General features: G+C 63.0%; 51 protein-coding genes, 1 tRNA gene and 1 riboswitch (1 of these 53 only partly in view). Of the genes, 30 read left to right on the top strand and 22 right to left on the bottom strand.

Annotated features, from left to right (window positions below; translation table 11 throughout):
• From rhaS to NKI66_RS20415, 6 genes are all read left to right on the top strand, one after another.
• On the top strand, window positions 1-175 hold the 3' end of the coding sequence (gene rhaS / locus NKI66_RS20440) for a rhamnose ABC transporter substrate-binding protein (RefSeq protein ID WP_023813908.1). It extends 821 nt beyond the left edge of the window; only the last 175 of its 996 coding nucleotides appear in the window; the start codon falls outside the window, past its left edge; it ends in the stop codon at window positions 173-175.
• A gap of 84 nt (window positions 176-259) precedes the next feature.
• Window positions 260-1801: a sugar ABC transporter ATP-binding protein gene (locus NKI66_RS20435; RefSeq protein WP_352752757.1), complete on the top strand. Its 1542-nt coding sequence runs from the start codon at window positions 260-262 to the stop codon at window positions 1799-1801.
• Window positions 1798-2778 carry an ABC transporter permease gene (locus NKI66_RS20430; RefSeq protein WP_023813906.1) on the top strand — a complete coding sequence of 327 codons (981 nt, stop codon included), beginning with the start codon at window positions 1798-1800 and terminating at the stop codon, window positions 2776-2778. The genes NKI66_RS20435 and NKI66_RS20430 overlap by 4 nt, the downstream gene beginning before the upstream one ends.
• Window positions 2775-3770 (top strand): ABC transporter permease, encoded by a 996-nt coding sequence (locus tag NKI66_RS20425; protein ID WP_023813905.1) that lies wholly within the window; start codon window positions 2775-2777, stop codon window positions 3768-3770. The genes NKI66_RS20430 and NKI66_RS20425 overlap by 4 nt, the downstream gene beginning before the upstream one ends.
• Entirely contained in the window at window positions 3770-4087 is a 318-nt protein-coding gene (gene rhaM / locus NKI66_RS20420) for an L-rhamnose mutarotase (protein WP_023813904.1), read from the top strand. Before NKI66_RS20425 ends, rhaM begins: the two co-directional genes overlap by 1 nt.
• On the top strand, window positions 4084-5460 hold the full coding sequence (locus NKI66_RS20415; RefSeq protein WP_352752754.1) for an FGGY-family carbohydrate kinase: 1377 nt from the start codon (window positions 4084-4086) through the stop codon (window positions 5458-5460). The genes rhaM and NKI66_RS20415 overlap by 4 nt, the downstream gene beginning before the upstream one ends.
• Here NKI66_RS20415 and NKI66_RS20410 read toward each other — a convergent pair whose 3' ends face one another.
• The 3 genes from NKI66_RS20410 to galE form a co-directional block, all read right to left on the bottom strand.
• Complete coding sequence (locus NKI66_RS20410) at window positions 5461-7287, bottom strand: alanine racemase (RefSeq protein WP_023813902.1); 1827 nt, start codon at window positions 7285-7287, stop codon at window positions 5461-5463. It abuts the gene before it with no gap.
• Between the two features lie 2 nt (window positions 7288-7289).
• Window positions 7290-8540: a D-amino acid dehydrogenase gene (locus NKI66_RS20405; RefSeq protein WP_023813901.1), complete on the bottom strand. Its 1251-nt coding sequence runs from the start codon at window positions 8538-8540 to the stop codon at window positions 7290-7292.
• Window positions 8541-8645: 105 nt separating this feature from the next.
• Window positions 8646-9641: a UDP-glucose 4-epimerase GalE gene (gene galE / locus NKI66_RS20400; protein ID WP_023813900.1), complete on the bottom strand. Its 996-nt coding sequence runs from the start codon at window positions 9639-9641 to the stop codon at window positions 8646-8648.
• Between the two features lie 268 nt (window positions 9642-9909).
• On the opposite strand from galE, the gene hemA reads away from it, so the two are divergent.
• Complete coding sequence (gene hemA, locus NKI66_RS20395) at window positions 9910-11187, top strand: 5-aminolevulinate synthase (protein ID WP_023813899.1); 1278 nt, start codon at window positions 9910-9912, stop codon at window positions 11185-11187.
• Window positions 11188-11260: 73 nt separating this feature from the next.
• Here the strand turns inward: hemA and NKI66_RS20390 are convergent, their stop codons facing one another.
• Together NKI66_RS20390 and mscL are read right to left on the bottom strand one after the other, a co-directional pair.
• Window positions 11261-12427, bottom strand: a complete 1167-nt coding sequence (locus tag NKI66_RS20390) for a pyridoxal phosphate-dependent aminotransferase (protein ID WP_023813898.1) — start codon at window positions 12425-12427, stop codon at window positions 11261-11263.
• A gap of 112 nt (window positions 12428-12539) precedes the next feature.
• Complete coding sequence (gene mscL, locus NKI66_RS20385; protein ID WP_023813897.1) at window positions 12540-12962, bottom strand: large conductance mechanosensitive channel protein MscL; 423 nt, start codon at window positions 12960-12962, stop codon at window positions 12540-12542.
• Between the two features lie 264 nt (window positions 12963-13226).
• Here mscL and NKI66_RS20380 point away from each other — a divergent pair, with 264 nt between their 5' ends.
• Complete coding sequence (locus NKI66_RS20380) at window positions 13227-16715, top strand: PAS domain-containing hybrid sensor histidine kinase/response regulator (RefSeq protein WP_023813896.1); 3489 nt, start codon at window positions 13227-13229, stop codon at window positions 16713-16715.
• A gap of 147 nt (window positions 16716-16862) precedes the next feature.
• On the opposite strand, the gene NKI66_RS20375 is transcribed toward NKI66_RS20380, so the two are convergent.
• On the bottom strand, window positions 16863-17771 hold the full coding sequence (locus NKI66_RS20375) for a LysR family transcriptional regulator (RefSeq protein WP_023813895.1): 909 nt from the start codon (window positions 17769-17771) through the stop codon (window positions 16863-16865).
• Between the two features lie 146 nt (window positions 17772-17917).
• Between NKI66_RS20375 and NKI66_RS20370 the strand changes: the two genes are divergently transcribed.
• Window positions 17918-19429, top strand: coding sequence for an MFS transporter (locus tag NKI66_RS20370; protein WP_023813894.1), 1512 nt, complete (start codon window positions 17918-17920; stop codon window positions 19427-19429).
• Window positions 19430-19461: 32 nt separating this feature from the next.
• On the opposite strand, the gene NKI66_RS20365 is transcribed toward NKI66_RS20370, so the two are convergent.
• Both NKI66_RS20365 and NKI66_RS20360 read right to left on the bottom strand, forming a co-directional pair.
• Window positions 19462-20121 carry a response regulator transcription factor gene (locus NKI66_RS20365; RefSeq protein WP_023813893.1) on the bottom strand — a complete coding sequence of 220 codons (660 nt, stop codon included), beginning with the start codon at window positions 20119-20121 and terminating at the stop codon, window positions 19462-19464.
• Between the two features lie 122 nt (window positions 20122-20243).
• Window positions 20244-20672, bottom strand: coding sequence for a hypothetical protein (locus NKI66_RS20360; protein WP_023813892.1), 429 nt, complete (start codon window positions 20670-20672; stop codon window positions 20244-20246).
• 187 nt (window positions 20673-20859) lie between these two features.
• On the opposite strand from NKI66_RS20360, the gene NKI66_RS20355 reads away from it, so the two are divergent.
• Together NKI66_RS20355 and NKI66_RS20350 are read left to right on the top strand one after the other, a co-directional pair.
• Entirely contained in the window at window positions 20860-21210 is a 351-nt protein-coding gene (locus NKI66_RS20355; protein WP_023813891.1) for a DUF952 domain-containing protein, read from the top strand.
• Entirely contained in the window at window positions 21207-22283 is a 1077-nt protein-coding gene (locus tag NKI66_RS20350; protein WP_023813890.1) for a quinone-dependent dihydroorotate dehydrogenase, read from the top strand. Before NKI66_RS20355 ends, NKI66_RS20350 begins: the two co-directional genes overlap by 4 nt.
• A 7-nt stretch (window positions 22284-22290) precedes the next feature.
• Here NKI66_RS20350 and NKI66_RS20345 read toward each other — a convergent pair whose 3' ends face one another.
• Window positions 22291-22464, bottom strand: a complete 174-nt coding sequence (locus NKI66_RS20345) for a hypothetical protein (RefSeq protein WP_023813889.1) — start codon at window positions 22462-22464, stop codon at window positions 22291-22293.
• Between the two features lie 287 nt (window positions 22465-22751).
• Window positions 22752-24125 (bottom strand): MATE family efflux transporter, encoded by a 1374-nt coding sequence (locus tag NKI66_RS20340; protein ID WP_352720415.1) that lies wholly within the window; start codon window positions 24123-24125, stop codon window positions 22752-22754.
• Window positions 24126-24257: 132 nt separating this feature from the next.
• Here NKI66_RS20340 and NKI66_RS20335 point away from each other — a divergent pair, with 132 nt between their 5' ends.
• Window positions 24258-25160 carry a histone deacetylase family protein gene (locus tag NKI66_RS20335; RefSeq protein WP_352720413.1) on the top strand — a complete coding sequence of 301 codons (903 nt, stop codon included), beginning with the start codon at window positions 24258-24260 and terminating at the stop codon, window positions 25158-25160.
• Between the two features lie 59 nt (window positions 25161-25219).
• Here the strand turns inward: NKI66_RS20335 and NKI66_RS20330 are convergent, their stop codons facing one another.
• On the bottom strand, window positions 25220-25483 hold the full coding sequence (locus tag NKI66_RS20330; RefSeq protein ID WP_352720411.1) for a DUF6460 domain-containing protein: 264 nt from the start codon (window positions 25481-25483) through the stop codon (window positions 25220-25222).
• Window positions 25484-25944: 461 nt separating this feature from the next.
• Between NKI66_RS20330 and NKI66_RS20325 the strand changes: the two genes are divergently transcribed.
• The 10 genes from NKI66_RS20325 (at window position 25945) to NKI66_RS20280 (ending at window position 35370) form a co-directional block, all read left to right on the top strand.
• Window positions 25945-26562, top strand: a complete 618-nt coding sequence (locus NKI66_RS20325; protein WP_128305256.1) for an outer membrane protein — start codon at window positions 25945-25947, stop codon at window positions 26560-26562.
• Between the two features lie 214 nt (window positions 26563-26776).
• A complete protein-coding gene (locus NKI66_RS20320; RefSeq protein WP_352441472.1) occupies window positions 26777-27169 on the top strand; it encodes a hypothetical protein in 393 nt (130 codons plus the stop codon).
• A gap of 40 nt (window positions 27170-27209) precedes the next feature.
• Complete coding sequence (locus tag NKI66_RS20315; protein WP_128305258.1) at window positions 27210-27884, top strand: response regulator transcription factor; 675 nt, start codon at window positions 27210-27212, stop codon at window positions 27882-27884.
• Entirely contained in the window at window positions 27881-29380 is a 1500-nt protein-coding gene (locus NKI66_RS20310) for a sensor histidine kinase (protein ID WP_352720408.1), read from the top strand. The genes NKI66_RS20315 and NKI66_RS20310 overlap by 4 nt, the downstream gene beginning before the upstream one ends.
• An 80-nt stretch (window positions 29381-29460) precedes the next feature.
• Complete coding sequence (locus NKI66_RS20305) at window positions 29461-30450, top strand: glycosyltransferase family 2 protein (protein WP_196815360.1); 990 nt, start codon at window positions 29461-29463, stop codon at window positions 30448-30450.
• Window positions 30443-31144, top strand: a complete 702-nt coding sequence (locus NKI66_RS20300; protein ID WP_023813884.1) for a class I SAM-dependent methyltransferase — start codon at window positions 30443-30445, stop codon at window positions 31142-31144. The genes NKI66_RS20305 and NKI66_RS20300 overlap by 8 nt, the downstream gene beginning before the upstream one ends.
• Window positions 31122-31589, top strand: coding sequence for a GtrA family protein (locus NKI66_RS20295; protein WP_031213781.1), 468 nt, complete (start codon window positions 31122-31124; stop codon window positions 31587-31589). The genes NKI66_RS20300 and NKI66_RS20295 overlap by 23 nt, the downstream gene beginning before the upstream one ends.
• A 38-nt stretch (window positions 31590-31627) precedes the next feature.
• On the top strand, window positions 31628-33109 hold the full coding sequence (locus NKI66_RS20290; protein WP_352752751.1) for a hypothetical protein: 1482 nt from the start codon (window positions 31628-31630) through the stop codon (window positions 33107-33109).
• Between the two features lie 196 nt (window positions 33110-33305).
• Window positions 33306-35219, top strand: coding sequence for an acyltransferase family protein (locus NKI66_RS20285; protein WP_352752749.1), 1914 nt, complete (start codon window positions 33306-33308; stop codon window positions 35217-35219).
• A gap of 77 nt (window positions 35220-35296) precedes the next feature.
• Window positions 35297-35370: transfer RNA gene (locus NKI66_RS20280), tRNA-Gly, on the top strand.
• A 2-nt stretch (window positions 35371-35372) separates the two neighbouring features.
• Here NKI66_RS20280 and NKI66_RS20275 read toward each other — a convergent pair.
• Window positions 35373-35609, bottom strand: coding sequence for a hypothetical protein (locus tag NKI66_RS20275; protein WP_352752747.1), 237 nt, complete (start codon window positions 35607-35609; stop codon window positions 35373-35375).
• A gap of 233 nt (window positions 35610-35842) precedes the next feature.
• Window positions 35843-36832 carry a LysR family transcriptional regulator gene (locus NKI66_RS20270; RefSeq protein WP_128305263.1) on the bottom strand — a complete coding sequence of 330 codons (990 nt, stop codon included), beginning with the start codon at window positions 36830-36832 and terminating at the stop codon, window positions 35843-35845.
• A 312-nt stretch (window positions 36833-37144) separates the two neighbouring features.
• On the opposite strand from NKI66_RS20270, the gene chvE reads away from it, so the two are divergent.
• The 4 genes from chvE (at window position 37145) to araD1 (ending at window position 42456) form a co-directional block, all read left to right on the top strand.
• The gene (gene chvE / locus NKI66_RS20265; protein ID WP_023813878.1) at window positions 37145-38215 is read left to right on the top strand and encodes a multiple monosaccharide ABC transporter substrate-binding protein; all 1071 of its coding nucleotides are present in this window, start codon (window positions 37145-37147) and stop codon (window positions 38213-38215) included.
• A 123-nt stretch (window positions 38216-38338) separates the two neighbouring features.
• The gene (gene mmsA / locus NKI66_RS20260) at window positions 38339-39871 is read left to right on the top strand and encodes a multiple monosaccharide ABC transporter ATP-binding protein (RefSeq protein WP_352752745.1); all 1533 of its coding nucleotides are present in this window, start codon (window positions 38339-38341) and stop codon (window positions 39869-39871) included.
• Entirely contained in the window at window positions 39868-41160 is a 1293-nt protein-coding gene (gene mmsB / locus NKI66_RS20255; RefSeq protein WP_023813876.1) for a multiple monosaccharide ABC transporter permease, read from the top strand. Before mmsA ends, mmsB begins: the two co-directional genes overlap by 4 nt.
• A 303-nt stretch (window positions 41161-41463) precedes the next feature.
• Window positions 41464-42456: an AraD1 family protein gene (gene araD1, locus NKI66_RS20250; RefSeq protein WP_352752743.1), complete on the top strand. Its 993-nt coding sequence runs from the start codon at window positions 41464-41466 to the stop codon at window positions 42454-42456.
• A 204-nt stretch (window positions 42457-42660) separates the two neighbouring features.
• Here the strand turns inward: araD1 and NKI66_RS20245 are convergent, their stop codons facing one another.
• Both NKI66_RS20245 and NKI66_RS20240 read right to left on the bottom strand, forming a co-directional pair.
• Complete coding sequence (locus NKI66_RS20245; RefSeq protein ID WP_352752742.1) at window positions 42661-43431, bottom strand: ABC transporter substrate-binding protein; 771 nt, start codon at window positions 43429-43431, stop codon at window positions 42661-42663.
• Window positions 43432-43528: 97 nt separating this feature from the next.
• Window positions 43529-44623, bottom strand: coding sequence for a 2'-deoxycytidine 5'-triphosphate deaminase (locus NKI66_RS20240; RefSeq protein ID WP_352752740.1), 1095 nt, complete (start codon window positions 44621-44623; stop codon window positions 43529-43531).
• A 138-nt stretch (window positions 44624-44761) separates the two neighbouring features.
• Window positions 44762-44839: riboswitch (SAM riboswitch) on the top strand.
• A 57-nt stretch (window positions 44840-44896) separates the two neighbouring features.
• On the opposite strand from NKI66_RS20240, the gene NKI66_RS20235 reads away from it, so the two are divergent.
• On the top strand, window positions 44897-46084 hold the full coding sequence (locus NKI66_RS20235) for an O-succinylhomoserine sulfhydrylase (RefSeq protein ID WP_352752738.1): 1188 nt from the start codon (window positions 44897-44899) through the stop codon (window positions 46082-46084).
• Window positions 46085-46089: 5 nt separating this feature from the next.
• Here NKI66_RS20235 and NKI66_RS20230 read toward each other — a convergent pair whose 3' ends face one another.
• Complete coding sequence (locus NKI66_RS20230) at window positions 46090-47241, bottom strand: ceramide glucosyltransferase (RefSeq protein WP_352752736.1); 1152 nt, start codon at window positions 47239-47241, stop codon at window positions 46090-46092.
• 350 nt (window positions 47242-47591) lie between these two features.
• On the opposite strand from NKI66_RS20230, the gene apaG reads away from it, so the two are divergent.
• Complete coding sequence (gene apaG / locus NKI66_RS20225; protein ID WP_013533640.1) at window positions 47592-47984, top strand: Co2+/Mg2+ efflux facilitator ApaG/CorD; 393 nt, start codon at window positions 47592-47594, stop codon at window positions 47982-47984.
• Window positions 47985-48032: 48 nt separating this feature from the next.
• On the opposite strand, the gene NKI66_RS20220 is transcribed toward apaG, so the two are convergent.
• From NKI66_RS20220 to NKI66_RS20210, 3 genes are all read right to left on the bottom strand, one after another.
• Window positions 48033-49064: an Hsp33 family molecular chaperone gene (locus tag NKI66_RS20220; RefSeq protein ID WP_031213286.1), complete on the bottom strand. Its 1032-nt coding sequence runs from the start codon at window positions 49062-49064 to the stop codon at window positions 48033-48035.
• A gap of 110 nt (window positions 49065-49174) precedes the next feature.
• Window positions 49175-50086, bottom strand: coding sequence for an ornithine carbamoyltransferase (argF, locus tag NKI66_RS20215; RefSeq protein WP_031213288.1), 912 nt, complete (start codon window positions 50084-50086; stop codon window positions 49175-49177).
• 17 nt (window positions 50087-50103) lie between these two features.
• A complete protein-coding gene (locus tag NKI66_RS20210; protein WP_023811341.1) occupies window positions 50104-51303 on the bottom strand; it encodes an aspartate aminotransferase family protein in 1200 nt (399 codons plus the stop codon).
• Between the two features lie 358 nt (window positions 51304-51661).
• On the opposite strand from NKI66_RS20210, the gene NKI66_RS20205 reads away from it, so the two are divergent.
• Complete coding sequence (locus NKI66_RS20205; protein ID WP_023811342.1) at window positions 51662-52180, top strand: GcrA family cell cycle regulator; 519 nt, start codon at window positions 51662-51664, stop codon at window positions 52178-52180.
• 127 nt (window positions 52181-52307) lie between these two features.
• Here the strand turns inward: NKI66_RS20205 and NKI66_RS20200 are convergent, their stop codons facing one another.
• The 3 genes from NKI66_RS20200 to NKI66_RS20190 form a co-directional block, all read right to left on the bottom strand.
• Complete coding sequence (locus tag NKI66_RS20200) at window positions 52308-53318, bottom strand: magnesium and cobalt transport protein CorA (RefSeq protein ID WP_023811343.1); 1011 nt, start codon at window positions 53316-53318, stop codon at window positions 52308-52310.
• Between the two features lie 89 nt (window positions 53319-53407).
• The gene (phoU, locus tag NKI66_RS20195) at window positions 53408-54133 is read right to left on the bottom strand and encodes a phosphate signaling complex protein PhoU (RefSeq protein ID WP_023811344.1); all 726 of its coding nucleotides are present in this window, start codon (window positions 54131-54133) and stop codon (window positions 53408-53410) included.
• Window positions 54134-54246: 113 nt separating this feature from the next.
• The gene (locus NKI66_RS20190; RefSeq protein WP_023811345.1) at window positions 54247-55512 is read right to left on the bottom strand and encodes an ATP-binding protein; all 1266 of its coding nucleotides are present in this window, start codon (window positions 55510-55512) and stop codon (window positions 54247-54249) included.
• Window positions 55513-55736: 224 nt separating this feature from the next.
• Between NKI66_RS20190 and ppk2 the strand changes: the two genes are divergently transcribed.
• A complete protein-coding gene (gene ppk2 / locus NKI66_RS20185) occupies window positions 55737-56645 on the top strand; it encodes a polyphosphate kinase 2 (protein WP_023811346.1) in 909 nt (302 codons plus the stop codon).
• Window positions 56646-56766 lie beyond the last annotated feature (121 nt).

Below are 56766 nucleotides of genomic sequence, written 5' to 3'. Positions count from 1 at the left end.
GGCCGTCTACCTCGCCCATGATCTGGCGGTGAAGAAGGAAGAGGCGAAGCCCGGCGCCACGCTGTCGATCGGCCGCGTCGGCAAGGTCACGCTCGACGACACCAACTCGGCTGCGATGGCTCCGCCGTTCCAGTTCGACAAGTCGAACATCGAGAAGTTCTCCAAGATTTATTGATCTGGAGCGCTCTCAAGCTGTCGCGGCGGAGCTCACGTCCCGCCGCGACTTTAAACGGACCTTGTTTCAGGGCTTGATACGACTATGGACACGACAGCCCAACCCGGCACGGTGAAGGAGCAGCCTCTAGCCTCGGCTCCACGCCTGACGCTGTCCGGCATCTCCAAGAGCTTTCCCGGCGTGCGCGCGCTGCACAATGTCAGCCTGTCGCTCTACCCCGGCCAGGTGACGGCGCTGATCGGCGAAAACGGCGCCGGCAAGTCGACGCTGGTCAAGATCATGACCGGCATCTACCAGCCCGACGAGGGTACCATCAGCATCGACGGCCAGGCAGTCACCCTGCCCAGCGCGCATGCCGCCGTCGGCTATGGCGTTACTGCCATCCATCAGGAAACCGTGCTGTTCGACGATTTGACGGTCGCCGAAAACATCTTTCTCGGCCACGCGCCGCGCACGCGTTTGCGCACCATCGACTGGCGCACGATGCGCAAAAATGCGCGCGAAGTGCTCGACACCATGCATGCCGGCCATATCGACGCCGATGCGCGCCTGAAGGACCTCGGCATCGCCAACAAGCATCTGGTCGCCGTCGCGCGCGCCATGTCGATCGACGCGCAGATCGTCATCATGGACGAGCCGACCGCCGCGCTTTCGATGAAGGAGATCGAGGAGCTCTTTTTGCTGATCGAGTTCCTCAAGAGCGACGGCAAGGCGATCCTGTTCATCAGCCACAAGTTCGACGAGATCTACCGTATCGCCGACCGCTACACGGTGTTCCGCGATGGCGAGATGGTCGGCGAAGGCCTGATCAAGGATGCCGGCCAGAGCCAGATCGTGCGCCTGATGGTTGGCCGCGCGGTCGATCACATCTTCCCGCAGCGCAAGGCCGAGATCGGCGCGCCGGTGCTCTCCGTTTCCGGCCTGTCGCATCCGACCGAATTCAACGATATCGGCTTCGAATTGCACAAGGGCGAGATCCTCGGCTTCTACGGCCTGGTCGGCGCCGGCCGCAGCGAGGTGATGCAGGCGATATCTGGCATCACCCGCACATCAGCCGGCACGATCACGCTGGAAGGCAAGACGCTCGCGCCGAAATCGGCTGCGGATTCGATCGATGCCGGCATCGTCTACGTGCCGGAGGAACGCGGCAAGCAAGGCGTGGTGATCGGCCTGCCGATCTTCCAGAACGTCTCGCTGCCTTCGCTCAAGCGCACATCCAAGTCAGGCCTGCTGCGGCTGTCGGAGGAGTTTTCGCTCGCCCGCTCCTACACCGAGCGGCTCGACCTCAGGGCCTCCTCGCTCAGCCAGGACGTCGGCACGCTGTCGGGCGGCAACCAGCAGAAGATCGTCATCGCCAAATGGCTGGCGACGTCGCCCAAGGTGATCATCCTCGACGAGCCGACCAAGGGCATCGACATCGGCTCGAAGGCCGCCGTGCACGGCTTCATGGCCGAGTTGGTGGCGCAAGGCCTGTCGGTGATCATGGTGTCATCCGAACTGCCCGAAATCCTCGGCATGTCCGACCGCGTCGTCGTCATGCGTGAAGGCCTTGTCGCGGCGGTCTACGACAACAAGGGGCTGGACGCCGAGACGCTGGTCAGGACGGCAGCGGGGATCGCGGCATGAGAGCTTTCTTGAAATACCGTGAAATCTGGCTGCTCGCGGCCATCGTCGTGCTGATCGGGCTGATCTCGACGCGCTTCCCGGCCTTTGCCGACCCCGGCAATCTGCGCCAGGTGTTCAACGACACCTCGATCCTGATGATCCTAGCGCTGGGCCAGATGGTGGTCATCCTGACCCGGTCGATCGATCTGTCGATGGCGTCCAATCTCTGCTTCACCGGCATGGTGGTGGCGATGCTGAACGCCGCGCATCCGGCAATCCCCATCCCGCTGCTGATCGTCATTGCGCTGGCCGTCGGCCTGGTGCTCGGCGCCATCAACGGCCTTTTGGTCTGGCGGCTGAACATCCCCTCGATCGTGGTGACTTTGGGCACGCTGACCATCTATCGCGGCGCCACCTTCGTGCTGTCCGGCGGTGCCTGGGTCAATGCCGACAAGATGAGCCCGGAATTCATCGGCTTTCAGCGCGCAGCCTTCATCGGCATTCCGGTGCTGTCGTGGATCGCCATCCTGGTCATCGCGCTGTTCTTCGTTTTGATGACGCGCACCGCGCTCGGCCGCTCGATCTACGCCATCGGGGTCAACCCGACGGCTTCCGTCTATGCCGGCATCGATGTCGGCCGCACGAAATTCATCGTCTTCTGCATCTCCGGCATGATCGGCGGCCTGTCAGGCTATCTCTGGATCTCGCGCTATGTGATTGCGTCGGTCGAGGTCGCCAACGGCTATGAGCTCAACATCATCGCCGCCTGCGTCATCGGCGGCATTTCCATCGCCGGCGGCATCGGTTCGGTCGGCGGCGCGGTGCTCGGTGCGCTGTTCCTCGGCATCATCTCCAACGCGCTGCCGGTCATCAACATCTCGCCCTTCTGGCAGATGGCGATTTCGGGCAGCGCCATCATTCTGGCCGTCGTGCTCAACGCGCGCGGCGAACGCCAGCAAGGCCGCATCATCCTGAGAAAGGTGGAGGCGGGGACATGACCGACATCCCTGCCCCGCGCCACATTCCCGACCGGCTCGACAAGCCGCTTCGTTCGGCGATCTTTTCCTGGGAAGCGCTGCTGGTCGTCGTGGCCGTCGCCATCTTCGCCATCAACAGCTTCGCCTCGCCCTATTTCCTCGATCCCTACTCGCTGTCCGATCTGACCTTCAATTTCACCGAGAAGGGCCTGATCGCCTTCGCCATGGCGTTGCTGATCATTTCGGGCGAGATCGACCTGTCGGTGGCCGCCATCATCGCGCTGGCGTCGACCATGATGGGCATGGCGGTGCAGGCCGGCGCCGGCACGCCGGTGCTGGTGGCGATCGGCATCGTCGTCGGGCTCGGCTGCGGCGCCTTCAACGGTCTGCTGGTGACAAGGCTCGGCCTGCCCTCCATCGTCGTCACCATCGGCACGATGAGCCTGTTTCGCGGCATCGCCTTCATCATCCTCGGCGACCAGGCCTACAAGGGCTATCCCTCAAACTTCGCCTTCTTCGGCCAGGGCTATGTCTGGTGGGTGGTGTCGTTCGAACTGGTGCTCTTCCTGATCGCGGCCGTCGTCTACTGGTTCCTTCTGCACCGCACGAGTTTCGGCCGCCGCGTCTTCGCCATCGGCAACAATCCGGTCGCTGCGCAATTTTCCGGCGTGCGCGTCGGCCGCACCAAGTTCATCCTGTTCTGCCTGACCGGGCTGATGTCGGGCATCGCCTCGGTGCTGATCACCTCCCGCCTCGGCTCGACACGGCCGTCGATCGCGCAAGGCTACGAGCTGGAAGTCATCACCATGGTGGTGCTCGGCGGCGTCAGCATCCTCGGTGGCGCCGGCAGCATTCTTGGCGTCGTGCTTGCAGCCTTCATCATGGGACTGGTGACCTTCGGGCTTGGCCTGCTCAACGTGCCCGGCATCGTCATGTCGATCTTCATCGGCCTGCTGCTGATCATCGTCATTGCCTTGCCGATCGTCTGGCGGCGACTCCGCGGAGGGCGTTGATGGCCGAAAAATACGCATTCAAGATGAAGCTCAAGCCCGGCATGAAGGCCGAGTACAAGAAGCGCCATGACGAAATCTGGCCGTCGCTGCTCGCGCTGCTGAAGCAGGCCGGCGTCTCCGACTATTCCATTCATCTCGATGAGGAGACCAATATCCTGTTCGGTGTGCTGTGGCGGCGAGACGACCACGGCATGGACGAATTGCCCAGGCATTCGGTGATGCAGCGCTGGTGGGCTGAAATGGCCGACATCATGGAAACCAGACCGGACAACGAGCCGGTGGCCGTGCCGCTGGAAACAATGTTCCACATGGCATGAGTGCTATGCGCCACATCGCCGTCATCGACATCGGCAAGACCAACGCCAAGGTGGCGCTGGTCGACCTCGCGACGTTGAGCGAGGTGGCGCTGCGCCGAATGGCCAATGTGCCGGTGCGACAGGCGCCCTACCCGCACCACGATGTCGAGGCCTTGTGGGCATTCATCCTCGAAAGCCTTGCCGGCCTCAACCACGAACAGCGCATCGACGCCATTTCGATCACCACCCACGGCGCGACCGGCGTGCTGGTCGACGCGGCGGGTGAACTGGTGCTGCCTGTGCTCGACTATGAGTTCGATGGCCCTGACAGGCTGGCAGCGGATTATGAAGCGATCCGCCCGCTCTTTTCCGAGACCGGCACGCCGCGCCTGCCGCTCGGCCTCAATCTCGGTGCGCAATTCTTCTGGCAGCAGAAAAGCTTCCCGGCCGAATTCGCCAGGGCCGCCGCGATGCTGATGTACCCGCAATACTGGGCGTTGCGCCTGACCGGCATCGCCGCCAACGAAGTTACCTCGCTCGGCTGCCACACCGACCTGTGGAACCCATGGACGGCGGATTTTTCATCGTTGGTCGACAGCCTGGACTGGCGGAGCCTGATGGCGCCGGTGCGGCCGGCCAGGGATCGTCTCGGCCCGATCCTGCCCACTGTTGCGGCGCGAACCGGACTCGATCCGCAAACACCGGTGTTCTGCGGCCTGCATGATTCCAACGCCTCGCTGCTGCCGCATCTGCTGTCCGACAAACCACCTTTCTCCGTCGTCTCGACCGGCACCTGGGTGGTGTCGATGGCGGTCGGCGGCAAACAGATTGCGCTGGATGCCACGCGCGACACGCTGGTCAATGTCAACGCACTCGGCAATCCCGTTCCCTCTGCGCGCTTCATGGGCGGCCGCGAGTTTTCCGTGCTGACCAAGGACCAGCCGGAGCAGTGGACTGAAGATGATGTCGGCGCCGTGTTGGGGCGAAAGATGCTGCTGCTGCCGTCGACCCAGCAAGGCTCGGGCCCATTCCCGCACCATGTCGCAATATGGCTTGATGCCGAGGGCCTGAACAGCGGCCAGCGCTTTGCCGCCATCTCGTTCTATCTGGCGTTGATGACGGCGACCTGCCTCGACTTGATCGGCGCGGACGGTCCGACCACGGTCGAAGGCCCCTTTGCCCGTAACCGGCTCTTTGTCGGCATGCTGGCGGCAGCCACGGCGCGCGCCGTGGTTGCGTCCGAGGCCGCCACCGGCACCAGCATCGGCGCGGCGCTGCTGGCATCCGATCAGCCGGCGACGCACGGCAAGGGCGAAAGAATAGAACCGCCTGTAGACCCGGCCTGGGTTGATTATGCCAGCGCATGGCGCGCGGCAGTGGACGTGCAGGGCTGATCAAAGAATCCGCTTGCCGAAAGCCGACATGACGAAGTTGACCGCGTCGGTGCCGATCCGCGGCTCCAGATCCGCCGTCAGGCCCGACACATCCATCGACAGTAGCCCGCCGGAGAGTGCGATCGCCTCCATCGCCTGATGCGTCTCGCGCACGGTCAGCCCGCCGGAGCCCGCAGCCCAGCCGGCGAATTCGGTCGCGGTCGGCGAATAGCTGACGTGAAAGCCTTGCGTACCAGAGGTGGCGATGCGTATCGCCTCATGCATCAGGTCGCGCATGCCCATGGCGTCAATATCGGTCATGGTGAATGCCGACACGCGCGAATCCTTCAGCACCCGCGCTTCGGCCGGATCGGCGTGACGCAAGCCGACGATGACGACATTTTCCGGCGACAGCTGCGGCTGCAGCGCACCCGCCTTGTGGTCGAGGCCGAGAGTACGCGCCAGCACCGAGCCTTCCGGCAGGTCGATGCCGTCCTCGTCCTCGGGCATCAGGGCGGCGATCGAATCGATCCAGATCAGGCCGAAAGAATGTGTCGCGCGCGCCGTCGCGGTCAGCGCCTTGTGGGCGATGCGCCGGTCTGCGCCTGCGATGAGCCGGACCAGCCCCGATGGCGGCCTCTCGACATCGGCGAGTTCCACGACGTCGAAGTTCATCGCTTCCAGCCGGGCGCCGGTGCCTTCCCGGGCCAGGATGCCGGCAGCTCCCTGCCCGGCCGTGATCTGCACCATCTTGCGACCGGAAAAATCCTCGACGTCGTGCATCGGGGCCTTCTCGACATATTCCGAAGTCATTGCCAAAAGCATGGCGCCATAGCTCATGCGGAAGGCGACGCGGTCGCCGACGGAGGGCCTCGGATCGGCATCGGCGACGTCGAGCAGCAGATGATCGCTGGAGGCGCCCAGCACCCGTATCCCCTTGGCGATCGGCGTCAGCCCCTCGACCAGCACGTCCTCGCGGCCGATATTGGCGATGGCGCGCAGCCTGTCGCCCTCGTCGGGGAAGACCGGCTGGTTGCCGAAGGCGTCATAGCCGGATTGGCCGATCGGCCGTGACGGCTTGAGCTTGACCTCGATGATGTCGCTGGTCAGCCGGCAGGCATCGGGTTCGAGCTCCGCCCACGGCGTGTCGCGGAAGGTCTCGACGCCGCCTTGCAGGATCGCCTCGCCGACCCGCAGATTGTTGATGCCGGCCGGCAGTCTGCCTTCGAGCAGCAGCGGCAGCGACGACGAGGCACCGCCGGAGATCACGTCGAGGCTTCTGCCGGACAGGCGCTCGGTCTTGTAGGCATGGGCGACGAGTTGGCCGAGATTTTCCGGCGTCGGCATGATGGCGCCGAAACAGCCGAGATTGGTGCCGATGCCGGCAATGCGAACGCCCTTGAACTGCAGTATCTGCTCGACCGTCGGAATAAGGTCATTTGGCCAGATGCCTTCGCGCAGATCGCCGAGATCGATCATCAGCATGATGTCGTGGACACGGCCCATGCGCTCGGCGATGCGCGAAATCTCGCGGATGGTGGCGAGTTCCGACTGCAGGCTGATGTCGACGGTGCGTACCACCTCCTCAACCCGCGCCATCGGCGGGCTGCGCAACAGCATGATCGGCGCGTTGATGCCGCTGTCGCGCAGCCGGCGGATGTTCTCGAAGCGCGATTCGGCGATGCCGGCGACACCGCCGCGCAGCATGGCGCGCGCCACTTGCGGCATGCCGCAAGTGCCCTTGGTGACGCCGAATACTTTTATGCCCGACAGCGCGCAACGCTCGACGATCGTGCGCGCATTGCGCTCGATGCGGCCAAGGTCGATGGCGACTTGCGGCCCCGACATTTCTAGCCTCCGTAAACCAGCCCTTGCGGGTCGATCTCCGGCTTGCGGCCGGCAACGAGATCGGCAAGGAATTTGCCGGAGCCGCAGGCCATGGTCCAGCCGACATGGCCGTGGCCGGTGTCGAGATAGAGGTTCTTGTAGCGCGCCTGGCCGATGACCGGCACCGAGTTGGGCATCATCGGCCGCAGGCCCGCCCAGAACACAGCCTTCTTCTCGTCGAAGGCACCCGGGAAAAGATCCTTGCCGGTGCTGATGATCGTCTTGAAATCGGCGGGCTTGAAAGTTCGATCGAAGCCGGTGAATTCAGCCGTCGAGGACATCCGCAAGCGGTTGCCCAGCCGGGAATAGCCGATCAGCCGGTCCTCGTCGGCGCCGCCCATGGTCGGTCCCTTGCTTTCGTCCTCCAAGGGAATCGTCGCGGTATAGCCTTTTACCGGATAGACAGGCAGGTCGATGCCGTAGCGGCGCCCGAGCAGGCCGCTCTCCGGTCCCATCGAGATGACCACGGCATCGCCAGCGACCGGGCCGGCCGACGTCATCACCGCGCGCACATGATCGCCCTCGATGTCGAGGCCTTCGACTGTCGTTGCGAACAGGAATTTGACGCCGAGCTTCTCGGCAGCATAGGCGGCCAGCCTGTCGACAAACTGCTTGGAATCTCCGGTCTGGTCGGTTGGCGAATAGACGCCACCGGCAATCTTGTCCTTGACGCCGGCAAGGCCTGGTTCCAGCTCGACCAGCCGGTCGCGGCCGACGATTTCGATCGGCAGGCCGTGCTTGGCAAGATAACGGTAATTGTCGGTACCGGTGTCGAGGCTCTTTTGCGAGCGGAAGAAATAGAGGATGCCCTTCTTGCGCTCGTCGTAGTGGATGCCGGTGGCTTCCGAAAGCGCATTGATGCAGTCGCGCGAATAGAGCGCGAGCCTGAGCTTGATGTCGGTGTTGGCGCGCAGGCGCGCCACCGTGCACTGGCGCAGGAAACGCAGGCTCCAGGCGAGGAAATAGGGATCGAGGCGCAGCCTGACCTTGATGCCGAGATCATGGTTGTAGAGCCCGCGCAGGAAGGTCTTCAAAGCCGCCGGCGAGGCCCAGGCGGTGGCGTCACCCGGTGACACCAGGCCGGCATTGGACTGGCTGGTGCCTTGTGCCGCCGCCGGATGGCGCTCGATCACTGTCACCTCATGGCCGTCGCTGGCCAGATAATAGGCGGCCGCCGTACCGACGACACCGGCCCCGAGCACCGTTATTTTCATGCCATCCCCCAAGATCTCCTCGCGGCGCGGCGCCTCCGCGCCTTGCCGCGAATGCCTTCAATAGCGCTTCACTGCCCGCCTTGCGAGCCCTTGGGAGAACCCGGCTCAGCCGCGCGCGGAGTTCTTGCCGGTCAGGATGCGCTCCCAGGCGAGCGCGTCGGCGACGATCTGGTCGAGATCGTCGCGTTGCGGGGTCCAGCCGAGCTCGGCGCGGGCGAGATCCGAATTGGCGACCACCGCCGCGGCGTCGCCAGGGCGACGGTCGCCCATCTTCACCTCGAAATCACGGCCAAAGGCGCGGCGCACGCTGTCGATGACCTCTAGCACCGAATAGCCATGGCTGTAGCCGCAATTGGCGACGAGGCTGGTGCCCCCGGCGCGCAGCCGCTGCAGGGCCAGGCGATGCGCCGCCGCCAGGTCGCTGACATGGATGTAGTCGCGCATGCAGGTGCCGTCCGGCGTCGGATAATCGGTGCCGAACACCTGCATGAACGGCCGCTTGCCAAGTGCCGTCTCGCAGGCAACCTTGATCAGATGAGTGGCGCCCGGCGTCGACTGGCCGGTGCGGCCCTTCGGGTCGGCGCCGGCGACGTTGAAGTAGCGCAGCGCGGTATAGCGCAGGCCATGCGCGATCGACGCGTCGCGCAGCATCCACTCACTCATCAGCTTGGACAGGCCATAGGGCGATTCCGGCGACAGGCGGGCGTCCTCGCGCACCGGCTCCAGGCCGGCTCCGCCATAGACGGCGGCGGTCGAGGAAAAGATGAAATTGGGCACGCCTTCGCGCACCGCGGTTTCGATCAGCGTGCGCGTCTTCGAGGTGTTGTTCTCATAGTAGCTGAGCGGGTCGGCAACCGATTCCGGAACCACGATCGAGCCGGCGAAATGAATGATCGCGTCGACCTTGTTCTCCCTGATGACCGAGCCGACCAATTCCCGGTCGGCGACATCGCCGACGACCAGCTTGGCCTCGGGCGCCACCGCCCATTCGAAACCGGTGGAAAGACGGTCGAGAACGACCACGCTTTCGCCGGCATCCAGCAGCTCCCAGACCATATGGCTGCCGATGTAACCGGCGCCGCCTGTAACCAAAACCGTCATCCGCGTCCTCGCTTATCCAAGATTTATCGGAAACTGTCTCAACCCCCGCTCTACTGGAAAGCCCGCCGCATGACCATTGGAACCCGTGGTAACCGGCATTGCCGGCCAGTGGCATCGTCCTGAAACAAAGTTGATCCACATCAAGGGAATAGGCCACGATCCGTGGTCGTTAGGAACAGGTCCGGGGCGTGGCATTTTGACCAAAAAGGCCAGGTGGACGACCAACAGGCCAATGATTATGATCCCGCGCAAAAATTGGGAAGTCGACATGAACTATCAGCGGTTCTTCGAGGAAGCGATCGACCAGCTCCATGCCGAGCGTCGCTACCGCGTTTTCGCCGACCTGGAGCGCATCGCGGGCAAGTTCCCGCGCGCCATCTGGCGTTCCAATGGCCGCGCCGAGGAAATCACCGTCTGGTGCTCCAACGACTATCTCGGCATGGGCCAGCATCCCGACGTCATCGCCGCTTTCCAGAACACGGCAGGCAAGATGGGTTCGGGCGCCGGCGGCACCCGGAACATTTCCGGCACCTCGAACCCGCTGGTCGAGCTCGAGGTGGAGCTTGCCGACCTGCACGACAAGGAAGCGGCACTGGTCTTCACCTCCGGTTTCGTCTCCAACGAAGCCTCGATCTCGACCATCGCGAAGCTTTTGCCCAACTGCCTGATCATCTCGGACGAATTGAACCACGCCTCGATGATCGAAGGCGTGCGGCGTTCCGGCGCCGAGAAGAAGATCTTCCGCCACAACGACGTGGCGCATCTGGAAAGCCTTTTGCAGGCGGCGGGGCGCGAACGCGCCAAGCTGATCGTCTTCGAAAGCGTCTATTCGATGGATGGCGACATCGCGCCGATCAGAGAGATCGTCGAGCTCGCCGAGCGCTACAACGCCATGACCTATATCGACGAGGTCCATGCCGTCGGCATGTACGGGCCGCGCGGCGGCGGCATCACCGAGCGCGAAGGCCTGGCCGACCGCATCGACATCATCGAAGGCACGCTGGCCAAGGCATTCGGCACGCTGGGCGGCTACATCACCGGCACCAGCGCCGTGATCGACGCCGTGCGTTCCTATGCGCCGGGCTTCATCTTCACCACGGCACTGCCGCCGGCGATCGCGGCCGCCGCGACCGCGTCGATCCGCCATCTCAAGCGCTCGCAGGCCGAGCGCGACGCCCAGCAGCAGCAGGCGAGCCGAACCAAGCAGATCCTGTCGGCCGCCGGCCTGCCGGTGATGGACTCGCCGACCCATATCGTGCCGGTCCTGGTCGGCGATCCCGAGGCCTGCAAGATGGCCAGCGACCGCCTGCTCGGCGTGCACGGCATCTACATCCAGCCGATCAACTACCCGACCGTGCCGCGCGGCACCGAGCGGCTGCGCATCACGCCGACGCCGTTCCATTCCGATGCGCTGATTGCCGAATTGCAGGATGCGCTGGTCGAGACCTGGGATGCGCTCGGCATCCCCTATGGCTCCGCCGGGCGGCCTTCGGTGGCCAAGAGCGACCGCATCATTCCCCTGCTGGTGCCCAAGTCGGGCGGCTGAAGCCGTTTGAAACTCGGCTCCGGCGGCTATCTGGCTCGCCGGAGCGATTTTCAATCCGCGCTTCGTCGGCGGCTCAAATAGCCTTCATCCAATTTGCCAGCCGGTGCGCCGCTTCCTCGATCTGGTCGAGGCGGCGGTGGAAACACAACCGCAAAAACGCCTCGCCGCCGGGGCCGAAAGCGGTGCCTGGCGCCAGGCCGACATTGGCCTTGTCGACAATGTCGAAGGCAGCGGTGCGTGAATCGGTGATGCCGTCGACAGTGAAAAACAGATAGAACGCGCCCTGCGGCACGGTGAACCGAGCACGATCCGTGGCACCGAGGATGCCGCAGACAAGGTCACGCGCCTTGCGCGCCCGCTCCACCTGTTCGGCAACGAAGGCATCGCCCCCGTCAAGCGCGGCGGCCGCGCCGCGCTGCATGAACTGGGCGACGCCGGAGTTCGAATACTGGATCAGGTTCTCGAACACCTGCTGCAAGCTCGGATGCGTCTTGATCCAGCCGACGCGCCAGCCGGTCATCGCCCAGTTCTTGGAGAAGGAGTTGACATAGAGGATGCGGTCTTCCGCCGACGCGATGTCGAGGAAGGACGGCGCGCGGCCGTGGCCATAGTGGAAAAGCGAATAGATCTCGTCCGCGATGATCCAGAGGTTTTTCGCGCGCGCCAGATCGAGGATGGCCTGCAAGGTCTCATGATCGGCGGTCCAGCCGGTCGGATTCGACGGCGTGTTGATGAACAGCGCCTTTGTGCGCGGCGTAATCGAAGCCGCGATCTTCTCGACGTCGCAGGACCAGCCATTGCCGGAATTATCGAGCGTGACCGCGACCGGAACGGCTCCCGCTATCGCTGCTGCAGCATCGAAATTCGGCCAGGCCGGCGACAGATAAACCACCTCGTCGCCCGCGCCGGCGAGCGCGTCGAGCGCCAGCTGGATGGCATGCATGCCGGAGCCGGTGACGATGAATTCTTCCTCCGGGAAGGTCTTGCCGAAATGCTTGGCATAGTAGCGGGAGAGCGCCTGCCTGAGATCGGGGATGCCCCTTTGCCAGGTGTAGAATGTCTCCCCGCCGGCCAGCGCCTTCGACGCGGCATCAGTGATGAAGGCCGGCGTCGGCAGGTCGCCCTCGCCGGCCCAGAGCGGAATCATGCCTTCGCGCAGGCGGCCGTAGTTGACGACGGCGACAATGCCGCTTTCGGGTGCCGCACGGGCCTCGGTGCGCAAGCTGTCGATCAGGGTCATGGGCGGGTCCGTTTTGGTCTGCGGTTTTCGTCTGCGGTCCTTACCAGATGCGAAAACAGAAAACCCCGGCCGCGAACGACCGGGGTTTTGGTCCAGCAAATGCTGCCCGTGGTCAGCGCCTGGCGAGCAGATCGCGAATTTCGGTGAGCAGAGCGACATCGGCGGGCGGCGGAGCGGCCGGAGCAGCGGGCTTCTCGCGCTCAAGCCGCCTGCGCATGTTGTTCACCGCCTTGACCATCAGGAAGATGATGAACGCGAGAATGAGGAAGTTCAGCGCCACGGTGATGAAGCTGCCATAGGCAAAGACCGCGCCCTGCTTCTTGGCATCGGCCAGCGAGGTCGCGTTGACGGCTGAGGACAATCCGAAGAAATAGTTGTTGAAGTCCAATCCGCCGAAAATCGCACCGACGATCGGCATGATGATGTCGTTGACAAGGGAATCGACGATCTTGCCGAAGGCCGCGCCGATGATGACGCCGACCGCAAGGTCCATCACATTGCCCTTGGAAATGAATTCCTGGAATTCTTTCAGCATTCGACCCTCCTTGTCGTGACTGGCCAAGCTGCCGTTTCCGTCCTTGCGGCATCGACCTGAGGCAACATAACAAAAACCTCCGGTTGCAACATCGATAAAAGGGAGAAAACAACCGCTTTCTTCTTACCTGACGGCACCTTGCTTGTACTGTCTGAATATCGCGGTCGCGATCATGCTTCCAAAGCCGCAATGGACTCGGACGCCAAGCTGTGATTGCGTCCGGGCAAGCCGGATAGAAAGACGGCAGAGGAGGAAAGTCCAAGCGTGCAGGGCTTGTTCATCGTCATCATCGCGATCGCCTATGTGACGCTGCTGTTTGCCATCGCCAGCATCGGCGACCGCCGCTCGGCCATCTCCGAGCCGAGCCGGGGGCGGCCTTTCATCTACGCGCTTAGCCTCGCGATCTACTGTACGTCCTGGACTTTCTTCGGCTCGGTCGGTCTTTCTTCCGAACGCGGCCTCGAATTCCTCGGCATCTATACGGGCCCGGTGCTCGTCTTCGTGTTCGGCTTCCCGCTGCTCAACCGCATCGTGCGGCTGGCCAAGACCGAGAAGATCACCTCGATCGCGGATTTCCTCGGCGCGCGCTACGGCAAGAGTTTCACCGTCGCGGCGATCGCCACGCTGATCGCCACCATCGGCGCGGTGCCCTATATCGCACTGCAGTTGAAGGCGATCTCCGGTTCGGTCAGCCTGATGGTCGAGCACTATACGGGATCGCCGCCTTCGTTCGATCCCTTCGTCAGCGACATCTCTCTGGTCGTCGCCATGCTCCTGGCGCTGTTCGCGGTGCTGTTTGGAACCCGTCACGCCGACGCCACCGAACACCAGGATGGGCTGGTGCTGGCGGTGGCGGTCGAAACCGTGGTCAAGCTCGCCGCCTTCCTGGCGATCGGCCTGATGGTCACCTTCCTGATCTTCGGCGGCCCGGGCGACATGTTCGACAAGCTCGCTGAGAACGCGCAGGTCCGACAGGCGATGAGCTACAACACCTCGCTCGCCACCTGGCTGGTGCTGACGTGCCTCAGCGGTTTTGCCATCATCATGCTGCCGCGGCAGTTCTACGTCACCATCGTCGAGAACCGCGGCGAGGCCGAACTGCGCACCGCGACATGGGTGTTTCCGCTCTACCTCGTGGCGATCAACCTGTTCGTACTGCCGATCGCCTTCGCCGGCCTTTCGCTGGTCGGCACCGGGACCAGCAGCGATCTCTACGTGCTGTCGCTGCCCCTGTTCAGCGGTCATGATGTGCTGGCGATGGCGGCTTTCATCGGCGGCCTGTCGGCGGCGACGGCGATGGTGATCGTCGAAAGCGTGGCGCTGTCGATCATGATCTCCAACGACCTCGTCATTCCATTGTTCGTGCGCCGTCTGCTCAAGACCTCGACCTCCGAGACCGAGGACTGGTCGACGCTCATCCTCAATGTGCGGCGCGGGGCGATCTTCATCCTCTTGTTCATCGCCTTCCTTTATTATCGCGAGAGCACCGACAGCGCGCGGCTGTCGTCGATCGGCCTGATGTCGTTCGCGGCCATCGCCCAGTTCGCGCCGGCGCTGATCGGCGGGCTGATCTGGCGCGGCGCCAATGGTCGGGGTGCGGCACTTGGCATGGTCGCCGGCATCCTCGTCTGGGGTTACACGCTGCTGTTTCCGTCGCTTGCGGCACCCGATACCGGCATCATCGTGCACGGGCTGTTCGGCTTCGAGGCGCTGCGGCCACAGGCCCTGTTCGGCACCGTCGCCGAACCGCTGAACCACGGCGTGCTGTGGAGCCTGTCGATCAACGCGGTGTTCTTCGTGCTGGGCTCGCTCTCGCGCGCGTCGGTGCCGCTGGAGCGCATCCAGGCGTCGATCTTCGTGCCGCGCGATGCCGGCCCGATGCCCAGCCTGCGCCGCTTCCGCACCGCCATCACCGTCAACGACCTCAAGGATACGATCGGGCGCTATCTCGGCGTCGAGCGCACCGAGCGCTCTTTCCAGTCGTTCGAAAAGACCAACGGAGCCTCGCTGCACGGCAACGAGCAGGCGAGCATGGACGTCATCCGCTTTTCCGAGCAATTGCTGGCCAGCGCCGTCGGCTCCTCCTCGGCACGCCTGATCCTGTCGCTGCTGTTTCGCCGCCACGACCGCGAATCCAGGGATGCTTTCCGCTTGCTCGACGACGCCACCGAGGCGCTGCAGCACAACCGCGACCTGTTGCAGATCGCGCTCGACCAGATGGAACAGGGCATCACCGTCTTCGATCGCGATTTCCGCCTGATCTGCTGGAACCGCCAATATCGGGCGTTGTTCGACCTGCCCGACGAGATGGGCCAGGTCGGCGTCTCGCTCGACCGCATCCTGCGCCATCTCGCCGAACGCGGCGACATCCCCGCCGATCAGCGTGTGGCCATGCTCAACCGGCTGACCAGTTTCGTCAGCCCATGGCAGATGGAGCTGAAAACCTCGGGCCGCATCCTGGAACTGCGCTCCAACCCGATGCCGGACGGCGGCATCGTCGCCACCTATGCCGACATTTCCGGGCGCGTGGAACAGGATCTGGCGCTGAAGCGTGCCAATGAATCGCTGGAACAGCGCGTCAAGACCCGCACCATCGAACTGACCCGGGTCAATGAGGAGCTGGCGCAGGCGCAGATGCTGGCCGAGGAGGCCAATCTCGGCAAGACGCGCTTCCTCGCCGCCGCCGGCCACGACATCCTGCAGCCGCTGAACGCCGCCCGGCTCTATTGCTCCTCGCTGATCGAGAAGGCCGGCAAGGGGCCTGCCGGCAAGGCGGCCGTCAACATCGAATCCTCGCTGGAATCGGTCGAGACGATTCTCGGCGCCGTGCTCGACATCTCCCGCCTCGATGCCGGCGCAATGAAGCCGGACGATACCGCCTTCAACCTCGACGGATTGCTGCGCCAGATCGGCAACGACTTCCGGCCGCTCGCCGCCGAAAAGAAGCTCGCGCTGACCATCATGCCGTCATCGCTGACAGTGACGACGGATCGCAATCTGCTGCGCCGCCTGATCCAGAACCTCGTTTCCAACGCCATCAAATACACGCGCCACGGCCGCGTGCTGGTTGGCGTCAGGCGGCGCGGCGAACTGGCCGAGATCCAAGTGATCGACACCGGCATCGGCATCGCCGGCGACAAGCTGAACACCGTCTTTCGCGAATTCACCCGGCTCGACGAGGGCGCGCGCGAGGCCGAAGGCCTCGGTCTCGGCCTCTCCATCGTCGACCGCATCGCCCGGGTGCTGCGCCTGGAGATCCGGATCTTTTCCACCCCTGGCAAGGGCACGCGCTTCTCCGTCATCCTGCCCGTGGCGGCCGTGCAGGAGCCGCGGCGCGAGATCGAAACCAGGGCTCCTGCCCGCGCGACGGCTTCGCTGGCCGGGCTGCACGTGCTGTGCATCGACAACGACGCCCGCATCCTCGAAGGCATGCGGCTCCTGCTCGAAGGCTGGGGTTGCAACGTCGACACCGTGGCCGGTTCAAAGGATCTGGAGACCGCGAAGATACACCGCCCGGACATCGTTCTTGCCGACTACCATCTCGACGGCGAAACCGGTCTCGAACTCGTCGTCAGGCTGCGCGCGATCCATGGCGACAACCTGCCGGCCGTGCTGGTCACAGCCGACCGCTCCAACGAGGTGCGCACGGCCGCCGGCGGGCTCGAGATTGCGGTGATCAACAAACCGCTCAAACCAGCGGTACTGCGCTCGATGATGGCCAGGGTCAGGCCGCTGGCACCGGCGGCCGAATAGCATCAAAGGCGCCCGGTCTCAGCCCTGGTGTCCGAGGGTGGCGTCCTAGAGCATTTCACCGTTTCACGGAAACGGCGTTCTGCTCTAACTCTTTGTTTTAACGCAATTCTAGACGGAAAACCGCTTCACACTTTTCCTAGAATTGCTCTAGGCCAGGCCGTCGACCATCTGGGAACTGCGGAACCGGGGCCGTCCGGCATTGCCCGCCACAGGCGGACGATGCTCGCGAAAGGCCATTGCAAGCGTCCTCAGCGCCTCGCGGGACTTGGCGTCCGTCAGCGTCGAAAGCAGCACGATCTCGGAAGGCGGCAGCGCCGGAAGCCCGAATTTCCGGCTGACCTCGATGGTGCCGGATGGGGCAAGCCGGCAGGAAAATACCGAGGCTGCGAGGCCGGCCGAGACGGCCTCCGCGACGGCGAAGGAGCCGCAGCCGAGGAACACCTCCGTCCACGGTATTCCGACAGCGTCGAGCGCGCGGGTCGTGATGTTGCGGATACCGCAGGATGGCGAGGATGCCGCCAGGCGCAGCGGCTCGTCGGCCCGGTGGATGAAGTCGGGCGCGGCGTACCAGCCGAAATGTTCGGGCGCCAGCACTTCACCATCGCGCCGGTCGTCCTCCCGGCGGATGATCGCCGCGTCGATCTCACCGCGATCGAAAGCGTCCAGCAGGTCGTGTGAATCATCGAGCCGCACTTCGATGGTGAGCGCCGGGTCATGCGCGTTGAGCCGCGCCAGCAATGTCGGGACTTCCGCGCCTCCGACATGGGTGGCGATGCCCAGTGTGAAGCGGCGGCGCACCGAAGACAGGCTGGCAATGGCGCGATCGTGTGCCGCGAGGAAGTCGCGTGCGGGCTGGAGAAACACCGCGCCCTGCGCCGACAAGCGCACCAGCCGAGGCGTGCGCTCGATCAATTTCTGGCCGACGCGCTCTTCCAGCCGCTTCAGCTTCACGCTGATTGCTCCTTGCGTGCTGCCAAGAGCCTCGGCCGCCCGCGTAAAGCTCTGAAGATCGGCGATGGCGACGAATGTTTTCACAGCGTCTACGTCCAGCGTCATGTCAGCTATCCGCACTTGTTGTCTCTGAAATAGCCAACCATGCAATTCTAAAATGATCAAGCCTCGCCTACCATGGGCCATACGCGCGCCGGGCGAGCTGCAATGGATTCGCCGATTGCCGACAAATACGTTCGAAAGGTTGAACCATGCCCACTGCCCTGACCCGCCGCGGCATCATCGTTCTGTTTGCCGCCTGCCTGGCGTGCCTGATGTTCGGTCTGGAGATTTCAAGCGTTCCCACGATCCTGCCGACACTGGAGCAGGTGCTGCATGCCGACTTCAAGCAACTGCAATGGGTGATGAACGCCTATACGATCGCGGTCACGACGGTGCTGATGGCGGTCGGCACGATCGCCGATCGTTACGGGCGCAAGCGTGTCTTTCTGGTCGCCATCGCCGCCTTCGGCCTGACATCACTGATTTGCGGCGTCGCCGAAAGCGTCTCCACGCTCATTGTCGCCCGGTTTCTGCAGGGCCTGAGCGGCGGTGCGATGCTGATCTGCCAGCTTGCCGTGCTGTCTCATGAATTCCGGGAAGGGCGCGAACGCGCCGTCGCATGGGGCTGGTGGGGCGTCATCTTCGGCATCGGCCTCGGCTTCGGCCCCATCATCGGCGGCGGCATCGTCGCGGTCTCGAGCTGGCAATGGGTATTTCTTGTCCACGTGCCGGTTGCTGCGCTGGCATTCGCCCTCGCTCTGATGGGCGTCCACGAATCGAAGGACCCGCAGGCGGGCAAGCTCGACATAGCGGGCATCCTGACGCTGTCACCGTCGGTCTTCTGTCTCGTCTTCTACATCATCCAGGGGCCGGATCTGGGTTTCTCCAGCCCAACCGCGCTGGCGATCCTCGGCATCTCGATAGTGAGCTTCATCGCCTTCCTCATTGCCGAGAAGGTCAGCCAGCGGCCGATGTTCGACTTCTCGGTCTTCCGGATCCGACCCTTTTCCGGCGCCATCGTCGGCTCGGCGGCGATGAACCTCAGCTATTGGCCTTTCATGATCTACCTGCCGATCTGGTTCCACGCCGGGCTCGGCTATGACACCGTCTCCACCGGCCTTGCCCTGCTTGCCTACACGCTGCCGACGCTTGTGCTGCCGCCCTTGGCAGAGCGCTTTTCGCTGCGTTATCGGCCCGGCATCATCATTCCGGCGGGCCTCGTCATCATCGGCGTCGGGTTCATCCTGATGAAGTTCGGCAGCGCCGCCGCGCAGCCGGATTGGCTGACGATGCTGCCCGGCTGCCTGATCGCGGGGATGGGTCTGGGAATAACCAACACACCTGTCACCAACACGACGACGGGTTCCGTTTCGAGCGACCGCGCCGGCATGGCCTCCGGCATCGACATGAGCGCCCGCATGGTTTCGCTGGCGGTAAACATCGCGGTGATGGGCTTCATCCTGGCCAGCGGTGTGCTGGCGCATCTGAGGCATGCGCTGCCCGACCTCGACGCTGCCCAATTGCGTCTTCTCGCCGAAGCTATCGCTGCTGGAAATCCCATCTCCGGGCTCGCCGGGACCGTCGCCCAGGATGCGCTGCGCAACGGCTTTGGCTGGGTCATGCTCTATGGCGGGATCGGCGTCTGGATCATGGCCGCCATCAGTTTCGCAAGCTTCAACGCCCGGCCGATGCGGCGGACGGAGGTTCAGTGCTCTGATTGAACACTATTCTGATTGAACAGGCGCCCTGGCGATCAACCCGCCGGCTGCAGCGGGTCGCTGCCGATCTTGGACAGAAGGATCACCGCCTGCGTGCGGCTGTCGACGCCGAGCTTCTGCAGGATGGCGGAGACATGCGCCTTGATGGTGGCCTCCGATACGCCGAGTTCATAGGCGATCTGCTTGTTGAGCAGGCCCTCGGCCAGCATGCCCAGCACCCGTGTCTGCTGCGGCGTCAAAGCCTGCAGCCGCTTGATAAGGTCCGATATTTCGGGATCGCGCTCGATGCCGAGATCGACGCCGGCTGGTGCTGCGATGTCGCCGGCAAGCACCGATTGCACGGCGCTGCGGATCTCTTCCATGCTGGCCGATTTGGAGATAAAGCCGGAAGCGCCGAGGTCGAGCGCCCGCCTGATGGTCGCCGGATCGTCGTGGGCCGACACCACGACCAGCGGCACCGCCGGATGGATGCCGCGCAGCGAGACCAGGCCGGAGAGCCCGCTGGCGCCCGGCATCGACAGGTCGAGCAGCACCAGATCGACGTCCTCGTTGGCCACGACCAGCGCCTTGGCGCTCTCGAAATCGCCGGCTTCGTGGATGGCGGCGACGTTGCCGATGCCGGCGAGCGCTTCGCGCAGCGCACCGCGAAACAGCGGGTGATCGTCGGCGATGACGAAAGAATAGCCTGCCGGCAAATGTCCCTCCCCGAATCCCCTATGGGTTTAGCTTTTTCGGGATCAGTGGGCGATTATGCGGGGCGGCGCGCTGTTTTCAAGCGGCAAAGCCAGCGCCCCGCGTTTTCCCTTGGTTGAAGCGCTCAGGTCTTCTGCGAATTGGGCTGGGCGCCGTTGTCCTTGTCCATATCCCTGACGATGCCCATGAAGCCGCGAAGGAAGCGCTCCATGTAGCCCATCGTCTTGTTGAAATCCTCCTCGCTCGGCAGTTTCGATTCGAGGCGGGCGGAGAGCGAATTCTCGAGCTTGGTGACGCGCTCGTCCATCGCCTTCATCGAGGTTTGCAGGCGGTCGACCTCGTCCTGGAAAGCAGCGCGTTCGTCGGCCGCCATCTTGCAGACGAGCTGGCCCGAACGCTCCTCGCAAATCGACATGGCGCCGGTCTGCGTATCGATACGGACAAAGCCGTTATCGGACTTTTCCAGCCGGTAGCGGTCGGTTTCTTCCGAGTAAGCTGAAGCCGCGATCAGCGAAACGAGCGCGGCGGGGATCAAGATGTGCTGCAGACGCATGTTGTCCTCCATGGCCAAGGCCTCAGATATCGCATGTTTGCGCCGGAAATGGGGAAGACCCTTGGCATGGCCTTTCCCGAATGGCTGGTTCGGAATCTTCTTGACGCAATTCCCAAGGGAAAGCGCTATGCGCTTTCCCCGGGAAAACCGTTTCACACTTTTCCTGGAACTGCTCTATAGCGCAACCATGTCTCAGATTATCTACAAGATAACCCCGCAAGCGCCATGGCGCGAGGCCGAAACGCATGGCCGCTTCACCGGCGCGCCGATCGATGTCGCCGACGGCTTCATCCACTTCTCCACGGCAGCACAGGTCAGGGAAACGGCGACAAAGCACTTTGCCGGCCAGACAGACCTTTTGCTGGTCGCCGTCGACGGCGCCGGCCTGGGCACTGCGCTGAGATACGAGGTCTCGCGCGGCGGCGAACTGTTTCCGCATCTCTACGACGTTCTGGACCTGAAAGCAGTGCTGTGGGTCCGACCACTGCCGCTTGGCGCCGATGGTGTGCACCAGTTCCCGGCACTGGAGGGGCAATGAGCGTGCTCGACCGGCTCGGCCAGAAGCTGCTGTTCGCCTTCGATCCGGAAACGGCGCATGGCCTGTCAATCGCCGCCTTGCGATGCGGCGTTCCGGTTGGTGCGCCGGCGGTCCGCGACGACAGGCTGAAGGTCAGCGTCTGCGGCCTCGATTTCCCCAATCCGCTCGGCATGGCGGCCGGCTATGACAAGAACGCCGAGGTGCCCGACGCGCTGCTTGGCCTCGGCTTCGGTTTCGCCGAGGTCGGCACGATCACGCCGCTGCCGCAGGTCGGCAACCCGAAGCCGCGTATCTTCCGGCTGACGGCCGACGATGCGGTGATCAACCGGCTGGGCTTCAACAATGAAGGCCATGCAGCGGCCGAAAAGCGCCTTGCCGCGCGTAAGGGCCGCTCCGGCATCGTCGGCGTCAACATCGGCGCCAACAAGGACAGCAGCGACCGCGTCAGTGACTATGAGCGCGGTGTCGCCCAGTTTGCGCAATACGCCAGCTATCTCACCGTCAACATCTCCTCGCCCAACACGCCGGGCCTGCGCAACATGCAAGCGCGCGAGCAGCTCGGCGAGCTCTTGTCGCGGGTCATGGCCGCGCGCGCCACGGGAACGGCGCAGCCGCCGGTGTTCCTGAAGATCGCGCCGGATCTGGTCGAGGCCGAACTGGAGGACATCGCCGCCGAGGTCACCGAGAAGCGGATCGACGGCGTCATCGTCTCCAACACCACCATCTCCCGACCGCCGCTGCGTAGCGGCGACACCGCGCGCGAGACCGGGGGACTCTCCGGCAAGCCGCTCTTCGAGCGTTCGACCATCGTGCTGGCGAAGATGCGCAAATTACTCGGGCCGGAGCTTGCCATCATCGGCGTCGGCGGCGTCGATTCCGCCGATACGGCGCTGGACAAGATCCGTGCGGGCGCTGATCTGGTGCAGCTCTACACCGGCATGATCTATGCCGGGCCCTCGCTACCAGCCCGCGTTCTTTCCGGAATGATCCGTTTCGTCGAAAAGGAACGGTTGAAGTCGATTTGCGAGTTGCGCGACAGCCGCCTCGACTTGTGGGCGTCCAGGCAACTCTGAACCGCTCTCAGGAGCGTAGATTGCGACTGACGGCCCGCTCGCAGATGGTGCCGCCGATGGCAGGCAACACGCCGAAGAGAAGCAACTGCGCGGTTCCGCCGATGCCAGAAACCGCGGAGAGAATGAACGCAGCGAGCAATCCCAGCGCCGCGCCCAAGACATATGGCAGGTAGCTTCGCATAAGCTCGCCCTGGAACAATTGGTGCATCAAGTCTGTTGGAAATCGACTGGAAGTGCAAGTGCATCCGACCGCACAGCATTGGCACCGGGTTCCTTCGGAGTCTCGCCGGGGCGTTGGCTGACGGAGCATCAAACGAAAAACCCGCCTGTGCGGCGGGTCACTGGCGCAAATCAGCACCATAAACAAATATGTACCATAGCTGAGGTCACCGAGTCAAGAAAAAATTCCTATCGCGAACAGGTGTCGTTCGGTGCCTGGACGGCGCAGGGCCTTCCGGGGGACATCGTCTAAAACGCCGTCCGTACCCTGAGCCGCAGGATCGTCAGCAGGCTGAAGCCTCGCACCAGCAGGAAGACGTGCAGCGCCGCCCACAGTCCATTGTTGCCGAAGGCGGGCGCAAGGGTCAGCAGCGCGGCCGCGAAAACCAGGAACGACAGCAGCATCATGTTGCGCATGTCGCGGGACCAGGTCGCGCCGATGAAGACGCCATCCATCTGGAACGCCAGCACACCGCTCAGCGCCGTGAATGCCGCCCACGGCAGGTAGATGTCGGCCACCGAACGGACGTCCTCCGATGTCGTCACGAGAGCGACCAGATTGGCGCCCCCAGACAGCATTACCAGCGTCGCGGCTCCCGCCAGTCCGAAACCCCAGAACAGCGTCAGCCGCACGGCCTGGCGGAACGGTGCGGCGGCACGTGCGCCGACGGCACGGCCCGCCAGCTGTTCGGCGGCGGTGGCAAAGCCATCGAGGAAATAGCCGGCGACGAGGAAGAAGTTCATCAGCACGGCGTTGGCGGCCAGCGTCACCGTGCCGAACTGCGCGCCCTGGCGGGTGAACAATGCGAAGGCGGCGAGCAGCGAGAACGAGCGGATCATGATGTCGCGGTTGAGCGACATCATGCGCAGGAAGGCGGCCATGTCGAGCAGGCGGTGACGCGGCAAGGATGGGGCGGCCCGGAACCGGCGGATGACGATCGCCAAGCCGAGCAGCATGGCCAGGAACTCACCGGTGACGGTCGCCCAGGCAACGCCGGCGACACCCCAGCCAAGTTCCAACCCAAGCAGGAAGCAGAGCGCGATGTTGATGCCGTTCAGTACCAATTGCAGCATCAGCCCGAGCCCGCCCTCGCCGCGCCCCAGCACATAGCCGAGGATGGCGTAGTTGATCAGCGAGAACGGTGCCGCGAGCAGCCTGATCCTGATGTAGACGCCCATCGCCTCGCTGACGCGCGGTTCGGCGCCCATGAACTTTTGCCCGACGATGGCGACCAGCGGCGCAAGGGCAGCGAGCACTATGCCGGCGATAACCGCGATCAGCACGGCGCGCCAGAACACCGCCTGTTCCTCCAGGGCATCGCCACGCCCAAACGCCTGTGCGACAAGGCCAGTGGTGCCCGAGCGCAGGAAATTGAAAGAGGTGAAGACGACGTCGAAGATCAATGCGCCGGCCGCCAGGCCGCCAAGCAAGGCGGCATCGCCGAACTGGCCGATGACAGCCGTGTCGACCAGGCCGAGCATCGGCGTCGTCAGATAGGCAAGCGTCATCGGCACGGCGATGGCGAGCACGGAGCGGTTGGTGACGACAAATGATCCGGGGTGAATCGGGGATCCCGCGTGGATAGGGGATCCGGCGTCGGCTGGTGTTGCACCTTTGTCCAAGGATTGCTGCCTTGCTGATTGCGGCTTGATAGAACCGTCGATGTGCCCCATTTTCCGGCCACCGCGCAATCACCTATCCCTTGACGGCCAACCGAAATCCCGGTCTGGCGTGAGCCAGCCGGATACGATTTCATGCCTCTGCAGATCGTCCATCATCCCGACTACGACGCCGGCTTCGCCGTCAACCATCGCTTTCCGATGAGCAAATATCCGTTGCTGATGGAGGCGCTGCGTACGCGCGGCCTCGCCGGCTTCGACGCGCTCAGCACCGCCGAACCGGCACCGGCGTCATGGCTGGAGCTTGCCCATGCGGCGGACTATGTCGACCAGGTCGTCAACTGCTGCGTGGCCGAGAAGATCGAGCGCGAGATCGGTTTTCCGATCGGACCCCGCGTCTCGCTGCGCGCGCAGCTTGCCACCGGCGGCACCGTGCTGGCGGCGCGGCTGGCCTTGCGCCACGGTATCGCCTGCAACACCGCAGGCGGCAGCCATCATGCGCGGCGCGCGCAGGGCGCGGGCTTCTGCACCTTCAACGATGTCGCCGTCGCCGCATTGGTCCTGCTCGCCGAAGCCGCGGCACAAAACATCCTGGTCGTCGACCTCGACGTGCACCAGGGCGACGGCACGGCGGATATTCTCGCCGATGATCCGCGCGTGTTCACCTTTTCCATGCATGGCGACCGCAACTATCCCGTGCGCAAGATCGCCTCCGACCTCGATGTCGCGCTGCCCGACGGCACGGGTGACGTCGCTTACATGAAGAGGCTCGCCGCCATCCTGCCGGAGCTCTCCGCCCAAGCCCATTGGGACATCGTGTTCTACAATGCCGGCGTCGACGTCCATGCTGAGGACCGGCTTGGCAGGCTGTCGCTGTCGGATGACGGCCTGCGCGCCCGCGACGACATGGTCATCAGCCATTTTCGCGCGCAGGGCGTTCCGGTGTGCGGCGTCATCGGAGGTGGCTATTCAACGGATGTGCCCGCACTCGCGGCGCGCCACGCCATCCTGTTCGAGGTCGCCGCGGGCTACGCCTGATAGTCCTTTTCAAGCACGGTCTTGTCGGAAAACCGGTTCCCACTTTTCGGGATCATGCTCTACTTCCGGTAGTTGGCGAGCCTTAACAGGATGAACGCCGGCACGACGATAGCCGCGCCCAGCAAGATATAGCCGAGGAAGCGGTCGATGGCGTGGAAGCCGAGATTCCACAGGTCCATGAAGAACTTCCGGATGCAGTAGAGCACATCCATCGGCGACCAGCCGAAGGCATTCATGACCAGGCCGACGAGGAAAGACACCACCAGCAGTTTCAGGATCACCTTGAGCGGCGAGTCGCCAAGGAAGCGCGTCAATGCGGACAAGGCCCGTCTCCAGATTGAGGTACCCAGACTCGAGGGCTTCGGCCCAGACATACGCACTTGGCTTGCCCGCTTCAAGCCGGCAGTGTTGCGGGATGCCAAAGGCCTCCACCGAGCGATTGCATGGCAAGATTGTGCTGCTGAACTGGCCAAACCCGCGCCAGACTGTTAAATTTGCGTAAACAGAACCGCTTTAATATCTTGAAAATAAAGCGAAAAATCGTCATTTTTCGACTTCCCGCAATGTGCGCGCAATTTTCGCCTGCGAGACGGTCGGCGTCTTTCAGGTGATTGGCCGCGCGGGCGCTCTGACCCCCCTACCACAGCTGGCGAAAGCCAGTCCCAGGACCGCGCAACCATCCCTGAAAGACGCCAAATCGGAGCCCGACCGCCCCAACGGTCGAGTTCTTCGGGAATTAACCTGCGCATCGATTGCCGGATGCGCGCGTGTGTGGAGTAATGCAGTGTTCTCTCAAGCAAAGATCATCCTGACGGCAAGTGCCCTTGCCGTATGCCTCCTAGGGCCGGCGATGGCCGCCGACCTTTCGCCCACCTACAATGATCCCCCCGCGTTCCAGTGGAGCGGCGCCTATGTCGGCGTGCATGGCGGCACGGCGTTCACCGGGATGCCGAACCCGTTTGCCGGCAGGAATGGTCTCAGCGGCGGCGTTCAGGCCGGCTACAACCAGCAGATGGGTCCAGCGGTTCTCGGTGCCGAGATCGAGGGCTCCTATCTTGGTGGCGCCGAGCACGACGTCCGGGGCGGCAAGATCAAGGAAAAGTGGCGCGGAGCCGCCAAGGCCAAGGCCGGCTTGAGCTTCGACCAGACGCTGCTGTTTGGAACCGGCGGCGTCGCCATGACCAAATTCGACAAGGGCGACAAGGTAAGCAGCACCGACGGATGGAAACTCGGCTATCTGGTCGGCGGCGGCATCGAGCAGGGTTTTGCCGGGGGCCTCTCGGCCAAGGTCGAGTATGACTATGTGCGCACCCCAGGCGTCGAAACGACGTCCGCCCTGGGCAAATCCAAGGCGACGATCGGCAGCCATGAACTGAAGGCCGGCATCAACTACCGGTTCTAGGGCAGGCCATGGGTTCCGTTGAACCCGTCTGTATATTGCTCGAACGACCTTGCGCGGCGCCCGGATGCAACGGGGCCGCGCAATTGCTTTGCCTCCATCCGCACCGGCGTCGACGCGTGTCGGCAGACCGCATTTGTGTGCCAGGTCCTGCGTAATGTCGATGCAATCTTCACACCCTAGGTGCCGCGGATAACCTTGATGACGGGAATCGGATATGTCCAAACGCAGCGCAAACCATCTGGTGTGGATCTCCAAGGCGTTCTTCGTCGCAATCGTGCTGGTGCTGACGGGATGCGCCTCCGACATCATGAAGAACTACATCGGGCAACCGGTCGAATCCGTCATTCTGGACTACGGGCCGCCGACCGCCGTCGTTGATCTCGGTCGGGGCGAGCGGGCCTATCAGTGGCGGACAATATCCACCAACGCGGTTTCCGGGACCTCCAGCGGCGAGGTTCGCCACACAAAACACGGAACCGTCTACGAAGAAACCGAAACGCCTGGCTATATCGAGCGCCAGGAATGCTTCTATACGTTCTATGCCCGCGCCTCGGGCGGCCGATGGTTCATCACCAATTTTCGTCAACCGAAGCTGGAATGCGAATGAATTGCCACAGCGTGCCGGCTGCCTGCGGCGGAGAGTGCGCATGCGCATCCTGCTGATCGAGGACGAGCCGGAAATGGCCTCGGTGCTGAAGACCGCGCTCGAGCGCCAGGACATCATCGTCGACCATGCCGCGACACTGGCGGATGCCGAAGCCGTGGCGCGGCTCGGCCACCATGACGCGGTGGTGCTGGACCGCCGGCTGCCGGACGGCGATGGCCTCAGCCTGATCCCGCGCCTGCGGGCCTTGCATCTGGACGTGCCGGTGATCGCGTTGACGGCGCTCAGCGGGCTCGACGATCGCGTGGCGGGGCTCGATGCCGGCGCCGACGACTACATGGTCAAGCCGTTCGCCACGGTGGAACTGGTTGCCAGGCTCAATGCCTTGCACCGGCGTTCGTTCACCACGCGCGCCCACCAGACGGTGGTCGGCCGCCTCACCTATGATTTTCGCCATCGCGAGGCGCTTGTCGAGGACCAGACGCTGGAGCTGCCGCGGCGCGAACGGCTGGTGCTCGAAACGCTCATCCGCAGGCCGGGCCGGACGATTATGCGCGGGACGCTGGAAGAAGCCGTCTATGCTCTCGACGACGAGATCGGCTCCAATGCATTGGATGCGCACATTTCGCGGCTGCGTCGCAAGCTTGACGACGTCGCTGCCGGTATCGAGATCAGGGCGATCCGCAACCTCGGTTATCTCTTGCGGGCCGCCTCGTGAAGAAGCCGCGCACGCGATCGCTGCAATGGGTGCTGGTGCGGCGGATGATCCTGCTGCAGGCGGCGACACTCCTTGTCTTCATCGTGCTGTGCGCGGCCGCGCTATGGATCGCCAATCCGCGGCTTCTTGTCGACAACGAAGCTGCCGTCGCCGCCCTCAAGGATGCCGTCGATCGTGACGGCAACGGCATATTGATCGTCCATGAGACCGACGGGCTGCGTTCGTTTCGTGAGGGTTTCCCCAATGTCTGGTACATCATCCGCGACAACAGCGGCCAGAGCATCCGCTTCGGCAGCATACCCGATGTCTACACCAGGAATTTTGGCGATCTGCTGGGCCAGGCCGATCACGCCACCATCGGATTTTCCGAAGATGATTTGAGGCCGGAGGCCTATCTCGAAAGGGTTTCGACCAAGGCCGGCACGGTTCAGATCATCGCCGCGACAAGGTCATCGCGGGAAGAGACCGAGGGCCTCGAGGTCACCATTTCGGCCAGCATCGACGTCGCCAAGAACCCGGACGGCAGCAGGAACTGGGAGAAGGCGCTTCCCGCTCTCGTGGCCATCATCGTCATCCTGCTGTTGCCGATTGTCCTCGTCATGGGAGCCACGACCCTGGTGACGACGCCAGCCGTCGTGCGCCGGTCGTTTGCCGGACTTGTCGACACCGTCCAGCAGGCCGCGCGCATCGACATCGGCACCCGTGCGATGCAACTGCCGGTCAAGAATGTGCCGCAGGAGATCGCGCCGCTCGTGCATGCTTTCAACCAGACGCTGGCGCGCCTCGCCCAGGGCTATGACCGGCACAATCGCTTCCTCACCGACGCCGCGCACGAACTGCGCACGCCGATCGCCATCCTGCGCACGCGCGCCGAATTGCTGAAGCAGGAACCGCAAAGCGCGCGCCTGCTGCATGACATCGAGCGCCTGTCGCATCTTGCGCAACAGCTGCTCGACCACCAGTTGCTCGACCGCCCGGCGGACCAGCGCCAAATCATCGACCTCTGCGATCTTGTCAGCCGGGTCGCGGCCGACTTTGCCCCGCTCGCCATCGAAGCAGGCTACGATCTTGCCTTCGAGCCGACAGCCAACAAGGTCCATGTCGAGATCAACGTGCCGCAGATCGAGCGGGCGCTGGCAAATCTCGTGCGCAATGCCATCGATCATGGCGGCGGTTCCGGCACGATCACCATAGCGATCTATGAAACCGGCGGCGTCGAAATCCGCGACGAAGGCCCAGGCATTCCGGCCGATGAGCACGAGAATGTTTTCGAGCCCTTCTACCGCCTGCAGCCGCAATCGCGCGGCGCCGGTCTGGGATTGAACCTTGCCCGGCAGATCGCACTGCTGCACGACGGCTCCATCCGGATATTGGCGGGCTCCTGGCAAGGCGCCCGCATTCGCATGGAGTTGCCGGTTCGGTCGGTGGCCGCGTGCGGCAGAAATGATGGCCGGCCGCCGGCCACGGCCGATCCCATTGGCTTATCTGTTTTCTAACCAATTGCCGCTATTCCCAATCGAATAGCGGGAGCAAGGCTTTGGTGGAGACGGAGAGAAACACCGCGCGACGCGGCGTCATGCTGTCGGTGGTCATCCCATGCTACAACGAGCTGGATGGCGTGGCCGAACTGCACCGGCGGGTAACGGCCGCATGCCTTGAACAAGGCCCTTCCTACGAGATCGTCCTTGTCATCGATGGCGCGACCGACGGTACGCGCGAGGCCATTCTACAACTGGCCGAAAAGGACGAACATGTCGTCGCCATCGACCTCGCCCGCAATTACGGCCACCAGATCGCGTTGAGCGCCGGGCTCGAATTCTGTCGCGGCCAGCGCATTCTCATTCTCGATGCCGACCTGCAGGATCCACCTGAACTGCTCGGCGCGATGATGACGAAGATGAACGAAGGCTTCGATGTGGTCTACGGCCAGAGGCTGACGCGCGATGGCGAAAGCTGGTTCAAGCTCGCCTCCGCGTCCATGTTCTATCGCTTGCTGCGCCGGATGGTCGACGTCGACATAGCCCCGAATACCGGTGATTTCCGGCTGATGAACCGTCGTGCGCTCGACCATCTGAACGCGATGCCAGAACGTTACAGGTTCATTCGCGGCATGGTTAGCTGGATCGGGCTGAAACAGGTGGCTTTCCCCTATGAGCGGCACCGCCGCTTTGCCGGCACCACCCATTATCCGCTGAAGAAAATGCTTCTTCTGGCGGTCGACGCGATGACCAGCTTCTCCATCGTGCCCTTGCGCTTCGCTTCGCTGCTCGGAATGATGTTCGGGCTTCTGGGGCTGGTCGTGCTCGGCTACACGCTGTTCGAATGGTCGGTCGGAAACGTGTTGCCCGGCTGGACCAGCCTTGCCGCGATCGTGCTGATCCTCGGCAGCGTCCAGCTTATGGTGCTCGGAATCTTCGGCGAGTATCTCGGGCGCATGTACATGGAGACAAAGCGGCGGCCGCTCTACTTCGTCAACGAGATCGTTTCGCGCAGCCAGGCGGTGGAGGACGGCGAATTGCCGGTCCATCGCCTGCAGGAGATGGCAAAGAGGGCCGCACGTGCTTGAGGCGGAGTTCGACCAGTTTGCGCGGGAATATCAGGAGCAGCATGCCGCAAGCATAAGGCTGAGCGGCGAAAACCCGGATTTCTTCGCCAGGTACAAGATCGACGACGTCGCCGCGACGCTGCGGCGGGCCGGTGTCAAACCCCGACGAGTACTGGATTTCGGCGCCGGCGTCGGCAATTCGCTCGGCCATATGCGCAACGCGTTTCCCGACGCGGAGATCACCTTGCTCGATCCTTCGCGGGAATCGCTCGACATCGCCAGCAAGCGCTTTCCCGGCCAGGCCGCCTTCACGCATTTCGACGGCAAGACAATTCCTTTTGCCGACGGCAGCTTCGACCTGGCCTTCGCGGCCTGTGTATTCCACCATATTCCCGAGGACCTGCAGATCGGACTGTTCGCCGAGATCGGCAGGGTGCTGGCCGATGGCGGCAGCTTCTTCGTCTTCGAACACAATCCCTGGAACCCGCTGACCACGCACGCGGTGAGAAACTGTGCCTTCGATGAAAACGCGGTTTTGATAAATTCGCGCGAGATGCGCAGGCGCATGGCCGAGGCGGGCCTTGCCAATACGAGGATCGTCTACCGGATTTTCTTTCCTCGGATGCTTGCGAGACTGAGGCCGTTCGAGCGCTTCCTCACCAAGGTACCTGTCGGAGCCCAATATTTTGCGCATGTGGTCAAGCCTGCCGTTTGACTTCCCGAGGATGCTGCGATTTGGCGCCGTCGGTCTGTTGAACACGGCGCTGGGATACGCTGTCATCCTGGCCGGGCTTGCGCTGGGTCTGGGCGACATCCTTGCCAACGCCACGGGTTATGCCGCCGGCCTTGTCCTCGGCTTCTTCCTCAACCGCCAATGGACCTTCAGCAGAGCCGATGGTTTCCAGCCCGGAACCGCGCTGCGCTACGGGGGTGTCTTTCTGGTCGCCTACAGCGTCAATCTGGCCGTCGTGATCGCCGCCCGTTCAGCAGGCATCGTCGAAAACCCGCTGGTCCACCTCGCGGGAATCTGCGTCTATTCGGTTGTTTTCTATCTTGGCTCGGCTCGCTTCGTGTTTGTGGGGCGCGGGGACGACAGCACCGACCGCACAGTTCGGGTGGCCGACAAGCCTCGGCAGCACCCCGCCAATCCAACACCTTGAACCCAACTGTCACCGGAACCGATTAGAGGCGGCGCACCATGAACGACGCTCAGGCCAGTGCGGCGGCCGCGACGTACAACGAGCGGAACAGGCTGATCTTCTGCCTGCTCGCGGCCTTGGCGATGGCGGGTGCACTGGGTGCCCAGGCAGGCGCCACCCTGCAGGATCCCGACAGCTGGTGGCAAGTGAAGGTCGGTCTGGATTTCCTGACAAACCGGACATTTCCGACCGTCGATCCTTATTCCTACACGTTTGCCGGCCAGCCCTGGATTGCCAAGGAATGGCTGGGGCAGGTTCTGCTGGCTATTGCTTACCGGGCGGGCGGCTGGAACGGGGTCGTCACCGCGATCATCGCCTCGATCTCCCTGACGGTTTTCCTCCTGGGGTGGTTTCTCAGCGCATGGCTGAAACCGATCCTGGCGATTACACTGGCCTTCGCGGCGGTGTTCCTGATCAACCCGATCTTCACGGCGCGCCCGCATGTCTTCACCTTCCCGATCATCATCATCTGGACGGCGGTGCTCTTTGGTGCGGCAAGGGAAGAACGGGCGCCGCCCTGGTGGCTGCTTGTGCTGGTCGTATTATGGGCGAACCTGCACGCCACCTTCACCTTGAGCTTCGTCATCGCGGCTTTCGCCGGTCTCGATCTGCTGGCGCGCACGGGCCTGTCGAAACCGTCCCTGCTGGCGAAGTGGATCGCGTTCGGTCTGCTTTGCCCGCTGGTCAGCCTGATCCACCCCTACGGCGTCCAGGCCATCCTGGCGACGCTCGCCGTGGCCTACGGCAATGAGGCAGTGTCGCTGATCATGGAGTGGAAACCGTTCAATCAGCCGGACAGTCCCGTCCAGGAAGCGGCGATGCTGCTGGCGCTTTTCGGGCTACTGGTGTCCCGATTGCGAATTGGCTGGGCCAAGGCGTTGTTCGTCGTCTTCACCTTGCATGTCTATCTCGCCCATGTGCGTTTCATGTATCTGTTCTTCCTGCTGATTCCGCTGGTGATGGCGGCCGAGGTCGCCCAGCAATATCCCTCGCTTTCGGCCACCGCATGGCTGGCCGAAAAGCGCGACGGACTGGAGAGATTCTTCGCCAGGCGGTTCTACGCCATCTGCGGCACGGCAGCCGTTCTGCTGATTGGCGGGGTCACTGTGCTCGGCAGCGTCTATCAGGTAGCGCCAAGTCCGAAGACATCGGCCAGCGGGGCGCTGGCATTCGCGCAAAGCCATCATCTATCCGGCAACGTGCTGAATTCCTACAATTTCGGCGGCACGCTGATTTTCCACGGGTTCAAGACCTATATCGACGGACGGACGGACCAGCTGTTCCTGGGAGGTTTCACAAAAGCCGATGACGAGACGGGTCACAGCAACGGCAAGCCACTCCTCGAAGCCCGGTTGAAGAAATACGCAATAGGCTGGGCGCTGCTGTCGGCTGACGACGCCCGCATCCCCTTTTTCGACCAGTTGGGCTGGAAGCGGGCCTATGCGGACGACCATGCAGTGATCTATCTGCCTGGCGCCTGATCCTGGTGCGTTGCTGGCGAATTTCGCGACGGCCAATATATGCCTTGACACGTATGTTGCAGCGCAACAAATTACTGCTTGGGGATAAGCCTGTGAGATCGATGAGCCGGGATTTTCAGCACGACCTGAGGCATCGCCGAATGAGCGTGGCGGGTGCGGCCGCACGGATCCTGGTGGCCGTGTGCGAGCCGGCCGGATGAACTACCGGCGCGACATCGACGGCCTGCGGGCCGTTGCGGTGCTGCCCGTCGTGCTCTTCCATTTCGGCGTGTCCGCCATTCCTGGCGGCTTCACCGGTGTCGACATCTTCTTCGTCATATCGGGCTATCTGATCAGCGGCAGCCTGCTCGATGATCTTGAGCGGGGCCAGTTCTCGATCGGCCGCTTCTACTGGCGCCGCGCACGGCGCATCCTGCCGGCGCTGACCTTCGTCATCCTGCTCGCGAGCATTGCCGCCTGGTTCATCCTTCTGCCTTCGGATCTCCACGAATTCAGCCTTAGCGTGATCGCCGCCTCAACCTTCTGGTCGAACATCTATTTCTGGAAAACGACGAACTATTTCTCCATCGACGCCGAACTACGGCCACTCCTGCACACATGGTCGCTTTCGGTGGAAGAGCAGTATTATATCTTCGCGCCGATCCTCCTTTATCTGATCTACCGATACGTCTCGAAGCGCTGGCTGACGGTACTTCTGCCGATGGCCGTCGGCAGCTTTGCCCTGGCAGTCATAGCAACCTCGCTGGCACCGACGGCAGGCTTCTATCTCTTGCCGACGCGCATATGGGAGCTGGCGCTGGGCGCCATGCTGATGTTGCGGAAGCCTCCGGTCCTAGCCAGTCGGCTGGCGGCGGACCTGATCGGCCTCGCCGGCTTTGCCCTGATTGCATTTGGCTTTGTGATGATTTCGGACAGCGATCCGTTTCCCGGCTACAATGCCCTATTCCCCTGCATCGGAACAGCTCTGCTGATCTATGCTGGCCAGGATAACGCCGACAGGCCGGCACCTGTCGCCACTCGCGTGCTTCGGTTGGCGCCGCTGGTCTGGGTCGGCCTCATTTCCTATTCGCTTTACCTCGTCCACTGGCCGATCAACTCGTTCGTCCATTATCTCTCCCTGAAGACTGTCGGTGTGCCAACGATTATCGCGATGACGTTGGGCAGTTTCGCCTTGGCGGCATTCTCCTGGAAATATGTCGAGCAACCCTTCCGCCACAAACGAGCCTATACCGCCCCGCTGCCTATCTTCGCCTTTTCGGCGACGGCAATCGCGCTGCTGTGCGCCGGAGGTTTGGCCGGCGCACTGGGCAACGGTTTCCCGCAACGGTTTCCGGATTTCTCGACCGAACGTATCCGGGTCGGCGACTGGCGCAACGGCATCTGTTTCAACGAAAACGGGACCCGCATCGAAGACTGGAACCTCGCCGACTGCACCCGTACAACGGGCTTTGCCACCAATGTGCTGCTGTGGGGCGATTCTTTCGCTGCCCATTATGTTCCGGGACTTGAGCCCAACGCCCAGAAAATCCACGCCAATGTCATCCAATACACCTATGCCGGCTGTCCGCCCGACCTGACCTATTTTTCCTATGCTCGGCCCGCCTGCACCCGCTTCAACGAACGGGCCTTGTCGATCATTCGCGACGCCAACATCCAGGCGGTGATCTTGAGCGGCCGATGGACCGACTACCAGGCCAGGGGCTTCGACGGCCTGCAGAAGACGATCGATCGGCTTCGCGAGATGGGGGTCAAGGTCTATACCGTCGGCCAGTCTCCGGAATTCATCGCCGACGTCCAGAAGATCGCTTTCTTGGTGAAACGGGAGCATGCCGGAACCACATCCTGGCCGATGGCTATGGATCCGGACATCAACGCACGGGTTCTGCCGTTCACCAAAGGGGCCGATTTCATAGATCCGCTGACGTATCTGTGCGACTCGGCAGGTTGTTCATACGCCGATGCCACGACCAACGAATTTCTCTACTTCGACTATGGCCACTTCTCTTCCGCCGGCGCGACGCTGGCCATCTCGAAATACTGGCCAAGCTTCGCCACCAGCAATAAGGTCGCGGAGGCAAAACGGCAATTCACGGCCGCGGGCGCGCCGTGATCCGCAGCACGACCGTCGTGAGAACAGACCGCTTTGCGATTGCCCGAAGCCGGGCCGTCATGGTAACGAGGGCGCACGCGGGTATGATGTAATGGTAGCTTGTCAGCTTCCCAAGCTGAACGCGAGGGTTCGATTCCCTCTACCCGCTCCAGTCTAAGGCGTCAGAACCATTGCAGCGCCTGCCTGTTCGTCGAACACAACCGAGCAGCCTCGCGCAAGCGCCACCGTTGCGAGGGCGTTTGCCGCCGCGTCATCCGATGAAACGAAATCGCCGGTCAACACCCGCAATTCTTCCACGCCTTCAGCCATGGAAACGAAATTCCCGACCGATCGATCGTGCTTGCAGGCCTCGATCACGCAAAGCAGATCGATGATTTCGAAGCTGCGCATGTTCAGCCTCCAGAAGAAATCGTCCCTTGCAAGATCATGAACGCATCGGCGGGAAACAATGTTCCCAGTTCGCTTTTCGCTAGAGCAATTCCAGGAAAAGTGTGAAACGGTTTTCCGTCCGGAATTGCGTCAAAACAATGAGTCAGAGCGGGTCGCCGTTTCCGTGAAACGGTGAACTGCTCTAGCCTCGGCCTGGCGGTGCTTTCGCCGGACAACCTTACCCGAGCGAGCCATCATCCCACTTCTCTCAGAATGAAGTCGTGCAGCATCTTGGCGGCCGGCGACAGCGCGCGATTCTTCACCGTGATCAGGCTGTAGGGCCTGACCTCGATGTCGAATTCGGTCTGGACGACGTCGATGGCGCCGGCCAGCCCGTCAGGGTTCTGGATGAATTTCGCCACCTGGACAGAGACCGGTGCGATGGCATCGGATTGCGCGACCATGACCAGGGTCAGGAGCAGCGAACTGGTGTTCAGGATACGGTCCGGCAAAGCGATGTTGCGGTTGAGGAAGTTGCTCTCCATGGCCTGGCGCAAGGGCGAGCCGCCAGACTGGAAGACCCAGTCATAGGCGGCGGTCTCTTCCAGCCGCACCGCCTCGCCCTTGGTGAGCGGATGGCCCCGGCGCACGATCAGGCAGGCCTTCTCGACGCCGATGACGCGCGACTCGAACAGCCGCGGATTGAGATCGTCCGGTATGCGCGCGATGATGAAATCATGACGCGTGGCGATCAGCTCGCGTGCCAGCACATTGGAGGTCTCGACCTGCATGGTGATCTCGATGCGCGGATAGATGCGGCGGATCTCACGAATTGCCGGCACCGCCAGCTCGATAGCCGGCGCGGTCACAGCACCCAGGAAAACCGAACCACCCTTGCCCGCCTTGAGCTCGGAAATCTCGCGGTCGACCTCGCGCATCTCCAGCAGGATCGAGCGCGCGCGCCTGGCCAAAGCCTTGCCGTATGGCGTCAAGGTGATACCGCGCGGCAGCCTCTCGCACAGCTTGACCTCCAGCACCGCCTCCATCTCTGCGATCATGCGCGAGGCCGCCGGCTGCGAAATGTTCAGAACCTGGGCTGCCGCGCTGACTCGGCTGTGGTCGTCGAGCGCGACGATCATGCGCATGTGACGCAGACTGAGACCGCTGCGCAGCAGGGTTTCGCCATCGCCCGGTGCTTCTCTGTAACCATTTGAAGCTGTTGTCAGATTCCCGGGCCGCGCCATCGCTTTTCCCTGCCTTCTGCTCGTGTAAGGCCGACCTTGGAGTCAGCCCGTCACGTCCCAATACATATACCAACCATGATATAGCAACCATCAAAGATCGCATTTGACAGTTATGGCAAAGACCCACACCCTCCGCGCGTTCCAAGACGTGACGGTCGCTGACGAGAAAAATCGTATCGATTGAACCAGCGTCTCGGGGCCATGGGAGGATACCGGAGATCGATATGACGGCAGCAGTGCCTTGGCGCTTCTGCACGATTGCGCGGCCCGCGACCCCCGGGGTGCCGCGTCCATCAAACAGGGAGAGTTGAAGTGAAAATCATCAAGACACTGGCCGCCGTCGCGGCCCTTGGCATCGCTGCCATGACCTACTCGGCGCACGCAGCCGACAAGGGTCTCGTCGGCGTGCTGATGCCGACCAAGACCTCGCAGCGCTGGATCAACGACGGCGATGCCGTCAAGTCCCAGCTCGAGGCTCTCGGCTACACCGTCGACCTGCAATACGCGCAGGACGACATCCCCAACCAGCTCAGCCAGCTGGAAAACGAGATCACCAAAGGCCCGAAGGCGCTGATCATCGCTTCGATCGACGGCACCACCCTGTCGGATGCTCTGCAGAAGGCCGCTGACGCGGGCGTCGTCGTCGTCGCCTATGACCGCCTGATCAAGAAGACCGCCAATGTCGACTACTACACCACCTTCGACAATTTCGGCGTCGGCGTGATCCAGGCGAATTCGCTGGTCAAGGGCCTCAAGGAGCGTTTCCCGAACACCAAGCCGTGGAACGTCGAACTGTTCGGCGGCTCGCCCGACGACAACAACGCCTTCTTCTTCTACAATGGCGCCATCTCCGTCCTGCAGCCGCTGATCGACGACGGCTCGATCAAGATCAAGTCCGGCCAGACCGGCATGGACAAGGTCGGCACGCTGCGTTGGCTCGCCGCCACCGCCCAGGCGCGCATGGACAATCTGCTGTCGGCCAACTATTCGGACGGCAGCCGCGTCGATGGCGTTCTGTCGCCCTATGACGGCCTGTCGCGCGGCATCACCGCCTCGCTGCGGGCCGTCGGCTACGGCACCGAGGCTCAGCCGTGGCCTGTTGTGACCGGCCAGGACGCCGAAACCGCTTCGGTCAAGCTGATCATCTCGGGCGAGCAGTACTCGACCGTGTTCAAGGACACCCGCGAACTGGCCAAGGCCACCGTCGAACTCGTCGACAAGGTGCTCTCGGGCGGCAAGCCGGACGGCCTCGATGAAAAGACCTACAACAACGACGTCAAGGTCGTTCCCTCGATCCTGTTGACGCCGCATGAGGTCGACAAGTCGAACTACCAGGCGCTGGTCGTCGACTCCGGCTACATCAAGGCCGACGAACTGAAGTAATCCCGGTTACAAAGTCAGGGGGTCCTGCGCAACGCAGGGCCCCTTTTCGTTCACCAGCGAGCCCGGTATTGTCACCGACCTCGCCGGCAATGTTTGCCGAGCTCTCAAGGAGCGGTAGTCCCCATGGCCCCGACGATTTTGGAGATGCGCGACATCACCAAGACGTTCCCTGGCGTGAAGGCGCTGTCGAACGTCAATCTCAGCGTCGAGGAAGGCGAGATCCATGCCGTGGTCGGCGAAAACGGCGCCGGCAAATCGACGCTGATGAAAGTGCTGTCGGGCGTCTATCCCACAGGCACCTATGACGGCCAGATCATCTTCCAAGGCCAGGAATGCCAGTTCAAAGGCATCCATGACAGCGAACACAAGGGCATCGTCATCATCCACCAGGAGCTTGCGCTGGTGCCGATGCTGTCGATCGCGGAAAACATCTTCCTCGGCAACGAACACGCCAAATTCGGCGTCATCGACTGGGATGCCAACGAGGCGCGCACCAGTGCGCTGTTGAAGAAGGTGGGCCTCAAGGAGGACCCCAAGACGCTGATCACCAATATCGGCGTCGGCAAGCAGCAGCTGGTCGAAATCGCCAAGGCGCTGAGCAAGGAGGTGAAGCTGCTGATCCTGGACGAGCCGACGGCTTCGCTGAGCGAGAAGGACAGCCAGGCGCTGCTCGACCTTCTGCTCGAGTTCAAGCGGCAAGGCATGACCTCGATCCTGATCTCGCACAAGCTCAACGAGGTGAACCGGGTCGCCGACAAGGTGACGGTGATCCGTGACGGGCGCACCATCGAGACGCTGGCCAAGAAGGACATCTCTGAAGACCGCATCATCACTTCGATGGTCGGCCGCTCACTCGACGACCGCTATCCGCCGCGCGAGCCTGACATCGGCGGGGTCGTGTTCGAAGTGAAGAACTGGTCGGTCTATCACCCGATCCATGCCGAGCGGCAGGTGATCAAGGGCATCGACATCAACGTGCGCAAGGGCGAAGTGGTGGGTATTGCCGGGCTGATGGGCGCTGGCCGCACCGAATTCGCCATGAGCCTGTTCGGCCGCTCCTACGGCCGCCGCATCTCCGGCGAGGTGCTGCTCAAGGGCAGGCCGGTCGACGTATCCTCGGTGAGCAAGGCGGTCCAACACGGCATCGCCTACGTCACAGAGGACCGCAAAACCTACGGTCTCAACCTCATCGACCATATCAAGCACAACATCACGCTGGCCAATCTTGGCGGCGTCTCGCGCCACAGCGTGATCGACGACATGCGCGAGCTCGCCGTTGCCAACGACTATCGCAAGAAGACCAATATCCGCGCTTCCAGCGTCTATCAGATGACCGGCAATCTCTCCGGCGGCAACCAGCAGAAAGTGGTGCTGTCGAAATGGCTGTTCGCCGACCCGGACGTGCTGATCCTCGACGAGCCGACACGCGGCATCGATGTCGGCGCCAAGTACGAAATCTACACGATCATCGCCCGCCTCGCCTCGGAGGGTAAGGCGATCGTCGTCATCTCGTCGGAAATGCCGGAATTGCTCGGCATCACCGACCGCATCTACGTCATGAACGAAGGGCGCATGGTGGGCGAAATGCCCGCCGCGGAAGCAAGCCAGGAAAAAATAATGCGCGCCATCGTTCGGGGAGAAGGAAAAGCAGCATGAGCACCGAAAGCGCCCCCGCCCCGCAGAGCAAAGTCGCCGAAGACGTGCAGCAGGGTCCACGCATCGCCGTCTCGGCGCTGGCAACGAACCTGCGCGAGTACGGCCTGATCCTGGCGCTGATCGCCATCATGGTGTTCTTCCAGTTCACCACGAACGGAACGCTGTTCAAGCCGGTGAACCTGAGCAATCTGGTGCAGCAGAACTCGTTCATCATCGTGATGGCGCTGGGCATGCTGCTGGTGATCGTCTCCGGCCATATCGACCTCAGCGTCGGATCGGTCGCCGGTTTCATCGGCGCGCTGGCGGCGATGATGATGGTCATCTGGCCGCTCGGCCCGTTCAGCAATCCGCTGGTGGTGTCGATCATCTGCCTGATCGTGGGCGGCGCGATCGGCGCCGCGCAAGGCTACTGGATCGCCTATCACCGAATACCGAGCTTCATCGTCACGCTGGCCGGCATGCTGATCTTCCGCGGCATCTGCCAGGCCCTGCTGGGCGGCGGATCCTCGGTGGGGCCGCTACCCGATGGCTTCAAGGCGCTCAGCTCCGGCTTCATTCCGGATGTCATCGGGCCACTGACGCTGATCCCGCCGACGGTGAACGCGGCCGGCAAGACCATCATGGGCAGCGGCCTGACGCTGCACATGACGACGATTGTGCTGGGCCTGATCGCCGTGCTGGCCTATGCCTATTTCGGGGTGAGGACGCGCCGCAAGCGCGAACGCCATGGCTATGAGGCCGAGCCCTTTGCCCTGTTCGTCGTCAAGACGCTGGTCGGCAGCGCGCTGGCGCTGTTCCTGGTCTACCAGTTCGCCAGCTACAGGGGCCTGCCGGTGGTGCTGCTCGTCATGGGCGTGCTGATCTCGCTGTTCGTCTTCGTCACCAAGCGCATGACCATCGGCCGCCGTATCTACGCCATGGGCGGCAATTCCAAGGCCGCGCAGCTGTCGGGCATCAACACCGAGCGGCTGACGCTGATGGTGTTCATCAATATGGGCGTGCTGTCGGCGCTCGGCGGCCTGATCATCGCGGCGCGACTGGGACAGGCGGTGCCGGCCGCGGGCCTCGGCAGCGAGCTCGACGTCATCGCCGCCGTCTTCATCGGCGGCGCCTCGGCCATGGGCGGCGTCGGTCAGGTCATCGGTGCGGTGGTTGGCGGCTTCATCATGGGCGTGATGAACAACGGCATGTCGATCATGGGCGTCAATGTCGACTGGCAGCAGGTGGTCAAAGGCCTGGTGCTGCTCGGTGCCGTGATCTTCGACGTCTACAACAAGAACAAGGCCTGAACGGGCTTAAGAGCAATTCCAAGGAAAAGTGTGAAACGGTTTTCCGCCCGGAATTGCACCAAGACAATGAGTTAGAGCGGTTCGCCGTTTCCGTGAGACGGTGAACTGCTCTAGTCGAGGCAAGCAGGAGGCATACGATCGCGGCGCTGCCGGCAACCCGGTAACAGAAGTCCCTGAGGGACCAGGCCCGCGAGCGCAATCCGAACTGAGAATTTAAACCGTGGCATGGACGAGGTCCCGGCCGCGCCGAGCAAGGTCTGCCGTTTTGGCAGCCCTGCCAAGGCAAATGAGAGAGGATTCATCATGCTGATCTCCCAGATCCTTGACGACGCCGAGACCATCCGCGTCGTTGCCCGCAATAGCGGCAAGACCCGGATCATCAATGGCGCCCGCAGCGTCTATTCGCTGGCGATGGAGGCCGCCCGCACCGGCGTCGGCCTCGTCGCGCTGATCGAACGCAAAGGACTTGGCGAGACGGTCGATCTCGAGGCCGCTTACAAGAAGGGGCGGCTGCTGACGCCGATCAATCACCCCGATCCGGCGCATCTGCACCTGACGGGCACCGGGCTGACGCATCTCGGCTCCGCCGCAACGCGCGATTCCATGCACAAGAAGCTGAGCGCCGACGGCGAGGAGCAGCTCACCGATTCCATGAAAATGTTCCGCATGGGGCTGGAGGGCGGCAAGCCGGCGAAAGGCCAGATCGGCGTGCAGCCGGAATGGTTCTACAAGGGCAACGGCACCATGGCGGTGGCGCCAGGCGCCGCACTCCTGTCACCGGCCTTCGCCAAGGACGCCGGCGAAGAGCCCGAAGTGGCCGGCATCTATGTCATCGGCGATGACGGCGCACCTTTCCGCGTCGGCTTCACGCTGTCGAACGAGTTTTCCGACCACGTCACCGAGCGCGTGAACTATCTGTTCCTCGCCCATTCCAAGCTGCGCAACGCCTCGTTCGGTCCGGAAATCCTGATCGGCGACCTGCCGCCCGACATCCGCGGCACCTCGCGCATCGTGCGCGACAGCGAGGTGCTGTGGGAGAAGCCGTTCCTGTCGGGTGAAGCGAACATGTCGCACACCATCGCCAATCTCGAGCATCACCATTTCAAATACGCGGCCTTCCGCCAGCCGGGAGACGTGCATGTGCATATGTTTGGTACGGCGACGCTGTCCTTCGCCGACGGCATCAGGACCGAGGCCGGCGATGTGTTCGAGATCGAGGCCGGGGACTTCGGCCTGCCGCTGCGCAATCCGCTCGAGATCGAGCAGCCGGTGAAGGTGGCAGTGAAGGCGCTGTGAGGCGTCGATGACAGCGTGATCTCCCCCCTCGTGGGGGAGATGGCCGGCAGGCCAGAGGGGGGCGCTGTCCCGCCAACGTCTCCATCCTACTTAGTTTTTCTTTCGAACCAGTCTGCTGGTGCAGAGAGGTCGCGATCCCTCGCGCCCCCCTCTGCCCTGCCGGGCATCTCCCCCACGAGGGGGGAGATTGGCGGCTTCGACGTCTCAATAAATATCGAAGTCGAAATACTTGGCCTGGATCTTCTTGTAGGTGCCGTCGGCGACGATGGCGTCGATTGCGGCGTTGAACTTGTCGCGCAGCGCCGTGTCTTCCAGGCGAACGGCAATGCCGGCTTGTGTCTCCGTACCCTTGACGTCTCCAATCATCTTGCAGCAGCCTTCGCTCGCCTTCTTCATCCAGTCCACCAGCACGAACTTGTCCGAAATGACCGCGTCGAGGCGGCCATTCTGCAGATCGGTGATCGCCTCTTCCTGGGTGGGATAGAGTTTGGCCTCCGCGCCGGCCTTGCCATATTCATTCTGGGCATAGCCGGCCTGCGTGGTCGAAGCCTGGGCGCCGACCGTCTTGCCGGCAAGGGCCGCCGGTTCGGTCGAGGTCAGGTCGCTGTCCTTCGGCGCCACCAGAGCGAGCGGTGTCGTATAGTATTTGTTGGTGAAGGCGACCTGTTTCTTGCGCTCCTCGGTGATGCTCATCGAGGCGATGATGGCGTCGAACTTCTTCGCCTGAAAAGCGGGAATGATGCCGTCCCAATCCTGGGTGACGATTTCGCATTCGACCTTCATCTGCGCGCATAGCGCATTGGCGATGTCGATGTCGAAGCCTTCGACCTTGCCGTCAGCGGTAATGGTGTTGAACGGCGGATAGGCGCCCTCCGTGCCGATCTTGATTTTCTCCTGCGCCTGCGAAAGCGAGCCGGCCGCCATCACCAGCATGGCAGCGCCTGCCGCCGATATGATCCATTTCGAAATCTGCATTTTCTTGGTTCCCCTTGAACGCCGGCATCTTGACGACCAGCAAGGCAGCCAAGCATGGCGAGCCGGTACAGGCAAGTATTTTGCCTGACGGCGGCGCTCAGCGCGCGGCGCGGAAATGCTTGGACAGCTTCAGGCCCTGCGCCTGGTAGTTGGAGCCGAGATCGGTGCCGTAGAGGGCCTGCGGCCGCTTCAGCATGTGTTCGTAGACCAGCCGGCCGACGATCTGGCCATGGTCGAGAATGAACGGCACTTCGTGGCTGCGCACTTCCAGCACCGCCCGGCTGCCCGTGCCGCCAGACGCGGAATGGCCAAAGCCCGGATCGAAGAAGCCGGCATAGTGGACGCGGAATTCGCCGACCAGCGGATCGAAGGGCGTCATCTCGGCGGCGTAGAGCGGCGGTACGTGCACCGCCTCCTGGCTGACGAGGATGTAGAACTCGTCGGGGTCGAGCACCAGTTCGCCGGCGCCGCTCTTGTGGATCGGCTCCCAGAAGTCGACGACTTCCTGGGCCGCGCGCTTGTCGACATCGACGAGGCCGGTGTGATGCTTGCCGCGATAGCCGACCAGCCCGTTCTGATCGCCGTTGAGGTCGATCGACAGCGCGATGCCGCCGCCGGAAATATTCGGCGGCTCGGTGGCGACCAGCGTCTGCGCGCGATGCAGCTCGTGCAGCTCGGCTTCGGAGAGCAGCGCATTGCCGGTGCGGAAGCGTATCTGCGACAGGCGCGAGCCGGTGCGCACGACGATCGGGAAGGTGCGCGGGCTGACTTCCAGAAAGAGCGGGCCATGATAGCCGGCAGCGATCTTGTCGAACTCGTGGCCGCGATCGGTCATGACCCGGGTAAAGATGTCGAGCCGCCCGGTCGAGCTCTTCGGGTTGGCCGAGGCCGAAATGCCCGCCGGCAGCGCCAGGCTTTCAAGCAAGGGCACGATATAGACGCAGCCGGTCTCCAGCACCGCGCCCTCGGCAAGATTGATCTCGTGCAGCTGCAGCCGGTCAAGCTTTTCCGAGACCTTGTGGTTGGGGCCGGGCAGGAAGGAGGCCCGCACCCGCCAGGCCTTGTCGCCGAGCCTGAGATCGAGACTGGCCGGCTGGATCTGGTCGGCGTCGAGCGCACGCGCCGACTTCAGCGCGCCGGACTGGAACAGCGCCGATATGTCCTGATCGGGAAGAATGCCTGTCTGCCGCAAGGCTCCACTCCTAGGTCAGACGTTTTTCTTGTCGCAGGTTCTGGTCGCAAAACCGTGGAACACTTTTGCGGAACCTGCTTGGTACAAACCTCTTAATGAAGCCGGCAATTGACGCAAGCGTGGCGCGGGTCTAAAGGGTCGTTATCCCGTGGTGATTTGGCCGGTCGGCTTGCAGCCACGTTAAACAAGTCGCTAAAGGACCGTCGGGCCGCAAGGCCGTATGGACCGGTTGCGACTTTCGCGGCCGGTTTTTTTGTGTCTGGAAGAAAAGCGATGAGCACCAAGAAGGACAACTGGAAGCCTCAGACGGCACTCGTGCACAGCGGAACGCTGCGTTCCGGTTTCGGCGAAACGTCGGAAGCGATTTACCTGACCCAGGGCTATGTCTACGAAACGGCACAGGCCGCCGAAGCCCGTTTCAAGGGCGAGGAGCCAGGCTTCATCTATTCGCGCTACGCCAATCCGACCGTCGACATGTTCGAGAAGCGCATGTGCGCGCTGGAAGGCGCCGAAGACGCCCGCGCCACCGCCTCCGGCATGGCCGCGGTGACGGCCGCCCTTCTGTGCAGCGCCAAGGCCGGCGACCATATCGTGGCGGCGCGTGCGCTGTTCGGCTCCTGCCGCTGGGTGGTCGAGACGCTGGCGCCGAGATACGGCATCGAAGCGACGCTGGTCGACGGCACCGATATCGCCAATTGGGAAAAGGCGGTCAAGCCGAACACCAAGCTGTTCTTCCTGGAAAGCCCGACCAATCCGACATTGGAAGTGGTCGATATCGCCGCCGTCGCTTCGCTCGCCAATTCGATCGGCGCAAGGCTGATCGTCGACAATGTCTTCGCCACGCCCTTGCAGCAGAAGCCCTTGCAGCTCGGCGCCCATATCGTCGTCTATTCGGCGACCAAGCACATAGACGGCCAGGGGCGCTGTCTCGGCGGCGTGATACTGTCGGACAAGAAGTGGATCGACGAGAACCTGCACGACTATTTCCGCCATACCGGCCCAAGCCTTTCGCCCTTCAACGCCTGGACGCTGCTGAAGGGCCTGGAAACGCTGCCGCTGCGCGTGCGCCAGCAGACGGAAAGCGCGGGCAGGATCGCGGATTTCCTGGCCGAGCGGCCGGAGATCGCCCGCGTCATCTATCCCGGGCGCGCCGACCATCCGCAGGCTGATATCGTCAAGAAGCAGATGTCGGGCGGCTCGACGCTGATCTGCCTCGACGTCAAGGGCGGCAAGCAGGCGGCCTTCGCCTTGCAGAACGCGCTCGACATCGTCTTGATCTCCAACAATCTCGGCGATGCCAAGAGTCTGATCACCCACCCGGCGACGACGACGCACAAGAATCTGAGCGACGAGGCGCGCGCCGAGCTCGGCATCGGGCCGGGCACGCTCCGGCTGTCGGTCGGGCTGGAAGACACCGACGATCTGCTTGAGGACATCGCGCAGGCGCTGAAGGCCAGGTAGGGCCTTCAGGCGCCGGACGGCGTCTCCTCCAGCTCGGCCGTCTTGGTGCCGATGGTCATCGCATTGCCGCGCCAGTCGACGGCGCCGCCGAGCCAGCCGCGCCCCCACATCGCCGGAAGGATCAGGTCGCGCGCCATGATCGCCGTGACCATGCGTGGCGACAGGTACCAGCCCTTGGACCAGGCCAGCGCGCACTCGGGAAGGTAGAAGGCTACCAGCACTGCAAGGGCGGTTGCCCAGAGGCTGAAGCCGGCACTGGCCGCGGCAATCAGCGCAAGCACCAGCGGCACCACGGCGCCGGTCAGGATTTCGGGTGCGAAGAACAGCGGGAAAGTGACGCGGCGCAGGCGCGCCCAACGGGCCTGACGCGACCAGATCTCGTCAAACGAGCGCCGGCCAAGCGGCTGCTCGAAGGGGGCGGCGACGAGATTGACGCGCAGGCCGAGACTGTTCACCAGCTTGGTCGCGGCGGCATCCTCCGCGATCTCGGCGGCCAGCGCGCGGATGCCGCCATTGGCGTCGAGCATCGGCTTGTTCCAGAGCATGCTCTTGCCCTGGGCAAAGCCCAGGCCGAGCGCCTCGCCGGCATATTGCCAGCGCGCCTGCAGCGTGTTGAGGAAAGCGCATTCGACCTCGGCCCAGAAGCCGGCCGGCCGCGAGCCAATCGGCGTCGAGCAGACAAGGCCGGTGCCGGGCCGCCAGGCAGCCATCAGATGCTGGACGTAGTCCCTCGGCATCAGCACGTTGGAATCGGCCAGGACGACCCAGTCGTGCCGCGCCGCCTCCCAGCCCTTGACGCAATTGTTGAGTTTCGGATTGGCGCTGATGCGGTCGTCGCCGACAAGCAGCCGGGCCGGCACTTTCGAAAACCGGACGATCGTCCTGTTTATCAATTTGACCACCGGATCGTCGGCATGGGCGACGCAGAAAATCAACTCGTAGCACGGCCAGTCGAGCGAGAAGGCGCGCTCCAGCGTCTCCTGCGTGAACGGCTCGACGCCGCGCGACGGCACGACGATCGACACCGGCCGTGGCTTGCCGGCCGGCGCGGCAATGGCGCGGCGCCGTTTCAGACGCGAAGCGGCGAGCACGATGCTGGCGAGATTTGAGAGAATGAGGGCAGTTGAAAGCGTGGCGGCTATGAGAGTGAGTTCCATCGAGATCCGGTCACTCCAGGAAAACCGGTCCGCCAGAACAATCTGGCTGGCATGACGACCGATTCAACAATTCGACAGAGCGCCCGAGTCGCGCGGCACTGGTCGGCGCACACCATCATTGTCATGTGTCACTTAAATGACATTCTTTGCCGCCACCTGCGGTTCCGTCCGCAATGACAGGACGCGCACCGTTGACCAGCCCGCGTGGAGCGCCGAAAGTTCGACCTAGAGCCTGTTCCATCCCGATTGAACTGGGATGGGGCTCTATCTCTGTTTCTTTGAGCATGATCTTTTCTGAAAACCGGTTCCCACTTTTCAGGATCATGCTCTAGATTGTTTTGGAGCCGCTTATGTATAGCGCCGTCACGCGCAACATCGAAGTGCAGGTCAGGCCGTTCTATCTGGAGGACCGTTCGGATCCCTCGGAGAACCGCTATGTCTGGGGCTATCAGATAACGATCGACAATCAGTCGGACGATTTCGTGCAGCTTCTGTCGCGCTATTGGCACATCACCGACGGCACCGGCCGGGTCGAGGAAGTGCGTGGCCCCGGCGTGGTCGGCGACCAGCCCGAACTCAATCCCGGCGACAGCTACCAGTACACGTCCGGTTGCCCGCTCTCGACACCATCCGGCATCATGGTCGGGCACTACACGATGCGCAACAAGCGGGGCGAGACGTTCGACATCGCCATTCCGGCGTTTTCGCTGGATCTGCCGGGGACGCGGCGGACGGTGAATTGATTTCGCCTCACCGGCTGCGGAGCGGCCGGTGAGGCGTGGTTTTTTTCTCTACTGGGCCGCAAATTCCGCCGGATCGAAATCATATTGCTTCGAGCAGAATTCGCAGGCGACGTGGATGCCGCCGTCTTCGGTGCTGTCCTTGATCTCCTGGGCGGAAAAACCCTCGAGGATGCCGCGGATCTTGTCCTTGGAGCACGAGCACTGGTCGGCGACCGGAACGCCGCCGAAGACGCGCACGCCATGCTCGTGGAACAGCCTGTAGAGCAGCCGCTCGGCGCCGATCGTCGGATCGATCAGTTCGGTCGGCTCGATCGTACCGAGCAGCGCCAGCAACTCCTGCCAGGAATTGTCGGCCGGATCGTGGATCTCCTCGCGCGGATCGCCATCGCCACCCGGCAGGTCCGGGACGCGCATGCGCTCGGGCGACTGCGGCAGGAACTGCGCCAGGATACCACCGGCGCGCCACTGCTCGCGGGCGCCGCCGGGACCGGGCGTCAAAAGCTTGGCCACCGACAGCCTGAGATCCGTCGGGATCTGCTCCGACTGACGAAAATAGGTGCGCGCAGCATCCTCCAGCGTCTCGCCGTCGAGCTGGACGATGCCCTGATAGCGCTGCGTGTGAGCGCCCTGGTCGATGGTCAGCGCCAGCACGCCGCTGCCGAGCAGCGTCTGCTGGGAGGTTTCGCCGGCCGCGACCAGCGCTTCCAGCCGGTCGGCATCGAAACGCGCATAGGCGCGCAATGCCGAGGGCGTGGAAAAATCGGCGACCAGCATGTCGACAGGCCCGTCGGTGCGGGTCTGCAGGATGAACTTGCCCTCGAACTTCAGCGAAGTGCCGAGCAGCACGGTCAGCACACAGGCCTCCGCCAGCAGGCGGGCGACCGGCTCGGGATAATCGTGGCGGCCGAGGATGGCGTCCAGCATCGGCCCGAGTTGGACCGTGCGGCCCCGCACATCGAGCGGGCCGACCTCGAACGGCACGACGTGATCGTCGCCGGCATAGCCAAATTCGCCGAGTTTGGGGTGATGTTCAGTCACTTGATAGGTTTCCAACATGACAAAGCTCCAGGGCGCGGCCATGCCGCCCTCCGGGGCGCATGCGTCGAAACGCGCTTGATTTGCGTGATGCGGCGCAAATAGGCATCACACCCCCGCAGATCAAGCTCCTGGGGATCAAGCGCCGAGACACTTCAAGCGCCGAGACACCAGGCCAGCACGGCCTTCTGGGCATGGAGCCGGTTCTCGGCCTCGTCGAAGACCACCGAATGCGGTCCGTCGATGACCTCGTCGGTCACCTCCTCGCCGCGATGCGCCGGCAGGCAGTGCATGAACAGCGCGTCCGGCTTGGCCCTGGCCATCAGCTTGGCATTGACCTGGTAGGGCGAGAACACATTGTGGCCGCGGGCGCGATGCTCCTGGCCCATCGACACCCAGCAATCGGTGACGATGCAGTCGGCCTGGTCGACGGCTTCCTCGGGCGAGCGGGTGAAGTGCAGCTTGCCGCCATGCGCCTGCGACCAGTCAATGTGCTTCTGCGCCGGCTCGCTGCCTTCGGGCACGGCAACGTTGAGGTTGAAGCGGAACCGGGCCGAGGCCTCGATCAGCGAATGCAGCACATTGTTGCCGTCGCCGGTCCAGGCGATGGTCTTGCCGGCGACCGGACCGCGATGCTCCTCGAAGGTCATGATATCGGCCATCAGCTGGCAGGGATGGGTGTCGTCGGTCAGTCCGTTGATCACTGGCACGGTGGCGTTCTCGGTCAGCTCCAGCAGTCGCTCATGCGAGGTGGTGCGGATCATGATCGCATCGACATAGCGCGACAGCACCTTGGCGGTGTCGGCGATGGTCTCGGAACGGCCGAGCTGCATCTCGGTGCCGGTCAGCATGATGGTCTCGCCGCCGAGCTGCCGCATGCCGACGTCGAAGGAGACGCGTGTGCGCGTCGACGGCTTGTCGAAGATCATCGCCAGCACCTTGCCTTCGAGCGGTTTGGTGCGCTCGCCGGCCTTGAGGCGCGCCTTTCGCACCACCGCATCGTCCAGCATGAAGCGCAAATCGCCTTCGGAAACGGCGGAAAGATCGGTGAAATGGCGAACTGACATCAGCAATGGTTCCGGGATTACTTCGCCGCGGCGGAAGCGATCGCCTCCGCCAGGCCCTTGGCGCCGGCGCGAATGCGGTTGAGCGCGTCATGGATCTCGGCGTCGGTGACGGTGAGCGGCGGCAACAGGCGAATGACGTTGTCGCCGGCCGGAACCGCCAGCAGGTGCTGGTCGCGCAAGGCCATGTTCACCTTGGTGTTGGGCATGGCGCATTTGAGGCCGAGCATCAGCCCGGCACCCCTGATGTCCTCGATGATTTCGGGAAACTCGTCGGCGACCGACGCCAGCCCCTGCTTCATGAGCAGCGCCTTGCGCTGGACATCTTCGAGGAAGCCGTCTTCCAGCACGACGTCGAGCACGGCGTTGCCGACTGCCATGGCCAGCGGGTTGCCGCCGAACGTGGTGCCATGCACGCCAGCGGTCATGCCGACGGCCGCTTCATCCGTGGCAAGGCAGGCACCCATCGGGAAGCCGCCGCCAATGCCCTTGGCGATCGCCATGATGTCTGGCGTTACACCTGACCATTCATGCGCAAACAGCTTGCCGGTGCGGCCGATGCCGCACTGGACCTCGTCGAAGATCAACAGCAGGCCGTGCTGTTCGCACAATTGCCTGAGCCGCTTCAGCGATTGCGTCGGCACCGGACGGATACCGCCCTCGCCCTGCACCGGCTCGATCAGGATGGCGGCCGTCTCCGGCGTGATCGCCTTTTCGGCGGCGTCGATGTCGTCGAAACTGACCTGATCGAAACCTTCGACCTTGGGGCCGAAGCCCTCGAGATATTTGTACTGGCCGCCGGCCGCGATGGTCGCCAGCGTGCGGCCATGGAAGGCACCTTCGAAGGTGATGACGCGGAAGCGCTCGGGGTGTCCGTTGACGAACTGGCAGCGGCGCGCCGTCTTGATCGCGCATTCCAGCGCCTCGGCGCCGGAATTGGTGAAGAACACCTTGTCGGCGAAGGTGGCGTCGGCCAGCCGCTCGCCAAGCCGGCTCTGCCCGGGGATCTCGTAGAGGTTGGAGACATGCCACAGCTTGGCTGCCTGCTCGGTGAGTGCGGCGACCAGATGCGGATGGCTGTGGCCCAGCGAATTGACGGCGATGCCGCCGGCAAAGTCGAGATATCGCTCGCCCTTGTCCGTAATCAGCCATGTGCCTTCCCCGTGGTCGAAGGCCAGGGGTGCGCGAGCAAAGGTCTCGTAAAGCGCCGAACCGCTCATTATATGCGTCTCCGGTACCGGAAAATCAAAAAAGCCGCCAAAGCGGCGGCCTGTGCGGCTTATCCCGTTTTTCGGCCATGAAGTCAACGAAAACGTCGCGTAGTGGCGCGCGGCAAGCCCCCTGACGGGACGCCGGCTCATAAGCGACCGGGCAAGTTGGGGAAAACCGAAAAAACCGATTCGTGTTGCACTTGGGACTCTTGTCACCGAGTCAGCGCATAGAGTAGTTGTAGTCGAGAAATAACTAGATTTCGTGCGGCGGACCTAATCACCAGATATATGTGGTGTCTGCCCCGGCAAATGTTGCCGGGTCGGGAGAAGGATTCCGATTGCCGCACGCTTAGAGGAGCGCGGTCTCATGAACTGGACTGACGAGCGGGTAGAACTCTTGAGAAAACTGTGGTCGGAGGGTCTGAGCGCAAGCCAGATTGCTGCGCAGCTTGGAGGGGTCAGCCGCAATGCGGTCATCGGGAAGGTGCATCGGCTGAAACTCTCGGGCCGCGGTCGCTCGACCGCCACGCCGGCACGCCAGAAAAAGGCGGCACAAGGATCGACCGTCCAGAAATCGGTATCACGCGCTGCAACCACGGCACGCCATGTCACGACATCGATCGGCGCGACCGCCCTGCAGACGCAGTTCGACGCCGAACCGGTGGCGCGCCATTATATCCGTCCGGTTGAGAATGTCGTGCTGCCGATCTCGCGGCATCTGCAGCTGGTCGAGCTGACCGAGCGGACCTGCAAATGGCCGAACGGCGATCCGCTTTCAGAGGACTTCCATTTCTGCGGCAACGATGCCGCCGAAACCGGTCCGTACTGCAAGTACCACGCCCGCGTGGCATTCCAGCCGGCATCGGAGCGGCGGCGGAGCCGATAGTTAGGGATTGGGCAGTAGGCAGTAGGCAGTAGGGGCAATATGCTCTGAATTTCTTGCCCTACTGCCTACTGCCTACTGCCTACTGCCTACTGCCTACTGCCTACTGCCTACTGCCTACTGCCTACCCTCACAGCCACCCGTTCTTCCTGAACCGCCAGTAGAGAAACGTGCAGATCAGCACGATAGCGCCCAGCACCACCGGATAGCCGTATTCCATCTTCAGTTCCGGCATGTCGCTGAAGTTCATGCCGTAGATGCCGGCGAGCGCCGTCGGCACCGCCAGGATTGCGGCCCAGGAGGCGAGCTTCTTGGTGTTCGCGGTTTCCTGACTCTGGCCGACCAGCAAGCTCGCCTCGAAAGCGAACGCCAGCACCTCGCGCAGACTGTCGATCTTCTCCTGGACGGTGCGGATGTGATCGGTGACGTCGCGGAACAGCGGATGCATGGCGGTGTGTATCTGCGGCAGCTCGGCGCTGGTCAGCCGTCGGCAGACTTCGACCAGCGGAAGCGCGGCATTGCGCAGGCGTAGGAGATCGCGGCGCAGCATATAGAGCCGTTCGATGTCGGGAGCGGTCATCGGCTTCAGCAGAACCTTGTCCTCGATCGCCTCGACCTCGTCCTCGATCTGCTCGAGCACCGGCATGTAATTGTCGACGATGAAATCGAGAATGGCGTAAAGGACGAAATCCTCACCCTTGGCCAGCGAGTGCGGGCAGCTTTCCCAGTGCTGCCGAACGGCGGCATAGGACGTCGAAGGACCGTGCCTGACGCTGACGATGTAGCCTGAGCCAACAAACAAATGGGTCTCGCCGAAGGTGACCCGACCGTCGATCAGCTGCGCGGTGCGAGCGACGATGAACAAGGCGTCGCCATATTGCTCGATCTTCGGCCGCTGGTGCGGGTGCTCGGCATCCTCGATTGCCAGCTCATGCAGGTGAAATTGCGCCTGGACGCGCAGCAACAGGTTACGGTCGGGCTCCAATAGGCCGATCCAGACGACATGACCGGATTTCTTTGCCCATTCGCCGGCTTCCTCGATGGGAATGTCGGCGATGCGGCGCCCGGCCGTGTAGACGCCGCAAGCGATAATGCCGGATGTCGGCCCAGGCGCCGGGGTCAGGTTCCGAACATTTTCCATCACGACCTCCCGGAGCAAATCCACGGACGAGGATAGAGGCAAAGCCCGGAAAGCTTAGCGTAAATCGGATTACGGTTCGAGAGGCGCGTTCACTTCAGCGGCTGCGTCCCGGAAAGGCTGATTTTGTCGGTCTTGTCGCCCTTGGGCCGCTCAGCCGGCAACTGATCGCCGGTGACGATGTAGTAGATGGTCTCGGCTATGTTGGTGGCGTGATCACCGATACGCTCGATGTTCTTGGCGCAAAACAGCAGATGCGTGCAGGGCGTGATGTTGCGCGGATCTTCCATCATGTAGGTCAGCAATTCGCGAAACAGCGATGTGTACATGGCGTCGATCTGGTCGTCACGATCGCGCACGAAGCCGATTTTCTCCACCGAGCGAGACGCGTAGACGTCGAGCACTTCCTTGAGCTGGGTCAACGCCAGGTTGGACAGAGCCTCGAGGCCGCGGAACAGGCTGGTTGGCTGGCGTCCGTCGGTAACGGCGACCACCCGCTTGGCAACGTTCTTGGCGAGATCGCCAACCCGTTCGAGGTCGGCGGAGATGCGAATGGTCCCGACGATCTCGCGCAAATCCCCCGCCATCGGCTGACGCTTGGCAATGATGATGATCGCCTTGTCGTCGATTTCGCGCTGGCCCTCGTCCAGTACGGTATCGTCGCGGACGACCTTCTGGGCAAGGCCTGGGTCGGCATTGACGAGAGCGGCGACCGCCTGTTCGACCATGCGCTCGGCATGGCCGCCCATCGCGGCGATGCGCTTCGACAGATATTTCAACTCCTCGTCATAGGCGCTGACGATGTGCACGGACTGCATGGCAAAATGCCTTCCCACGGGATGTTTTGATTTTGAGTCGTTTCCTCGAATCCCCGCTGATACGCTAGCCGGATGACAGAAAAAAGAAACAGTCCCCTTGAATTAGGGCGATATCAGTGCGTCGGCAAATGAACCGAGAATGCCGCGCCGTTGCCGACTTCGGACTTGATCGAAAGCCGGGCGTTGTGGCGCGTCAGTATATGCTTGACGATCGACAGGCCGAGGCCGGTGCCTTTCTGGGTCCGGCTGGTCTCGACGTCGACGCGGTAGAAGCGCTCGGTAATGCGCGGAATGTGCTCCTCGGGAATGCCGGGGCCAAAGTCCCTGATCGTCACGTCGATGCCCGGCTCTGATCCGGCATCGCCATGCGCTATGGATACAACCACGCGCCCACCAGACTGCCCGTATTTGCAGGCGTTTTCCAGGAGGTTCTCGAAAACCTGGAAAAGCTCATCTCGATCGCCAGGCACATGAAGCGGCCCATCGGCGTAGTGCCGCTCGATGGCAACGGCGTTTTCGCTGGCCAGCGGTCCGAGCGAATCGATGACGCTGTCGACTGTCTGCCGCAGGTCCACCTCGGTTCCCGGCTTCAGATAGGGTTTCATCTCGAGCCGCGACAGCGACAACAAATCGTCGATCAGACGCGCCATGCGACCGGTCTGGCTCTGCATGATCTGCAGAAACTGGTCGCGCGCCGCCGCGTCGTTGCGGGCTGGCCCGCGCAGCGTTTCGATAAAGCCGGCGATTGAGGCGAGCGGCGTGCGCAGTTCATGGCTGGCATTGGCGATGAAGTCGGCGCGCATGCGGTCGATCCTGCGTGCTTCGCTCTGGTCCTTGAACACCAGCACATAGAGATCGGTGGCGTGACCGACCGAGGACACGCTCACCCGGTAGGCCCGTTCGACCGGCAGCTTCTCCATGTAGTCGACGACATCCGAGGCAACATCGCCGGATAGCACGCCGTCCAGCAGGGTCTGCATCTCCGGTGCCCGGAATTTCAGCGACAGCGACATGCCTGGCGCGATGCCACCGAAGGCGGCGAAGGCGGCGGCGTTGGCATGCACGATGGTGGCGGTCCGGTCGAAGATGATCAGCGGATCGGCGACGGCGGCGGCCAGATATTCACCCGAGAGCCGCTGCAGGCCGATGGCCTCGATGGCAGCGCCGCTGCCGGTGGATTGGCGCGCGCCGGCGGTCGGCAGTATTGCCGCTGCAAGCAGCAACAGCAGCGCCGCGGGGACGACATAGGCTGAAATCCCGGCCAAGGCATAGACGGCGACGACCGCGGTGACGCCGGCCGCAAGCAGCCAGCGGCTATGCCACAGCCGTGCGGCCATGCTTTGCGTGATGCCTCTCTGCTCTGTGTCCAGGTCAGCCATTCGCTCGTGACCTGCCCCCCAATGTCTTCGCACCCGGTCGCACGGTGGCAGAAAACTTCCACCAGATCGCTTGCCGCATGACCCCGAAAATCGGGAATCGATTTTCGGAAAGGATCATGCGCAAATTAAAAGTGCTACAGCGTCCTTTGCGCATCCAAACGGACGCGCGGCGCTGTAGTGGCTCCCCATAGCATGAGTCCGGAAGCTGGAAAGGGTTCGTCTCGATGAAAAAAGCCAAGGAAAGTCCCGCCGCGCCAACTTCGGGGCCGCTGAAGATCAGGATCGGCGGCAAGGAGAGGGAGTTCGACATCGATAATCCCGTGCTTCCCGACTGGGTCGAGGACAACAAGCTGACCGCCGGCGGCTATCCCTACGACAAGAAGATGAAAAGCGACGAGTATGACGAGATGCTCGAGAAGCTGCAGATCGAGCTGGTCAAGGCGCAGGCCTGGCTGCAGTCGACCGGCAAACGGGTGATGGCGCTGTTCGAGGGCCGCGACGCTGCCGGCAAGGGCGGCACGATCTTCGTGGTGCGCCAGTACCTCAATCCGCGCACGGCACGCAACGTGGCGCTGACCAAGCCGACCCCGACCGAGCTTGGTCAATGGTACTACCAGCGCTATGTCGACCACTTCCCGACTTCAGGCGAATTCGTCACTTTCGACCGGTCCTGGTACAACCGCGCCGGTGTCGAGCCGGTGATGGGTTTCTGCACCCCGCAGCAGCACGAGCAGTTTCTCGACGAGACGCCGCATTTCGAACGGATGATCTCCAACGAGGGCATCCACTTTTTCAAATTCTGGCTGAACATCGGCCGGGAAACGCAGCTCGAGCGCTTCCACGACCGCCGCTACAGCCCGCTGAAGAGCTGGAAGTTTTCCCCCATCGACGTTGCAGGCATCACCAAGTGGGACGACTACACCAAGGTGCGCGACACAATGTTCGAGCGCACCCACAAGGAATTCGCGCCGTGGATCATCGTACGGGCCAATGACAAGCGGCGCGCGCGGCTGGCGATCATGCGGCGCATCCTGTCGTCTCTGCCCTATGAGGGGCGCGATCTCGAAATCATCGGCAAGGAAGACAAGAAGATCATCGGCGAAGGGCCGTCATTCCTCGGCAAGCAGGATTGACGCTTCCGCGCCCCGCCGGCGTGGGCGCCCCGGGCGGGGCAGGTTTGGTTGGCGGAGGGCGCCGGCCGGGGGGTGGGGGGGCCAAGCCCCCGCGGGGGGTGGGGCGGGAGCGGCGGGTGGG

Origin of the sequence: Mesorhizobium sp. M0518 (assembly GCF_040321125.1) — a bacterium.
GTDB lineage: Bacteria > Pseudomonadota > Alphaproteobacteria > Rhizobiales > Rhizobiaceae > Mesorhizobium.
This window is presented reverse-complemented; position numbering and strand designations above follow the sequence as displayed.

What these genes read in the sequence shown, in the direction of transcription:
- mmsB (WP_023813876.1), top strand. Translation starts at nt 39,868, where the DNA reads ATGAGCACCGAAAGCGCCCCCGCCCCGCAGAGCAAAGTCGCCGAAGAC.
- NKI66_RS20315 (WP_128305258.1), top strand. Translation starts at nt 27,210, where the DNA reads ATGCGCATCCTGCTGATCGAGGACGAGCCGGAAATGGCCTCGGTGCTG.
- NKI66_RS20430 (WP_023813906.1), top strand. Translation starts at nt 1,798, where the DNA reads ATGAGAGCTTTCTTGAAATACCGTGAAATCTGGCTGCTCGCGGCCATC.
- NKI66_RS20295 (WP_031213781.1), top strand. Translation starts at nt 31,122, where the DNA reads ATGTGGTCAAGCCTGCCGTTTGACTTCCCGAGGATGCTGCGATTTGGC.
- mmsA (WP_352752745.1), top strand. Translation starts at nt 38,339, where the DNA reads ATGGCCCCGACGATTTTGGAGATGCGCGACATCACCAAGACGTTCCCT.
- NKI66_RS20415 (WP_352752754.1), top strand. Translation starts at nt 4,084, where the DNA reads ATGAGTGCTATGCGCCACATCGCCGTCATCGACATCGGCAAGACCAAC.
- galE (WP_023813900.1), bottom strand. Translation starts at nt 9,641, where the DNA reads ATGACGGTTTTGGTTACAGGCGGCGCCGGTTACATCGGCAGCCATATG.
- NKI66_RS20355 (WP_023813891.1), top strand. Translation starts at nt 20,860, where the DNA reads ATGTCTCAGATTATCTACAAGATAACCCCGCAAGCGCCATGGCGCGAG.
- NKI66_RS20405 (WP_023813901.1), bottom strand. Translation starts at nt 8,540, where the DNA reads ATGAAAATAACGGTGCTCGGGGCCGGTGTCGTCGGTACGGCGGCCGCC.
- NKI66_RS20245 (WP_352752742.1), bottom strand. Translation starts at nt 43,431, where the DNA reads ATGCAGATTTCGAAATGGATCATATCGGCGGCAGGCGCTGCCATGCTG.
- NKI66_RS20425 (WP_023813905.1), top strand. Translation starts at nt 2,775, where the DNA reads ATGACCGACATCCCTGCCCCGCGCCACATTCCCGACCGGCTCGACAAG.
- NKI66_RS20285 (WP_352752749.1), top strand. Translation starts at nt 33,306, where the DNA reads ATGAACTACCGGCGCGACATCGACGGCCTGCGGGCCGTTGCGGTGCTG.
- hemA (WP_023813899.1), top strand. Translation starts at nt 9,910, where the DNA reads ATGAACTATCAGCGGTTCTTCGAGGAAGCGATCGACCAGCTCCATGCC.
- araD1 (WP_352752743.1), top strand. Translation starts at nt 41,464, where the DNA reads ATGCTGATCTCCCAGATCCTTGACGACGCCGAGACCATCCGCGTCGTT.
- NKI66_RS20210 (WP_023811341.1), bottom strand. Translation starts at nt 51,303, where the DNA reads ATGAGCGGTTCGGCGCTTTACGAGACCTTTGCTCGCGCACCCCTGGCC.
- NKI66_RS20200 (WP_023811343.1), bottom strand. Translation starts at nt 53,318, where the DNA reads ATGGAAAATGTTCGGAACCTGACCCCGGCGCCTGGGCCGACATCCGGC.
- NKI66_RS20370 (WP_023813894.1), top strand. Translation starts at nt 17,918, where the DNA reads ATGCCCACTGCCCTGACCCGCCGCGGCATCATCGTTCTGTTTGCCGCC.
- NKI66_RS20305 (WP_196815360.1), top strand. Translation starts at nt 29,461, where the DNA reads ATGCTGTCGGTGGTCATCCCATGCTACAACGAGCTGGATGGCGTGGCC.
- NKI66_RS20190 (WP_023811345.1), bottom strand. Translation starts at nt 55,512, where the DNA reads ATGGCTGACCTGGACACAGAGCAGAGAGGCATCACGCAAAGCATGGCC.
- NKI66_RS20345 (WP_023813889.1), bottom strand. Translation starts at nt 22,464, where the DNA reads ATGCGAAGCTACCTGCCATATGTCTTGGGCGCGGCGCTGGGATTGCTC.
- NKI66_RS20270 (WP_128305263.1), bottom strand. Translation starts at nt 36,832, where the DNA reads ATGGCGCGGCCCGGGAATCTGACAACAGCTTCAAATGGTTACAGAGAA.
- NKI66_RS20435 (WP_352752757.1), top strand. Translation starts at nt 260, where the DNA reads ATGGACACGACAGCCCAACCCGGCACGGTGAAGGAGCAGCCTCTAGCC.
- phoU (WP_023811344.1), bottom strand. Translation starts at nt 54,133, where the DNA reads ATGCAGTCCGTGCACATCGTCAGCGCCTATGACGAGGAGTTGAAATAT.
- NKI66_RS20350 (WP_023813890.1), top strand. Translation starts at nt 21,207, where the DNA reads ATGAGCGTGCTCGACCGGCTCGGCCAGAAGCTGCTGTTCGCCTTCGAT.
- NKI66_RS20230 (WP_352752736.1), bottom strand. Translation starts at nt 47,241, where the DNA reads ATGGAACTCACTCTCATAGCCGCCACGCTTTCAACTGCCCTCATTCTC.
- apaG (WP_013533640.1), top strand. Translation starts at nt 47,592, where the DNA reads ATGTATAGCGCCGTCACGCGCAACATCGAAGTGCAGGTCAGGCCGTTC.
- NKI66_RS20335 (WP_352720413.1), top strand. Translation starts at nt 24,258, where the DNA reads ATGCCTCTGCAGATCGTCCATCATCCCGACTACGACGCCGGCTTCGCC.
- NKI66_RS20375 (WP_023813895.1), bottom strand. Translation starts at nt 17,771, where the DNA reads ATGACGCTGGACGTAGACGCTGTGAAAACATTCGTCGCCATCGCCGAT.
- mscL (WP_023813897.1), bottom strand. Translation starts at nt 12,962, where the DNA reads ATGCTGAAAGAATTCCAGGAATTCATTTCCAAGGGCAATGTGATGGAC.
- rhaM (WP_023813904.1), top strand. Translation starts at nt 3,770, where the DNA reads ATGGCCGAAAAATACGCATTCAAGATGAAGCTCAAGCCCGGCATGAAG.
- NKI66_RS20410 (WP_023813902.1), bottom strand. Translation starts at nt 7,287, where the DNA reads ATGTCGGGGCCGCAAGTCGCCATCGACCTTGGCCGCATCGAGCGCAAT.
- NKI66_RS20290 (WP_352752751.1), top strand. Translation starts at nt 31,628, where the DNA reads ATGAACGACGCTCAGGCCAGTGCGGCGGCCGCGACGTACAACGAGCGG.
- ppk2 (WP_023811346.1), top strand. Translation starts at nt 55,737, where the DNA reads ATGAAAAAAGCCAAGGAAAGTCCCGCCGCGCCAACTTCGGGGCCGCTG.
- NKI66_RS20275 (WP_352752747.1), bottom strand. Translation starts at nt 35,609, where the DNA reads ATGCGCAGCTTCGAAATCATCGATCTGCTTTGCGTGATCGAGGCCTGC.
- NKI66_RS20220 (WP_031213286.1), bottom strand. Translation starts at nt 49,064, where the DNA reads ATGGCCGCGCCCTGGAGCTTTGTCATGTTGGAAACCTATCAAGTGACT.
- NKI66_RS20360 (WP_023813892.1), bottom strand. Translation starts at nt 20,672, where the DNA reads ATGCGTCTGCAGCACATCTTGATCCCCGCCGCGCTCGTTTCGCTGATC.
- NKI66_RS20205 (WP_023811342.1), top strand. Translation starts at nt 51,662, where the DNA reads ATGAACTGGACTGACGAGCGGGTAGAACTCTTGAGAAAACTGTGGTCG.
- NKI66_RS20235 (WP_352752738.1), top strand. Translation starts at nt 44,897, where the DNA reads ATGAGCACCAAGAAGGACAACTGGAAGCCTCAGACGGCACTCGTGCAC.
- NKI66_RS20320 (WP_352441472.1), top strand. Translation starts at nt 26,777, where the DNA reads ATGTCCAAACGCAGCGCAAACCATCTGGTGTGGATCTCCAAGGCGTTC.
- argF (WP_031213288.1), bottom strand. Translation starts at nt 50,086, where the DNA reads ATGTCAGTTCGCCATTTCACCGATCTTTCCGCCGTTTCCGAAGGCGAT.
- NKI66_RS20390 (WP_023813898.1), bottom strand. Translation starts at nt 12,427, where the DNA reads ATGACCCTGATCGACAGCTTGCGCACCGAGGCCCGTGCGGCACCCGAA.